This window comes from Collinsella sp. AF33-16 (assembly GCF_003475325.1).
Classification (GTDB): Bacteria; Actinomycetota; Coriobacteriia; order Coriobacteriales; family Coriobacteriaceae; genus Collinsella.
This window is the reverse complement of sequence record NZ_QRQC01000003.1, coordinates 1-57,671: the sequence shown is the minus strand read 5'-3', so window position 1 is coordinate 57,671 and position 57,671 is coordinate 1. Positions and strand designations below refer to the sequence as shown.

Here is a 57,671-nt window from a genome sequence, read left to right as displayed (position 1 = left end):
GTCGCCCAGGAAGATGGACATAATCGCCGGAGGAGCCTCGTTGGCGCCCAGACGATGATCGTTGCCGGCCGAGGCAACGGAGGCACGCAGGAGTTCCTGATAGTTATCGACGGCCTCGATCACCGCGGTGAGGAAGACGATGAACTGCAGGTTGTCGAGCGGGGTGTCGCCCGGGTCGAGCAGGTTCTCGGACTCGGTGCCAAGCGACCAGTTGTTGTGCTTGCCCGAACCGTTGATGCCCTCAAAGGGCTTCTCGTGCAGCAGGCAGACCAAGTCGTGACGGGAGGCGATGAGCTTCATCTTCTCCATCATGACCAGATTCTGGTCTATGGCCTCGTTGACCTCGCCGTAGACAGGGGCGAGCTCATGCTGGCAGGGAGCGACCTCGTTGTGCTTGGTCTTGGCAGGAATGCCAAGCGCCCACAGTTCATCGTCCAGGTCCTTCATATAGGACGAGACGGTGGGGCGGATAGCGCCAAAGTAGTGCTCCTCGAGCTCCTGGCCCTTGCAGGGAGCAGCGCCAAAGAGGGTGCGACCGGTGATGACCAGGTCCCTGCGCTTGCGGTAAGCGTCCTTCTTGATCAGGAAGTACTCCTGCTCATCGCCCACGGAAGGAACGACCTTCTTGGGGGTCTTACCAAACAGCGCCAAAACGCGCTTGGACTCACGCGAGAGCGCGGTCATGGAACGCAGCAGCGGGGTCTTCTTGTCCAGGGCCTCGCCCGTGTAGGAGCAGAAAGCTGTGGGGATGCACAGGACATCGTCCTTGATAAAGGCGGGGCTGGTGGGATCCCAAGCGGTGTAGCCACGGGCCTCGAAGGTGGCACGCAGGCCGCCGTTGGGGAAGCTGGAGGCGTCCGGCTCGCCCTGGATGAGGTTCTTGCCCGTAAACTTGGTAATGGCGGTGCCGTCGTGGTTGGGCTCGAGGAAGCTATCGTGCTTCTCGGAAGTAATGCCCGAAAGCGGCTGGAACCAGTGCGCGTAGTGCGTCGCGCCCTTGGAGATGGCCCAGACCTTCATGGCGTGGGCAACGGCGTTGGCCACATCCAAGTCGAGCGGCTCACCGTCCTCGAGGGTTGCAGCAAGGCGCTTCCAAATGTCCTTGGGGAGGTAGTCCTTCATGACTTCCTCAGAGAACACCATGGTCCCGAAGCGGTCAGTAAGATCGGCCATACGGAACTCCCTTCGTATCGGCACCGCGTGAGATGCGGTGTTGATTACTAACGAACGAGTCATAGCTTAGACTCGCCGTGTTTCCGCGACATTACCGTTATGTTGCTGTCGCGAAACCAATCAATGAGGTTACCGCATCGCGGCGGCGTTGCCGCCCTCAACAGCCAATCAACTGTATAAATTGCAGACCTCTCCCCATGGTTTAAGGGTAGTCAATTTGGGATGGGGCTCTATTAACTGGTATTTCGTATCAGATACCAGTCTTTATAGCCCCATCCTAGATTGACCGCTCTGCTATAGGGAATGTCGATAGCAAGGCATCTTTGATTGGTATCCCCGAATAGCGAGTGAAACTCCACCGTGACACAGTGGTGCTGTAGAATCCTTACAACACATCACACTATTACGTATCTAAAGGAGCACGATATGCGCGTCGACGAGGTTTTTAAGCAGGCAGCATCCCAGGGCACCGCACCCGTTTCGTTTGAGATGTTCCCGCCCAAGGGCGAGCTTACCCTCAACACGGCTCGCGAGGTGGCAGGCAATCTGTGCAAGCTTTCGCCGAGCTTTGTCTCGGTCACCTGCTCTGCCGGCGGCTCGGGCAATGGCGCCACCACCGCCCCCATCGCGCATATGATTACGAGCGAATTCAATACGCCCTCGGTGGCGCACCTCACCTGCGTGGGCCGCTCGCACGCCGATATCGTCGCCAAGATCGACGAATACCGCTCCGCCGGCGTAGAAAACATCCTGGCCCTGCGCGGTGATCTGCCCACTGGCGCGACCGAGGATGACAAGCCCGCCTCGGACTACGCCTACGCCCGTGACCTCATCCCCGAGCTTGTCGACGCCGGCTTTTGTGTGGGCGCCGCGGCCTACCCCGAGGGCCACATTGCCTGTGAGGACCTCAACGCTTCGGTCGAATACCTCAAGCAAAAACAGGACGCCGGCGCGAGCTTCTTTGTGACGCAGCTCTTCTTTGACAACGAGTGCTTCTACCGCTTCCGCGAGCTTGCCGACAAGGCGGGCATCACCGTGCCCATTACCGCGGGCATCATGCCGTTTATGGGCAAGTCGCAAATCAGCCGCATGGTCTTTATGTGCGGTGCGTCGCTGCCCTCCCCCGTCATCAAGATTCTCGCCAAGTACGAGAACGACCCCGAGAGCCTGCAGGCAGCCGGTGTAGATTATGCCGCCCGTCAGCTTTGCGACCTCAAGGAGCACGGTGCCGCCGGTCTGCACCTGTACACTATGAATCGTCCTGCGATCGCCGCGACCATTATGGAGCGCCTAGGGTAATGGAAAAACCGCACATCGATACAACCGTTGTTGAAGTGCCGGCCGACCTTGCGTCGCCGGCGCTTTACCGTATCGACGCTGCCCACCACCCTCGTGTCGACCGTGCCGAGATGCTGCGGTATCTGGGCTACGGCGGCCAGCAGATTGAGCCCGAGCTGTCCCGACGAATTGAGCTTGTAGTCGAGCGCCTAGAGCTGGATATCGAGCCCCGCGGCGTGCGACGCGTGTTTGCCGTCGATGCCACGGGCGTCGACGAGCAGGGCGAGCCCTGCATCCGCTTGGTTGGCACCAATGTTAAGCTGCGGGGTCGTGATATCTATCGCCACCTTAAGGACGCCCGCCTTGCCGCACTCATGGCATGCACCCTCGGCATGAACGCCGAGCGTCGCCTGCGCACCACGGGAGCCCAGCAGCCTCTGGAAGGCGCCGTGCTCGACGCCGCATGCTCTGCCTATGTAGAAGCCGCCGTCGAGCAGATGGACCAGCAGGTCAAGGCTGCGGCCGCTGCACACGGGCTCGCCGGTAACTGGCGCTTTAGTCCCGGCTATGGCGACTGCCCGCTCTCGGCCCAGCGCTCAATCGTGGCTGCGCTCAACGCTACGCGGCTCATCGGGCTTACCGTCACGCCGACCAGCCTGCTCATGCCCACCAAGAGCGTGACCGCGGTGATTGGTCTGTTTGACGGCGAAGTCCACGACGCCCAGAGCCGCCCCACCTGCAATATCTGCCGCATGCGTGAGCACTGCCGCTTCCGCGCCGCCCACACCACCTGCTATTCCAGCCATTAGGAGCCATCGATGTTTACTCCGCTTATCACTCATGATCTGGACGGTGCCGCGCTGGCGGCACCCGTTGATGCCGCACGCCGTAATGGCGCTGCATACAAGACGCGCACGATCGACGACCTTCGCATTAAGGACGATCGTCTGCGCGCCGCCATCAAGGGCACCGGACACCTGCTGTTCGACGGCGGCATGGGTACCATGCTGCAGGCGGCCGGCATGAAGGCCGGCGCCCTGCCCGAGCTGCTCAACTTTGAGGAGCCTCAGGTCATTACCGACATCCAGCGTCAGTACGTCGAAGCCGGCTGCGACGTGATCACCGCCAACACCTTTGGCGCCAACGCCCACAAGCTCGACGGTGCCGCCACCGTGGCAGACGTCTTTGCCGCGGCCGTCACCTGCGCCCGCGCGGCCGATGCCCATTACGTCGCCGGCGACATCGGCCCCATCGGTGCGCTGCTTCGCCCCCTGGGCACCCTCAGCTTCGACGAGGCCTACGATCTCTTTGCCGAGGAGGTGCACGCTGGCGTCGCCGCGGGTGTTGACCTCTTTATTATCGAAACCATGACCGATCTTGCCGAGATCAAGGCGGCAGTCCTCGCCTGCCGCGAGAACTCCGACTTGCCCGTCTTTGCCACCATGACCTTTGAGGAAGACGGCCGCACCTTCTTGGGCACGAGCCCCGAGGTCGCCGCCATCACCCTCGACGCCATCGGCGCCGACGTCCTTGGCATCAACTGCAGCCAGGGCCCGGCCGAGCTCCGAGGACTCGCCGCGCGTATGCTCACCGTCACCGACAAGCCCGTTATGGTGCAGGCCAATGCAGGACTGCCCCGCGTGGACGACGACGGCAACACCGTCTTTGATATCCAGGCGCCCGAGTACGCCGTGGCCGTCGCCGGTATGATTGAGGACGGCGTAAGCGTCGTGGGCGGCTGCTGCGGCACCACGCCGGCGCACATGGCAGCGCTGCGCACGCTTATCGATAACCACACGCCCAGTCCGCGCCACCGCAAGCCCAGCATGTCGGTCACGAGCGCCCAGACGGTCGTGGACCTCCCCTGCGACGGCCACAAGATCGCCGTCATCGGCGAGCGCATCAACCCCACCGGCAAAAAGCGCCTGCAGCAGGCCCTGCGCGACGGCGACCTGGACTACGTGGTGAGCCAGGGCATCAGCCAGCAGGAGCAGGGCGCCGACATCCTGGACGTCAACGTGGGCCTGCCCGAGATCGACGAGGTCAAGATTATCCAACAGGCCACCGAGCAGCTCCAAGGCTCCACGCTGCTGCCGCTGCAGATCGACTCCACCGACCCCGCCGCCGTCGAGGCCGCCGTACGTCGCTACGCCGGCAAGCCCATCATCAACTCGGTCAACGGCAAGCAGCAGATCATGGACGAGATCTTCCCGCTGGTCGCCCACTACGGCACCAACGTTGTCGGCCTTACGCTCGACGAAGGCGGCATCCCCGATACCGCCGAGGCCCGCTTTGCCATCGCCGAGCGCATCGTGGCCGAGGCTGCCCGCTACGGCATCGGCCCGGACCGTATCCTCATCGACTGCCTGGTCATGACCGCCTCGACCAATCAACGCCAGGCCGAGCAGATCCTGCGCGCCATGTCCCTGTGCAAGGAGCGCCTGGGCGTCAAATGCGCGCTCGGCGTGTCGAACATCAGCTTTGGTCTGCCTGCCCGCCCGCTGCTGGGCTCGGTCTTTTTGGCCGCCGCCTTTGGCGCGGGCCTCGATGCCCCCATCATGAACCCGGGCTCCAAGCGCTTTATGGACACCATCTACAGCTATCGCGTCCTGAGCGTTGAGGACGAGGGCTCGACCGGATACATCGAGCGCTATGCCGGCTGGACCGATCCGTATAAGATCGCCGCCAACCCGGCAGCAGCTCAGGCCGCATCGACCGACACCGTGCCCGCTGCCGGCACCGCCGGCACCGACGGCAACGACGACCCGATTCGTCGCATGGTCGTCTCGGGCCGCAAAGGCGAGATCGCTGCCGAGACCGAGCGTCTGCTGGCAGACCACGACGCCATGGACCTTATCAACAACCACTTTATCCCCGCCCTCGACGAGGTGGGCGTCCTCTTTGACCAGGGCAAGTTCTTCTTGCCGCAACTCATGGCCTCGGCCGAAGCCGCACGCGTGGGCTTCGACACCATCAAGCGCCTGATGCCCGCCGGCGAGATCGCCGACAAGGGCAAGATCTGCGTGGCCACCGTCAAGGGCGACATCCACGATATCGGCAAGAACATCGTCAAGATGCTGCTCGATAACTACGGCTACACCGTCTTTGACCTAGGCCGCGATGTCGACCCGCAAGAGGTGCTCAAGACCGTGCAGGAGCGTGACATCAAGCTCGTCGGCCTCTCGGCGCTTATGACCACCACGGTCGTCGCCATGGAAGAGACCATCAAGTTGCTCCATGCCGAGGTTCCGGGCGTCAAGATCATCGTGGGCGGCGCCGTGCTCACCCCCGAATACGCCAAGCAGATCGGCGCGGACTACTACGCCAAGGACGCCGCCGAAAGCGCTCGTATCGCCGAAGAGGTCTTTGGGCAGTAACACAACGGAAACAACCGAGCACCAAAACGTGCCGCATGCGCCACTTGGCACGTGCGGCACGTTAGAATAGAAAAGACTATGCTCGTTTTGGCAGATAGGAGCGCAAGGATGGCGATCACGCCCGCAGAAATCGCGGAAACCCGCGGCATGGTTGAGGAGCAGAACCTCGACATCAGGACCATCACCATGGGTGTTTCGCTCATGGGTTGCGGTGACGAGAACCTCGACCGCATGTGCACGAAGATCTACGACCACGTGACGCACACGGCTGAGCATCTGGTCGAGACCGCCGAGAACCTCGAGCGCGAGTACGGTATCCCCATCGTCAACAAGCGCGTTTCCGTCACCCCGGTGGCCCAGATCGCCGCGTGCTGCAAGGATGAGGACCTCACCCCCATCGCGCACGCCCTCGACCGCGCGGCCGAGACGCTCGGCATCGATTACCTGGGCGGCTTCTCCGCGCTCGTCCAGAAGGGCATCGGCGACGCCGACCGCCGCGTCATCCAGTCCATCCCCCAGGCGCTCGCCACCACGAGCCGCGTCTGCTCCAGCGTCAACGTCGCCAGCCTGCGCGCCGGTATCAACATGGATGCCGTGCTCATGGCCGCCCAGACCATCATCGATGCCGCTAAACTCACGGCCGACCAGGATTCCGTCGGCGCTTCCAAGTTTGTCTGCTTTGCCAACATGGTCGAGGACTCCCCGTTTATGGCGGGCGCCGTCCACGGCGGTGGCGAGGCCGACGCCGTCATCAACGTAGGCGTCTCGGGCCCCGGCGTTATGGCCGCAGCCCTGGAGACGCTGCCCGATTCCGCATCGATGATGGAAGTCGCCGAGAAGATTAAGCAGACCGCCTTTAAGATCACCCGTGCCGGCGAGCTCATGAGCCGCGAGGCCGCCCATCGTCTGGGTGTCGAGAAGGGCATTGTCGACCTGTCGCTGGCTCCCACGCCTGCCATCGGCGATTCCGTTGCCCGCATCCTCGAGATCATCGGCGTGGGCACCTGCGGTGGCCCGGGCACGACCTGCGCGCTCGCCATGCTCAACGATGCCGTCAAGAAGGGCGGCGTCATGGCCAGCTCCAGCGTGGGCGGTCTCTCGGGTGCCTTTATCCCCGTGTCCGAGGACGCCGGCATGATCGCCGCCGTCGAGGCCGGCGCGCTTTCGCTCGAGAAGCTCGAGGCCATGACCTGTGTCTGCTCCGTTGGCCTGGACATGATCGCCATCCCCGGCGACACCCCGGTCGAGACCATCGCCGGCATCATCGCCGACGAGATGGCCATCGGCGTCATCAACAACAAGACCACGGCCGTCCGCGTCATCCCTGCCATCGGCAAGGGTGTGGGCGACTGCGTCGAGTACGGCGGCCTGTTCGGCCGTGCGCCCATCATGCCGGTGAACCCCAACGCCGGCACCGTGCTCGCCCACCGTGGTGGACGCTTCCCGGCTCCGCTGAACTCACTGAAGAACTAGCCCAGGGATACGAGGCGAGGAGCCCCGGGGAGGGCAAATATATAAGGTCGCCTGCTCGGACAGTCCTGACTCGCACGGAGAGCACATTAAGTGCTCTCCGGCTCGTGCGGAACTCGCGATCGACCTTATATATTTGCCCTCCCCGGGGCTCCCGCACAACGGGACCTCGGTTGGGTTCTATCCCGGTTGCAGTTGCTTCGCTCCTGCACCGCTTGGCTGGTACGGCGGTTTGGCGTTGGATCGGTTCTTTCTGATATATGCTGGTTGCGGCTCTTCTTTTGGGGGGAGTCGCTTTTTTGTTGCTAGGAGGTTGGCCCGTGGTTGATGGGGATGCTCGCTCTGAGCTGCTTTCCACAGATTGGAACCAAGAATGGATGCGCCTGCAGGCTGGTCGGCGGCGGGCTGATGATTCTTTTGAGTGGGATAAGCGGGCTCGGCATTTTCGGCCGCTTGAGACTGCTCCGTATGCCCGGGACCTTATGAAGTTGTTGGCGTTAAAGCCTGGTGAATCGGTGCTTGATATGGGGTGTAGGGCTGGGGCGATTGCTATTCCGCTTGCTCAGACTGGGCATCCTGTGATTGCTGCTGACTTTTCCCCTGCCATGTTGGGCACGCTTGATGCCGGCATTGAGTACTATGGGCTCGAGGATCGCATTACACCGCTTGAGCTTGCTTGGGATGATGACTGGGATTTGGTTGGACCGGTCGCGAAAGCGGTAGATGTTGCCTTTGCCAGTCGTTCTGTCACCACGACCAACCTAAAAGGCGCGCTTGCCAAGCTTGATCGAACGGCTCGTCGGCGTTGTGCCGTTACGATGGTCGCCAACTCCAGCCCACGCTATGACCTGCACCTGATGAACGCCATCGGTGCCTCGGTTACCTGCAGCAATGGCTTTGTGTATGCCTTTAATATCCTCGTTCAGATGGGTGCCCTGCCGCAGGTTACGTACTTTGAATCGCCTCGTCGCGATACCTTCGATAGCCTTGAGGCGGGCGTGGTGGACTTCTCCCGCATGCTCGAGCACGGTAACGAGGATAAGATCGACCGTCTGCGCGTCTACGTCGCTCAGCATATGATTGAAAATCCCCATGCCGGCGAGCCAGGGTCCAAGGGCGTGCCGCAAGGGCGCTACATGCTCGACCACGTCCGCAAGGTCCGTTGGGCGTTTATTGCATGGGAGCCGGTCTCTTCGAGCCGTCCATAGACCGCTTTCGGCCGCAGTACACGTCCACCTGTAACCCGCGCTGTTCTCCCGCTCGGCATCCGCATTCTTTTTGAACTGGTCAAACACGCCCCATACCGCGCCGTTCCTGCGCTATCGTGGGACAGTTCACGTAGATTAAGGCCCCATCGCGGGGCGCCCCATAACATAGAAAGCGAGAACCCATGGCACTGACAGGAGCCCAGGTCAAGCAGCTTCGCAGCATGGCCCATCACCTCAACCCCGCCATCATCATCGGCAAGTCCGACATCAACGAGGGCACCGTCGAGCAGACGGTCGCTTACCTGGAGAAGCACGAGCTCGTTAAGTGCTCCGTGCTGGACGGCTCCAGCCTTTCTGCCCGCGAGGCCGCCGAGGAGCTCGCCGAGCGCTGCCACGCCGAGGTCGTCCAGGTTATCGGCCGCAAGTTCTCGCTGTATCGCGAGTCCTCGCGCAAGGACATCGAGAAGATTAAGCTCGTCTAAGAGCCGACGATCCGGCGAGCCAACATACATCAAGCTTGCGAGCGTCCGAGCAATTCGGACGCTCATTTTTTATCGCTCGACGAGCACGCGGTTGAGTCTGCCCTCCACCAAGCGCTCGTACAGACGCCGCGTCTCGGGCTCGGGCACGCCATTGACCTGCTCCCTCAGGTGATGCATATGCCCACTGTACAGCTCGACGATATCGCGTCGTCGCCCCGCCGCACCGTAGACGCGCATAGCGCAACGCACCATGTCCTCGCGCGCCGTCTCTTGCCGCAGCCCCGACTCCACCAGCCATACCGCCGACTGCAGGTCGTTTTCTTCTAGAGCAGCATTCGCGCCCCGAATCATGCAGTCGATATACTTCGATTCCATAATGCGCCGCATACGCAAATAGTAGGTGGGATTACAGCCATTGGGAACATACAACGGGCCGGCGTAGAGCTGCTCGATCTTAAGGCACAGGTCGACCAGATGGGGTCCGCGCGCACCCGTGCGATTTCCCAAAACTTCGCGGCTTATCTGATCAAACAACCGCACGTCAGTCTTGACGTAATCGCCGTTAAGCCCAATGCACTCGTTTTGGATCAGCACACACGACTTGCCGTCCGGTGTCGGCCCCAAGGCCGAACGCAGGCGCGATATCGTCGAGTACAGATTGTTACGAGCGCTATTGAACTCGGCATGGGGCCACAGCTCCATAGCCAGCGTCTCGCGGTCGACCAGCGCATCCATACCCAGCGCAAGCCGCTCGGCAAGCGTCGCCGCTTTCTTGCGGCGCCACATCTTATCCGTGACGGGAAACCCGTCGCGCTCGGCGCGAAACGCCCCAAACATGCGAATCTCGATATGGTCGATGGTATCAACGGCTTCAACCTCGCCGGCCTGGAACAGGCGCTCGCCCTCCCCTTCCAGATCGTCGCGCAGCGAATACCGCGATAACTCGCGCACGGGAAGCTTCTTGCGAATCCTGGTCGCCGGCTCGCCCAGACAATGCATGGCAAGGCGCGCAAAGAGCCGATACGATGGCTCTAGAATCCCCGCACGATTCATGGACATCCAGGCCGCAAGATCGCTGTCTCGGCCCGCACAGGCCAAATGCAGCGCCACCATCCAGGCCTCCGCTCCACCAACCTGCGTCTGGCTTATATCGAGCAACTCCGCTTCCTCGCGCACCGAAACCATCGAGGTGTTACGCAGATACGCCGCGCGCTCCAACAGCAATGCGTTATCGCGCATGTACGCAATCGACTCCTCGGCAAGTTTGAGCACTTGGACCGCACGGAACTTTGCATTAACCGGCCGTCCCTCTGCCAGCGACTGCCAGCCTTCTAGCAACAGGCCAAACAGCTGAATCTGGTTGTCACGCACGCGCACGGCAAAACGGTCGAGCTCATTGAATGCCTGCTCGTCGGTCACCGGCATGCCGGCAAGCAGGCGCCGCGCCGATAACACCATGCGCACCCAGATGGCGAGCGCTCGGATTCCACGCGCTTCGAGCGCCTCGAGCGTCAGGGCCATCTCGTCATCACGCTCATCGATCCCCGCATACGATCCATCAAATAGCTCCGTCAACATGCGGTCCGCCCGCACAAACGTCCCCGCGATATCGAGCTCACAATCGTAGGCCTTATCCGTTTTGAGCCCCGCGAGGATCTCGCCACCCTTCGCCCGCTCGGTCAGCCCATGCTTTATCTCGACATGTGCGGACAGCATGTCGAGTGCGGCACAAGACGCCTCACTTTCCAACGCTGTACGGCTTGCCGGAAGCCCCAGACCGCTATCTCCATAACAGGCGGCCGTAAACGCGTGCGCCACCTTCCACGACACGGGATCGAGCTCGCAAATCGCTTGCTCGCCCGCACGCTCGATAATTGAGGCCATATACCGCGCGAGCTTTGTATTGGAGACGCTCACCGCCGCCAGATAGATGCCGAGCGCCTCGTCAGGCGTCGGCTCCGATGCCTGGCCATCTGCCTCGGACTTTCCCAGCGCCGCGCGGCAGACATCCCCTCCATGCCCTGTCAGGGCCAGATCGACCCCATACTGCCCGGCAAGCTCCAACACCGCACTGCGGTCCAAAAACGCGTCGGCGAGGTCCATCGCGGTATCGCAGCGCCCCGCTTTAATCAATATACGCGCCGCCCGCACAACGAGTTCGGGGCGAATTTCGGCGACCAGCTTGCGCAATCGCAGGCGTGCGTTGTCCTCGGTACCCAAGCAGGTAAAGCTCCGGCCTGCCGGATCAACGCCAAAAATGGGATAATCGCGGACGAGATAGGACTGGTCAATCGCCGAAAGCCTAACACCGCAGGCCTCGAGCTCCGAAATATTGCCCTCACCCATTAAGACCATCAAGCATGCCACACTAAACAGGGCGTTGTTCTCGAGCGACGCCAGATCAACAAGTGCCGCACCGTAAATATTGACGATCTCGTTTTCGAGCATCTGGGCAACGTCTCCCTGCCCGTATAGTCCCGACTGCATAGCCGAGACGAGCTCGGGCACACCCTGCGTAAGCTGATAGAAGTCGAGCGATGTGCTGATCGAAAACGCCGATGCCCACGCCGAATACTCATAGGCATGCACCTTGAGCATCTGCGCGTTGACTTTAATCGAATCGCCCAGTCCATGAATCAGCTGGCGATTCGAAGGACGGCAGCTCATAAAGACTCCAACCCCCATAGCACGCAGACTTCGGATTCGGTCAATCAGTTCCTCGGTCTCGCTCTGGCTGAGGTTAGGCACGTTATCGATTGCAATCAGGGAGTGCGGTTTGTCCTTAAGCTCTTCGGTAACGACCTCGAGCTGCATAAACACCTCGCGCCCAATGGCGCGGTCTGCCTCGATGATTCGCACGGGGCCTCGCGTCGGATCGCTTTTAACCTCTTGGGCATACTGCAGCAGCACCGAGGTTTTCCCAAAGCCATCAGGCGCGTAGAGGACTACGATGCCGGCCTTTCGGCCCTTGGCGATAAGTTCGTTCATCAAGCGATCGCGCCGCACCATATAGCTACTGCCCAGAGGCATAAGCTCGAGGTCGTCCGTATTGCCCAAATCGTTAACCATGCCCGCTCCTCAACTCGACCACATGGACACCGTAACGCTAGACCATATGTATCGCTAGATGAATAGAGCGATGCTACGGTTTAGGATGTTTGTTGGTACGCAAATGGCAAGTTTTTGTTCAGCGTGGTCCGATTGAAACTTATCCCCCAACCAATCAGTCTTTGCGCAGGTCAATGCGCTTGCCAGCTTGTCCCATCCTTTGGCAGTGTACCTCAAATGAACGCTGTTCAATTATGTTGCGCAACTCACCTAGCGCCAGCTACCGTCTGCGACCTTTTCATAGCATTTATGCATAGTATCTGTTATGGAATGAATCATGCTGCACCAGACGTACCCGTCAAGTTCGCGGCAAGGTTTTCGTCAAGTACACGGCGTACGCTCAGCAAAAAGGCCCCCGCAAAGCGGAGGCCTTCGGCAAAGCTATGTCGAGGTGATAGGCTTTCGCTACTCGCAGAGCGAAAGGGCGGCCTCGTCGGCAACGACAACGCAGTTGGTGTGCAGCTGCAAGATCGAGGCAGGGCACTCGGGGGTAACCGGACCAAAGCACATGTCATGCACGGCCTGGGCCTTGGCCTCGCCATTGGCGACAACCAGGATCATGCGGGCATACATGATGGTCTGAGTGCCCATGGTGTAGGCCTGACGGGGCACGTCGTCGATGCTGTCAAACAGGCGGCTGTTGGCCTGAATAGTGCTCTCGGTAAGGTCGACACAGTGCGTACCCTTGGAGAAGTGGTCATCGGGCTCGTTGAAGCCGATGTGACCGTTGTTACCGATGCCGAGCAGCTGCAGATCGGGGTAACCGGCGGCAGCGACGATCTCGTCGTACTCAGAGCAGGCAGCGGCAGCGTCGGGATTGGAGCCATCAGGCACATGCGTGTTGTTCAGGTCGATGTTAATGTGATCGAAGAAGTTCTCACGCATAAAGTAGTGGTAGCTCTGGGGATCGTCGTGCGAAAGGCCACGATACTCGTCAAGGTTGTAGGTGCTGACCTCGGCAAAGTCGACGTCACCCTTCTCGTACCAAGCGGCGAGCTGCTTGTAGGCGCCAATCGGGGTGGAGCCGGTGGCAAGACCCAGCACGCAATCGGGCTTGAGGATAACCTGGGCCGAGATGATATTGGCGGCCTTGCGGCTCATATCCTCGTAGTCTTTAGCTTTAATGATCTTCATTACGCGTCCTTTCTCGTACAAGAGAGGCAAGGCTCCCCTTACAAGCACTTGCCCGCGGCCCGCGTCGGCCGCAACCAACGTGTGCGGCCACCAGGGCGAGGTCGCGTAATGTATGTGTCTCGTGTCTAGCCGCGTCGAGGCCCCTGCCCGTCCACGGTGACCCAAAGCCGTTTAGCTTCGGACAAATCCCATCTTGCCACGGAGGGCGCCCTCTTTCAAGGGCGCCCTCCATAAACGTGTTTGAATTGTAGGCTAAAGGCAAAGCGCCCTGCTAGCGCTCGCGCGCGACGATGAGTTGGTCCATCTCCTCGACATGCTCGCCAACGGAGCCTTTGATGCTCGAGAACTCAACGGAGTTGCACACCAAGATGGGAACCGTCACATCGTAACCCTCGGCAGCAATTGCCTCGCGATCGAACTCGATGAGCACATCGCCCTTATGGACGATGTCACCCACTTGCGCATGTACAGTAAAGTGCTTGCCCTCAAGCTGAACAGTGTCCAAACCAACATGGATGAGCACGTCTAAGCCATCGACCGTGTTGAGCGCAACGGCGTGACCCGTGGGAAAAATGGCCTCGACCTTGGCGTCTGCCGGCGCAATCACACGCGTGCCGGTAGGCTGAATCGCCACGCCCTGGCCCAAAAGGCCGGTGGCAAATGTCTGATCATTGACCTCAGACAACGGAATGACGTCGCCCGAGATGGGAGCATCCAGCGTAAGGACTCGACCACGCATACCAAAAGACCTTAGGACTTTAGTGAACATGCTCCCCCTCGGACATACCAATCAAAATTGCCTTAACAGTTTACCACTTGGCACCCGTTTTTGACCATTAGGGAAGTTCGCGCTTGACAACCTCGACGATGTCGTCGACGACGCGCTGGGTCAGCTCGTGCGTCTCCGCCTCGGCCATAACGCGAACCAGCGGCTCGGTACCGCTCGGGCGCACCAAGATGCGGCCGCGACCGTTGAGTTCCTTCTCGGCGGCAGCGACGGCGTCCCAAATGGGCTGGCAATCGTCCAGGCCGGCCTTGTTGTCGGAATGCACGTTGACGAGTACCTGCGGGTACTTCTTCATGATGCCGGCAAGGTCGGTGAGGGTGCGGCCGGTGCGCTTGAGCACGGCCAGCAGCTGCAGAGCCGTCACCAGACCGTCACCGGTGGTGTTGTGCTCCAGGAAGATGATGTGGCCGGACTGTTCGCCGCCGATGACGGCGCCATCCGCGAGCATGCGCTCAAGAACATAGCGGTCGCCCACGGCGGTCTGGACCATCTCGAAGCCCTGCTCCTTCATTGCGATGGAGAAGCCAAGGTTGCACATGACGGTCGAGACGATCTCGGAGTTGGCGAGCTTGCCGCGGGCGGCGAGGTCAGAACCGCAGATAGCCAGGATGTAGTCACCGTCGATCTCATTGCCCTCGCCGTCGACGAACAGCACGCGGTCGGCGTCGCCGTCGTGGGCCAGGCCGATATCGGCGTGGGTGCGCAGCACGAGCTCGCGCAGGGGCTCAAGGTGAGTGGAGCCGCACTCAACGTTAATGTCGGTGCCGCAGTAATCGGTGTTGATGGCATGAACCGTGGCGCCCAGGCGCTGCAGCGCGGCGGGCGTGGTCTGGCAGGAAGCACCGTGGCCGCAGTCGACGGCAACAACCAGGCCGTCGAGCTTAAGGCCGTCGAGCGTGCTGATGGCATGATCGACATAGGCCTTGCGGGCATCTTTCATCTTGATGATGTGACCCACACCGGCGCCGGTCGGCAGCGTGTCGGCAGCCATGGCCTCCTCGGACATGACCCAGGCGCTGATCTCTTCCTCGACAGCATCGGGAAGCTTCATGCCCTTGCGGCTAAAGAACTTGATGCCGTTGAACTCCGGCGGATTATGCGAAGCGGAGATGACGATGCCGCCGTCGAGCTCATTTTGAACGGTGAGCAGTGCCACGGCCGGCGTAGGGATAACGCCGCAGCAGTGCGGACGGCCGCCCTCGGCCATGATACCGGCGGTCAGAGCACTCTCGAGCATGGTGCCCGAAAGACGCGTATCGCGACCGATGCAGATGTCCGGGCCAAGAAACTTGGTCGCCGCGCGACCTAGGCGAAACGCGAGATCGCACGAGAGGTCGGCGTTGGCGACGCCACGGACGCCATCGGTACCGAAGATGTTCTGGGGCATAGGATCGCTCCTTCCCAAGTGGGCAAAACGAAGCCGCCCACCCTAGTCGAAAAGAAAAGCGGGACCCACCGAGCAGTCGGTAGGCCCCGCTTGTACATTGTATCTCGTAAGGAGATAAAACCTTAGCGCTTGGAGAACTGGGGAGCGCGGCGGGCCTTCTTGAGGCCGTACTTCTTGCGCTCGACCACGCGAGCATCGCGCGTAAGGAAACCGGCCTTCTTGAGGTCAGCACGGTAATCGCCAGCGTTCAGAAGAGCGCGAGCGATGCCCAGGCGCAGAGCGCCGGACTGACCGGAGATGCCGCCGCCATCGCACAGAGCGATAACGTCGAACTGACCGGCGGTGTCGGTCACCTTGAAGGGAGCAAGGGCGTTCTCAACGAGCTGATGACGGCCGAAATACTGCTCGGCGTCACGCTTGTTGATGGTCACCTTGCCGGTGCCGGGGACGAGACGGACGCGGGCGACGGCGTTCTTACGACGGCCGGTACCCTGGTAGACAACGGTGTTCTCAGCCATCTTTAAGCCTCCAGCTCAATCTTCGTGGGGTTCTGGGCAGCGTGCGGATGCTCGGCACCAGCGTAGACCTTAAGCTTGGTCATCTGGGCACGGCCGAGGGTGGTCTTGGGCAGCATGCCGCGAACGGCGCGCTCGATGACCTTCTCCGGGTGCTTCTCCATAGCCTGGCGGAAGCTCTCAGCCTTGAGGCCACCGTTGTAGCCGCTGTGGCGATAATAGGTCTTCGTGTCGGCCTTGTTACCGGTAAGCTGGACCTTATCGGCGTTGATGACGACAACGAAGTCGCCGCAGTCGCTGTTGGGCGTGAACTGGGGCTTGTTCTTACCGCGCAGGATCATTGCGATCTGGGTGGCAAGACGGCCCAGGACAGCACCATCGGCGTCGACGAGAACCCAGTTGCGCTGGACCTCGCCCTGCTTGGCGTAGTGAGTCGATTTCGAAATCACTTAGACTCCTCCATGTACAGTACGTGTTGTTACAGAGATTCACGGGGCTCTGCAAGTAACCCGTCCATATTACCCCGCTCGCCGCTCGAGTCAACAGGTATTTTGGCTCCGACCAGAGTTTCTGCACATGTCATCCACGAGCCGTGATTTTTCCAACTCTTTAGCTGTTGTCATTTTTTGAGGGTTCGCCGTCGCTAGCGCTCAACGAACTCTTGGATTTCCGCGAGCAGGCGCTTTGCCTCCTGACGGCCCTGGATATACAGGTCCAAAAGCTTTGCCGGATCGTGCTCGACATGGCCGACCTCGACCGGCTTTTGCGGAGCGATGACCAGCGCGCGGCCCTCGCGCTCATACTTCCACAGGTGCATGCGCTGGAGGTTATAGCGGTCGTGGCGCGTCTCGATAGCCTCGAGCAGGTAGGGGTAGTCGGCATAGCGGGCGCGCGCGGCAGGCATAAACTCGTAGGGCTTTTTCTCGTACGAGCGGTCCTGGGTGACGATGACGACCGCACGGTCGAAGCCCGCCTCCTCGAGCACATGCTCGATAGGAACCGAATCGGCCACGCCGCCGTCGACGTATTTGTGCCCGTCGATCTCGACCGGCGGCGTCACCAGCGGCAGCGAGGTGGAGGCGCGCACAGCATCGAGGTCGAGCACGGCGCTTTTGACCGGCAGGTAGGCAGCGGTTCCAAACAGCATGTCCGTCGCGACGGCGTACATCTCGATGGGGCTCGCGTCGAACGCCTCGTTGTCAAAGGGATCCAGGCGGTCCTGGATATCGTTGAAGATAAAGTCGTAACCCACGATGGAGCCCGTGGATGCGAAGGATGCGGCACCCATGTAGCGGTTGTCATTGCAGAAGGTCAGGTTGATGCGATTGACGCGACCGATCTGGTGTGACTTGTAGTTGACGCCGTTGAGCGCACCGGCCGATACGCCATATACCGCCGGAATTTCGACACCGGCCTCCATGAGAACGTCGAGCACGCCGGCGGTAAACTGCCCACGAAAACTGCCACCCTCCAAGACGAGCGCGACCTTGCCGGCGTTCTTTGCCTTATCTTCTGCAGTCATATTGACCTCCTGCGATTGCGTTTTGACTTTCTTCTACCCAGTTTTGGGATGGAGGGCGCATGGGTTTTGGAGTTGAGGGGGCGGCTGGCGGAAAGCACGTCCCGTTCTGAGGGGCGATTCCGGGATGCGCTTTCCGCCTGGGTTGCCATGGGGAAAGCATGTCCCACTCTACGGCTCGATTCCGGGTCGCAGCTTCCACTTGAGGCGTCATCCGGAAAATGTATCCCATTCCGAGCTTAGATTCCGGGATGCGGTTTCCGCCTGGGCAGTCATTGGGAAAACGCGTCCCACTCTGCGTCACTGAGGCGTTTTCTTTACGCCCGCGCCCTGCATAGAGTTCGATTCTCCGCGGTACGGGGGATCCGTTGATGCTGGGCGAGGCCAGCTGAAATTCGATAAACATCGCATCTATATTGGGCTGAGGCTTTGCGCGAAGAATCCGCGTATTTGCTTCGCAAATACGCACCGGCTTCGGCCGGCTGCCGCCGCCCTCGCCCGCGGGCTACAAACGCTTCGCGTTTGCTTAACGCCCGCGCCCTGCACAGAGTTCGATTCTCCGCGGTACGGACTAGAAATAAAAAGACAGGTAGATACGAATATCTACCTGCCTGTTACTTATGGTGGAGGCGCGGAGAATCGAACTCCGGTCCACGAAAGCCCCTTGATTGGCATCTCCAAGCTCAGTCGCTGGTTTAGTCTCGGACGCCTTGCGCGCAGCGACACGCTCGCGACGTCCTAACCGGTTCGGTCTTAGCCCGCGCCATACCGATTACGTGCGCAGGAGCATTCCCCTAAGATGACGTCGCGGCGGTGTCGGGGAAATCACCGGGTTGACGCGCCGCTATAAATTAAGCAGCGAGAGCCATAGGCTCAAAAGAAGAGTTGTTGTCAATTCAATTTGACGGTACCCCTGTTTAACGAGGCGAGGAGACCTCGGCTTGCTTCCTCTCTCAGAGCTATCGTGTCGAAACCAGTCGCCCCCGAATGTCGGGAAAGTCTGGATGGTATCGGGCCTGCAAACACCCGATAACCGTCGACTTTTCAAGGAACATACGGGGCGAGCCCCGCTTGTGGAGTGTTATCTTACCACGTTCTGAAAGCGGACAGCTGTTCTATGCACGAGCTGTGAAGACCCCAATGTGCGCCGCACTTCGCACTTTTGTTACCGATCGCGTCACGTATATTTTCGCCAAGCAAAATTGACCCGTCGAAAGGACCGTTATGGATACCAAGCAGCAACTCGTCGATGCCCTCGCAGGCCTGGGCTCAACCATTACCGAAGCTATGGATGTCATCGAGGGCTTTGTCCCCTGCGGACATCCCGCCCTCACGGTATCGAACGCACTCGTCGCGCTGGACGTTGACGATGATGCAGCTCTCGCCCAGCAGCTTGAGACCGTCGAGGGCTTTATCGACCACGTGAGTGAGAACCGCGGCGTGGCCGCCTACCACGGTATCGAGCTCGAGCTCGCGGGTCCCAAAGCCGATCTGCTCGCAGCAATCCGCGAGGTAGGCGCCCTCATGCAGACCGCAGGCGTCAAGAACACCCAGGTCAACGAGTGGGTCTACCGCAGTCTGGCAGCACTCGACAGCTCCGACGAAAAGGCAGCCGAGCAGCTCGCAGAAAGTCCCGCCATTAAGGCCGAGCTTTTGTAAATAGCAGACGCGGGCCCCTTGGCGCATCGTCGTCCAAGAGGCCCGCAAACAGTTCGCGTCAACCGATTGCCGCGCCGCCGCGTTCGGCCAAGGCAAGAATCGGCATCATTTGACAAGGTGTCTTTGCTGCAAGATCGGCATGTTCGAGCAGCTTGCGATCGTTGGTCACCAAGTAATCGACCTGCGCGCGCTTGCACGCGGCGAGCACCAAGTTGTCCTCGTAATCGCGATGGAGTGCTAAGAATTTGTCGGCCAGCCAAAGGTCCGACGCATCCGCACCCACGGCCGTGGCGTTTTCGGTCATGTTCCGAACAAACGCCAACGCCGCATCGCCAATTGCACGGGCAGATGCCTCGTCGAGCGCTCCCCCGCTGGCAAGAACGCTACGCTTCAGTTCGTGCTGGACAACGTACAGCACGTCCTTGGCGATATGCACCGGAAAGAACAGCAACGCCCCCATCTCCGTCGCCTGCCCAATAAACGCACGCGCGGCAATCGACTCGGCATGGTCGACGCAAAACGAATCAACCCATACGTTGGCGTCCACCATGATCTTGAGAGGCGCCCCACTCACAGGATCATCCCCTTTTGGCGATAATGCTCATCCATGGCGTCGGAATAGATTGCGTCCCAATCGCGATCGTCGGATACGGGCGACGTAGCGATGCCCAAATCTGCATAAAGCCGGTCTGCCGCTGCCCACGACGCGGCGAACGGTGTATCGGGCGCGACGGTCTGCCGCCGGCCGTCGACGGCCGCAAGCACTTCCTCGCACTGCCCGCCACCCTGCGCGACCTTGGCCACCACCTTTTTGATGAGCTCGGGCAGTGACCCGCCCGAAAGCCGCAGCGCCTCCTCGGCACGGTTCTTGACCTGGCGATCTACGCGAACGTTCACCTGCGCCATGCCACTAACAGCACCCACGTCGATCCCGCTCCCTTCAATTGCTAGCCATGCTAGCACCACTATATAAAGAAGCTAGCACATGGTCAAATGCAAAAGACCTGCGCTCGGACGACACCAATGCCGTCTGGGCGCAGGCCAAATAACGTGGGCGAACACATCTGCTAACGCAGGTAAGCCTTCGCGTTGCTCAGACTGTAGGCAATCGTCGAGCCGTTGTGCAGCAGTGACGACGTCTGCGGAGTGATCATGCCGGTAATGCCCAGCGCCAGGAGCGCCGAGTTGGTAAGCATCACCTTAGAGTAGGAGCTCGTCAGACGATCAATGAGGCCCTGGCTCATGCGGCGCAAACGCACGATCGCGGCCAGATCCGTGTCGGTCAGGATGATATCGGCGACCTCCTTGGCGATGTCGCTTCCGCCACCCATTGCCAGCCCCACGTCGGCCAAACCGAGTGCCGGCGAATCGTTGACGCCGTCGCCCACCATGGCAACGTGGCGCCCCTCACTCTTAATGCGCTCCATATAGGCGTACTTGTCCTCGGGCAGCAGCTCGGCCTTAAACTCGTCGACACCCGCCTCGCGCGCAATGCGCTCGGCCGTGCGCTCCGAATCGCCCGTGAGCATAACGACATGCTTGACGCCCAGCGCATGTAGGTCGGCGATGGCCTCACGGACGCCGGGCTTGAGCGGATCCTCGATGCCGAGCACGCCGACGACCTTGCCGTCGACCGCCAGATACAGCGGCGACAGGCCTTGCATCTGGAGCTCGATTTGCTCCTTGATGTCGGACTCGAGCTGCGCACCCTCGTCCTCAAATACAAAGTGCGCCGAACCGATAATGGCGCGACGCCCCTCGATGGACGAAGCGATGCCGTGCGCCACGATGTACTCGACCGCGGCATGGCGCTCGCGGTGCTCGAGCCCGCGCTCGAGGGCGGCGTTGACCACGGCACGCGCCACCGGATGCGGGAAATGCTCCTCCAAGCAAGCGGAAAGGCGCAGGACCTCGTCCTTGCTCCAGCCATCTGTCGTCAGCACGCAAGCCAGGCGCGGCTGCGCCTCAGTAAGCGTGCCGGTCTTATCAAACACGATGGTGTCAGCCTTGGCAAACGACTCAAAGTACTTCGCGCCCTTGACCATGACGCCCATCTTGGCGGCATCGCTCATGGCGGTCATGACGGCGACGGAACCCGTGAGCTTGAGTGCGCACGAGTAGTCGACCATCAGCGCCGCCGAGGTCTTGATAAGGCTGCGCGTGGTGAGCGCAACCAGGCCCGCGAGCAGGAAGTTCCACGGGACGATCTTGTTGGCGAGGTCCTCCATATGCGACTGGCCCTCGGACTTGAGCGAGTCGGCCGTCTGCACGAGCGAGACGATCGAGCGCAGTTTGGTCTGCGCCGTGTTGGCGCGCACGCGCACCAAGATGCTGCCGTCTTCCACGACGGTACCGGCGAACACGTCGTCGCCCACGCTGCGCTCAACGGCCAGCGGCTCGCCGGTCAGGGTCGCCTGGTTGACCATAGCGCTCCCCTGCTCGACGACACCGTCGATGCAAATGGACATGCCAGTGCGCACGGCCACCAAGTCGCCGGGCTCAAGCTCGGTGGCGGCAACACTTACCTCGGTATCGCCGACGACCTTTTGCGCCTTGTCGGGTACATCGAGCAGCGAGTTGATGAGCTCGTTTTCGCTCATGGCGCGGGTGTAGTCCTCGAGCAGCTCGCCCACGTTGAGCAGGAACATTGTCTGGCCCGCGGTGTCGACATCACGCTTGACGAACGAAATGCCGATGGCCGAAGCGTCGAGCACGGGAACGGTCAGGCGCGGCTGCGCGAGCTCACGGAGGGCAGCGCGCAAAAATGCCATGTAACCGGCCACGACAAACACCGCACGCAGAGGCGTCGGCAAGAACCAGCGGCGCGCGTAGTGGGCGCCGATAAGTGTCGCCAGGTCCATAACGAGTTTGTGCTTGCGCGGCTCAAGCTGCATCACGTAACCCGTCTTTGCGTCGGCAATGGCCTGAGCGTCGAGCGCACCGACGGCGGCCAGCACGGCATCGCGACACGGCTCATCATATTCGAGCGCTAACTGGCCAATACGGCCATAGACGCGTACCTTGTGCACGCCGTCGATATCGCCGCTGAGCTTAAGAAGTGCATCGAGATCGCTCTCTGGCACAGGACCCGCCAATTGAAGACGGGTCCTGCCGGGGATCTCGCTGATAATCGAGAATCTCATAGTTTGTGCCTGGGAGCGTTACTCTGCTGCCTCGTCAGCAGCGGCCTCGCTCTGGGTGATGTAGGCCGCCTCGGCAACCATGTCGTCGACATTAGCCTTGGCCTGCTCGACCATGTCCTGGTAGCCGTTCTTGATGCGCATGCCGCACGCGATACCCTGCACGCAGGCGTTCTTTACCGGAGCGCTGGTGAGCAGCTTGATGCCAGCCGTACCAAGCAGAAAACCGCCACCAACAAGCAGGGTGTTGAACGTGGACTTCTTCATGATGTCTCTCCCTTTTGCCGCATTGGACGCGGCATGGTGCCTCAGCACCCGAGTAAACAAGTTTGCTCGAGCACGCTTTTGAAATATCTCAATTTTATCTAACTATCTAGGTCAGCCATGGCTAACCTTTTGAAAATTAACGATGCGGAGTAACCGATTGTCAATGTGAGAAAGGGACTGTCCCTTTGCCCCTTCTTACAACTGCCAGGTAGCTGCTTCCTTTTGCAGCGCCACCATGCGGGCGAATTCTCCACCTGCCGCCTTGAGCTGCGCCGGAGTGCCCTGCTCGGCAACCACACCATCCATGAGTACAACGATTTTGTCGGCATTTTCCACCGTACGCATACGGTGGGCAATAACGATAACCGTCTTACCTGCAAGCAGACGGGAGAGCGCCTGCTGAACCACGGTCTCGTTCTCCACATCCAAGCTCGCCGTCGCCTCGTCCAACAGCACGATCGGCGCATCTTTGAGCAGCGCACGGGCGATGGAGATGCGCTGGCGCTCGCCGCCGGACAGCTTGGAGCCGTTCTCGCCGATCATGGTGTTGTAGCCCTGCGGCATGCGGCTCACAAACTCGTCGCAGTTGGCGGCACGCGCAGCCGCAAGCACTTGCTCATCGGTGGCGCCACGACGCCCGAGGCGGATGTTTCCCATCACCGTGTCGTCAAAGAGCAGCACGTCTTGGAACACAATAGCGTAATCACGCAGCAGTACCTCGGGATCCACGCTCGCAACATCCACGCCGCCCACGGTGACCGTGCCCGCGGTGGCATCCCAAAAGCGCGCGGCCAGGCGGCTCACCGTAGACTTACCGGAGCCCGAAGGACCGACCAGTGCCGTGACCTCGCCTTCCTTGGCGGTAAAGCTCACATCGGTAAGAACTTTCTCGCCGGCGCGGCCGTCCTCGCCCGCACCATAGCCAAATGCCACGTGATTGAACACCACATCGTGGCCTACGGGCTCAAACTGCTCGCTGCCCCGCGCCACGGGCTCTTCCATGATGGAACGCATGCGCTTGGCCGACGACTCGGCGGCAAACAGCTCGGACATCAGCATCAGCGCCTGATCAAAGGGCGCATAGATGCGGCTCACCATAAGCAGGAAGGCAAACATCATCAAAAAGTCGACCTGGCCGGAGGCGACCATCGCAGCGCCCGTGACCAACGTGGTGGCAATCCCCAGGCGCAGGATGGCAAAGGCGGAGTTGACCAAAAGCCCATTGGCGAGCTCGCCCTTGGTGGTCTCGCGCTCCTCGGCATCGATCACGGCGTTGAGCCCCTCAAGATAATGAGCCTCCTGGTTGGTGGCGCGGATCTCGCGCACGCAGTCGAGCGTCTCCTGGATCGCCTCGGTAACCTTGACCTTCTCGGCACGCACATGGTCGAACACCGGGATCATGGGGCCGCGCGTCAGATACAGCACGGCAAAGGCCACGGGAACGCTCCAAAACGCCGCAATCGCCAGCTGCCAGCAAAAGAACAGCGACGCCACGAACACAATGACGCTTGCGATGATGGCACCCCAAAGCTCTCCCAGCACGTGGCTGTAGGCGTGCTCCATGGCCTGGACGTCGCCCATAATGGTCTCGGTTAAATCGGCCAGATCACGACGGCCAAAAAACGACAGCGGCAGCTTGCGCAAGCGCTCGGCGATCTCCATACGCTGCTTGCCGCACTCCTCGTAAAAGATGCAGTACGTGTAATAGTACTGCTGCCAATTAGAGGCAAAGAGCAACGCAAAAAAGATAACGAGACCACCCACAATGGGCAGGGCGCCCGGCAGGTCGGCCCCACTGGCAAGATGCTCGACAAAGCCGGCCATGACCAGGAACAAAAAGCCCATGCCGGCCATAGTGATGAGATTGGTGAGCGTGGTCCAGAAAATGCCGCGCTTAACGCCGGCGATGCCTTTATCGGATAGGAAATACTTCTTTTGGAATGAGGCGAACATTTAGGCCTCGCCTCCCTTCGCGGCGGCGACATCAGCGGCCGCAGCAGTGATCTTCCAGCTCGCGGCCTGTTCGTATTCGGCCCACATCTTGGCGTACAGGCCGTTTTGGGACAGCAGCTCGGCATGGGTGCCGGCCTCCTGCACACCACCCTGGTTGAGCACCACGATCTTGTTGGCCCCCACCACGGTCGAAAGCCGGTGCGCGATCATAATGACCGTGCGGCCCGCCGCCAATTTGCTAAAGGCGCGCTGGATGAGCGCTTCGTTCTCGGGGTCGGCAAACGCTGTGGCCTCATCGAGCACCACGATAGGTGCGTCTTTAAGGATCGCGCGGGCGAGTGCCACGCGCTGTACCTCGCCGCCCGAAAGATATGCCCCTCCAGCACCGAGCATGGTGTTAATACCCTGCGGGAGCTTGGCCACAATGTCGTCGCACTGAGCTGCGGAGAGGGCCGCACGCACTTCGTCGTCAGTGGCCGTAGGCTTGGAGGCGCGCACGTTATCGGCAAGTGTTTGCCGGAACAGTTGGTTGGTCTGAAACACAAAGGCGACCTGGTCCATGAGCTCGTGCGGATCCATGTCGCGAACGTCTACGCCGCCCACAAGCACGCGACCCGAGGAAACATCCCAAAAACGCGGGATCAGGCTTGCGCAGGTTGACTTACCGCCGCCCGAGGGACCAACCAACGCAAGGGTGCTACCTGCGGGAACGCTAAAGCTCACATGATCGACGGCAGGCGCTTCGGCACCCTCGTAGGTAAAGCTTACATCCTCAAAGCGCACATCGCTGCCGATAGGGTGCTTGGGCTGGGCAGGCACGGAGAGCTGCTTGGAATCCATAACGCTTCGGATGCGCGCCAGCGAATCGGCACTCATCTGAGACGCCTCGCCCACAAACATGAGCTTGGTCATGGCCGTCGGCACCACGGCCGAAAAGATCGCGTAAAACGTGAAGTTGACCATAAAGTGCGCGAAGTCCGTCTCGCCCGGCGCCAACAGCAACGCCACGGGCAAAAGAATTGCCACGAGGCCATTGAGCGCGGTAAGGTTGAGCACCTGCGGGCCTCGGCAGAACGTGCCCGCATAGCTTTGCGCCATGTCGGCGTATTCGGCGATCGCATCGTGAAACGCCTTAAAGGAGTAGACCGTCTGCTGGAATACCTTGACCACGGGGATGCCGCGTACGTATTCGGTGCCGGTCTTGTTCATCTTGACCAGCGCGCCCATGTAGGCCTTCATAAACTCGGCGCCCTTGCCGCTCATCATGGTGGCCATGGCGCAAAACGAAACGACGACCGAGATTAAGCATGCCGCGCCCAAACGCCAATCGAGGGCAAATAGCAGCACAAGCAGGCCCACGACCATGGCGGTGGCACCGGCGATATCGGGCAGCATGTGCGCGAGCAGCGTCTCGGTGGAGGCGGCACAGCCGTCTACGATACGGCGCAGCTCACCGGTGGCGTGCGTGTCAAAGTAGCCGAGCGGCAGCTTAAGCAGATGCTCGCTCGTAGCCTTGCGGATATTGGACGCGCAGCGAAACGCGGACAGGTGCGTGCACATGAGTCCCACGAAATAGACCACGATGCTTGCCAGGGCAAAACCAACAGCCCACCAACCATACATCGCGATGTCGGCGGCCTCGCTCCAGTTGGGCGCCACGGCGATAAGATCTCGCGCAACAAGCCAGATGCACACGTACGGGCCAAAGCTCAGCAGCTGCGAGAGCGCCGAGAGGGCCATGCCCAAATACGTTAGGAATTTACGTTCACCGGCATATGCAAGCAGCTCGCCGATGCCGCCACCTTCCCTTTTTGATCCCTTTGCCATGAGATTCCTTTCTAACGGCTTGAGAGTTAACCGTAAGAAACTTATCATGGGCGTGTTAGCCAAGGCACACAATTGGGCCAGGCGTGGACGTTTTCGCAAATGAAGGGGACGCTTTTGAAAATGCGGCGGGCGGCGACCGACATAACCGAGCTCTACGCACCGCAGTTTGAGCAGTTTGGCCTGGAGCTTACCGGCAAGGGCGCCGTCTTTACCGGCGAGGTGGCAAACGATCGGGCGCACGGACGCGCATGGATCATGCCCCTCTCCCCCGCCTGCATCGTTATGGAGCATTTCATCACCCCGACGCACGATATGTACCTGGCCGAATACACACCCGAGCCATACGCTTGCGTGAGCGAAGTCAGCGCGTCCACACTTACATGCATGCCCGAGGCTGGCATAACGCCCGCGAACCTCAAACCATTGCATGGACCGTGGCCAAACAATGCCGTTTGCAGCTTTATCCAAGATAGCTGTGGCGAGGAATTAAGCCCGCTGTTTGCGGGGGAGCTTTATCACTCGCGCTCGGTACTCTTTTTGCCTGGATATTTTGACGAACTGGAGCACCGCTATCCCACCGAGTTCGCGGGAATCTTTGAGGCGTTTGCCGAGTCATGGCACGAGGAAGCGACGTCTGCCATCTGCCACACGCTGCGCCGGATTAACGAGGAACGCGCCCGCACCGTAGGCGGACACGTCTATATGCAGGGCATCGTGGAGACCATGGTCGCGGAGCTCGCCTGTTCGCGCGCGGCCCACAAGCAGGCACGGCAGGCGGCGAACACACGCGTCAGCATAACCATTGCCGAAGAAGCGACGGCAATGATTGAGCGCGCGCTCGACAAAGGCAGGCGTGTGGGTATCAACGAGGTGGCCGAGAGGCTCTACACAAGCCGCTCCAAACTATGCGCCACCTTTAAGGCCCAAACTGGCGAATCCCTGGGCGCCTACATTCGCAGACGCCGTATGGAGCGAGCACAGGACCTTTTGGCCGATAGCTCGCTCACGATAGCGCAGGTGGCAGAGCGTCTAGGCTACCCTCAGCAGGCCGCCTTCGCCCAAGCCTTCAAGCAACACACCGGCACCACCCCCACCACCTGACGCTCCCAACATATATAAAGAATGAGGGCGCCATCGGCGCCCTCATTCACCAAATTCCATTCAGCCCCGCCTGACCCGAACGGCCGAGTCGTCACGGAACCGAGGGGCCGGGCGCAGGGCCTTGCTTCTCAATGAGTTCCGCACGAACAGGAGGCGCCAGTGGCGCCTCCGTCGTGAGTCAGGACTGTCCGAAATTGAGAGGCAAGGCCCTGCGCCCGGCCCCTCGGTTCCCGCTTACGAGAGCGACGTTCTCAGCAACTCGTTGAAGAGCTTCGGGTTGCCCTTGCCGTGGCTCGCCTTCATGCACTGGCCCACCAAAAAGCCGATGACCTTCTGGTTGCCGTCACGATACTGCTGCGCCTGATCGGCACAGTTTGCCAGCACCTCGTCCACAATCGGCTGCAGCGCGCCGGCATCGCTCACCTGACGCATACCGCGCTCGTCTACGATCTTGTTGGGGTCGTCGCCGGTCTGGGCCATGGCCTCAAAGACCTCGTGCGCCTGGTTGGAGCTGATGGCATCGGTCGCCAGCAGCTTGGCGAGTGCCGCCACTTGAGCCGGCACGATGCCGGACTCGGCGAGCGACACGCCCGCGCCCTTAAGGTAGGCGATCATCTCGTTCACCAGCAGGTTTGCGACCGTCTGGGCCTCCTTGCCAGCCATACCGGCAGCGGCGGCCTCAAAGAAGTCGGCAAACTCGGGGTCGCCGGCAATCTGCTCGGCATCGGCCGTCTTAATGCCAAAGTCGGCCTCAAAGCGGGCGCGCTTGGCATCGGGCAGCTCGGGAATCTCGCCACGGCAGCGATCGATAAACTCGTCGTCCAGATCGAACGGCGCCAGGTCGGGATCGGGGAACAGGCGATAGTCGTCGGCCGTCTCCTTCACACGCATGACCACGGTGCGCTTGCGGCTGGGCTCCCAGTGGCGGGTCTCCTGATAGATGATGCCGCCCTCCTCGAGCACCTCGGCCTGGCGGCAAATCTCGTAGGCAAGGCCGTCGTGCAGACTCTTAAACGAGTTGAGGTTCTTGAGCTCGGTCTTGGTGCCCAGCTTGGTCTCGCCGCGGCGACGCAGCGACACGTTGCCGTCGCAGCGCATGGAACCCTTCTCCATGGAGCAGTCCGAAATGCCCAGCGTCACAAAAATGCGACGGAGCTTCTCCATAAACAGGCGCGCTTCCTCGGGCGTGCGCAGATCGGGCTCAGTCACGAGCTCAATCAAAGGCGTACCGCAGCGGTTGTAGTCGACGAGCGACTCGGCCGCGGCGGTAATGCGGCCCTCGGCGCCACCCACGTGGACCATCTTGGCGGCGTCCTCCTCCATGTGGATGCGCAGGATGCGGATGGGCACCGTGTAGGAACCGTCCTCGCGACGCTCAGGCATCTGCAGGTTAGATGCATCGTAGCTGGCCAGGTGGCCGGCACGCTGGTTGCCCTCGCGCATGGTCGACGTCATGGACGTGGACAGGCCCTCTGCGTTGGCCGAAGCGCTCGCCAGGCTCTGGGCCTCGGCCTCACCAAACGCGCAATCGGGGCGCTCGGCGGCACCGCGACCGGTCACATCAAGATCCAGGTGGCCGTACATGGCAAAAGCGACCGGACCCTGCGTGGTCTGGAAGTTCTTGGCCATGTCGGGATAGAAGTAGTGCTTGCGGTAGAACATCGAGTGGCGCTGGATCTCGCAGTTAGTGGCCAGGCCCGCCTTGACGATGCTCTCGATGGCGCGCTTGTTGGGCACCGGCAGCGCACCGGGCAGGCCCAGGCACACCGGGCACACGTTAGCGTTGGGCTCGTCATCGTGGCTGAGCTTGCAATTGCAGAACATCTTGGTATCGAGTGCGGTGAGCTCGGTATGGATCTCCAGGCCGATCACGGCCTCCCAATCCTGCAGGACCTCGGAAAGCTCCTTCATTACAGCTCGCCTCCCTTCCCGGCAAAATCGGGCGCGACGGAAAGCGCGGGCGCACCCGTGGCGGCATCGGCAAAGCCGCGCTCCAGGGCGCGGGCAAACGTGAGCAGCTGACGGTCCTTAAACGCCGGACCCACCAGCTGGGCAGAAACGGGCAGGCGGCTGTCCTCGCCCAGGCCCAGCGGCACCGAGATGCCACCATTGCCGCAAATGTTGAGCGAGATGGTGTACAGGTCGGACAGGTACATCTGCGTGGGGTCGCTGATCTCGCCAAACTTAAAGGCCGTGCGCGGCGAGGCGGGCATGAGGATGGTGTCCACCTTGGCATACGCGGCGTCGTAGTCCTGCGTGATGAGCGTGCGGGCCTTTTGCGCGGCATAGTAGTACTTGTCGTACACGCCCGAGGAGAGCAGGTAGGCGCCGAGCATCTGACGGCGCTTGGCCTCGGCGCCAAAGCCGTGGGCGCGCGAGAGCGAGCTCTGGTCGGACAGGTTGGCGCAGCCCTCCTCCTGGTAGCCGTAGCGAATGCCGTCAAAACGGGCCAGGTTGGAGAACGCCTCGGCCGGGCCGATGACGTAGTAGGCGGCGATGGCGGCGTCCAGATGCGGCAGGTCGACCTCGACCAGCTCGGCGCCCTGGTTCTGCAGCTCCTGGGCGGCGCGCTCAACGGCGGAGCGGACCTCGGGCGTCAGGCCCTCGGCCTCCATAAACGCGGGGATGATGCCCACGCGCTTACCCTCGATGCTGTCGTTGAGGTGCTCGGTAAAGTCGACGGCGCAATCCTGGCTGGTGCAGTCGTACGGATCGTGGCCCGCGCCGGTAAGCGCGTTCATGGCCAGCGCGACATCCTCGACCGTGCGGCCAAAGGGACCCACCTGGTCGAGCGACGAGCCAAAGGCAACCACGCCGTAACGGCTCACGGCGCCATACGTGGGCTTAAAGCCCACCACGCCGCACAGCGACGCCGGCTGGCGAATGGAGCCGCCGGTGTCCGAGCCCAGCGAGAGCGCGACCTCGCCCGCGGCGACGGCGGCAGCGGAGCCGCCCGAGGAGCCGCCGGGCACACGCTCGGTATCCCAGGGGTTGTTGGTGCGGTGGAACGCCGAGCTCTCGGTGGAGCTGCCAAAGGCAAACTCGTCCATGTTGGCCTTGCCCATGGGCAGGCAGCCGGCATCCAGCATGCGCTGGACGCAGGTGGCGGTGTAGACGCTCTGGTAGTCCTCGAGCATGAGGGAAGCGCAGGTGGTGCGCGTGCCCACGAGGTTCATGTTGTCCTTGATGGCCAGCGGCACGCCCGCGAGCGGGGGCAGCGGCTTGCCTGCGACACGGTCGGCATCCACGCGCGCGGCGGCCTCGAGCGCAAGCTCGGGCGCCACCTGCAGGAATGCCTGGACCCCGCCCTCGCGCGCCTCGATGGCGGCAAGGGAGGCCTGGGCCACCTCGGTAGCGGTAAAGTCGCCGGCGGCAACGCCTGCGGCGATCTGGGCGGCGGTAAAGAAATCGAAGCTCTGCGCCATTACTCGCTCTCCCCCTCTCCCAAAATGGACGGCACGCGGAAGTAGCGGTCGCGCGCGCTGCCGGCGTTTTCGAGCGCAATGTCGAGCGGCAGGTCGCGCTCGGGCTCGCGCAGGTCATCGCCCATCACGTTGGACAGGCTTCCGATGGGATGGAACGTGGGCTCCACGTCGGGTAAGTCATATTGCAAGACAGGCTCGAGCATCTGGACGGCGTCGTTCATGTAGGACGTCATCTGGGTGAGCTCGTCATCGGTCAGTGCGATCTTTGCGTACTCGGCGATGTCGCGCACGTCTTTCTCGCTGAGTGCCATAGGCGCTCCCTTCCGCATAACAGATAAACCGCTCTAGTATACAAGGCAACGCCGCTTGGAGCAGGTGCTTTACCCAAATGCAGCGAAAACGTAACGAGGACGGCGGGTTGGCAGGCGGCGGGCTGGCGGTTCTGCAGCGAAACCGCACCGTCCATAGCGAAAACCATCTCGTCCACAACGAAAACCATCACAACATTCGACGCTTTTCGCCAAAATCGAGATTTTCATCGAATGTTGTGATGGTTTGAAAGCCACGAGCACCACAAAAGTGCCTGTCCCCTTTGTGGTGGTTCTGAAGAATGCCTTATGCCGAGGCCTTGGTCTTGCGGCGCTTGCGGATCGCGTGGATCACGATGTCCAGCAGCAACAGCACAATGGCTACGACCACGATGAGCACGGCAAACTCGCGCTTGCCCCAGTGGCGGCCGGCCAGCGACTTTTGCTTGTCGACATCCTTCTTGTTGTACTTGGTGCGCACGCAATGCACCAGCAGGCGATGGTCGTTCACGCCGTAGGGCGTGCAGGTGACGAGCGTCACCTTGTCGGCGCCGGGCTCGATGGTCAGCGACTCCATCTCCTCGGGCAGCACCACCTCGGAATCCACCATCTTGTAGGCAAGCGTCTTGTTCATGGTGTGCAGCAGCACCAGGTCGCCGGGCTCCAGCGAGTGAATGTCGTCGAACATGCTCAGGTTGCGCATGCCCGAGTGCGCGGTAAGCACGCAATGCGTCGAGGTGCCGCCCACCGGCAGGCTCGTGCCCTCCAGGTGGCCGACGCCCGCCATAAGGACTTCTTCGCTCGTGCCGTGGTAGATGGGCATACTCACGTCGATGGAGGGGATCTCGACCCAGCTCATCATGGGGTCGCGGTCAAAAATGAGCTGCTGAGCGTAGGGCTCGATCTGGTCGGCGGGGAGCTCGGTGGCCTCGCCCGCCAGCTGCTCGTTAAAGGAGCGCGCCTGGAGCAGGATGCGCTCGCGCTCCTCGGCAGATAGCGCGTCCACGGTGCTGGACACGGTGCTGATCTGGTTGAACACGCCCGAGGCCTCGAGCCGGTCCAAGATCCACGGCCAGGTCATAAGGCCCACGCCAATAAGGATGATGACGATGGTGATGAGCCGGTCGGCCCAGCGCGGCAGTCGCTTGCGACGGCGCTTGGGCTTTGGTTGAGGTTTGGGCTGAGGGCTTGAGCCACCGTTGGCCGCGGCGTTATTGCTCTTCATATGTTTGGCGCCCTGCACCATCGCCGGTCACTCCTCTACAACTCAGGTTGTCTAAACAAATAATAGCCGATTAGCGAGCCTCCGCGCCGGACAACGCAGCTTGACTGCACCGTCCGGGCCACGTAGCCCCACTCAACCAATCAAGCCATATGTTGCTTTCATCGTCTCGAGCAACTGCGCCATCGTTACGCCCGCAACCCCAATCTGTTTCAGATTGACGTCGCCCACCTCGCAATCTTTAACAAACGCAAGCATATCGTCCTTCAGTTCTCCGCCCAGGTCGACACCTTCCGACTCGCCAAGCAGCTGAGCAAGCCTCAGCGCATCGCGTTTATGCTTTTTTACCTTCTTCGAATCAACGTTCTCCCCCGCTTCCCTTCTAGCTTTTAGGTCGAGATACGCCTTCGCTTTGAACGGGACAATGTATTCCGTGCCCAGGACCGAAACGCCGCCTACGGTCCGAATTCCCTGAAGGAACAAGCTGTAGTAAGCATCGTCTAACAAAATTGCCGAAAGACTGCTTATGTTTTCATCAACGTGAATTGGCGCCACATCAATCCCCTCACGACCCTTTAGAAAGTCGGGGCACTTCGCGAAGAGCTCGATCATATGGGGGTAACCCGGCCTCTTTGGCTCTGTAAACCGATAAAAACATAAGCCTTTACCTTCGCCCCAGCCGCAGCGGTAGCCGCCATCACGCACCAAAGTCCATATGGCTTCTGCCGTCTGAGGCAACCGATCATCGGCGACAATTACCACATCAAAATCGTGAGTCGCCCTGAATGAAAGCCCCGCCTCCGCGAGCAAAATGTCGCATGCCGTGCCGCCGATAAGGGCATACGATCCTTCAGCTTCTTGCATATGCTGCTGAAATTCTTGGAGACCTTCTACAGCGCTTCTTGCCATGGATATTCCTTTCCAAACATGCGATCGACTTCGAGCTGAATTCGCTCATCGTCGATTGCCGCCAAAGATAGCGCAAGCGAAATGTTGTCGACACGGGAGGAGTCGGCAAACACGGGTGCATAGCGCCACACTTGGATCATCGCCGTCTCGTTATCCGGCAACTCCCCGTCTGCGACTTCGAGGTCGCTCAGTTGACGCCATGCACTTCTTAAGACGGCCTTTTGTTCCATGCCCGGCGCAGCGAGCATCGAACGCGCAGCGAGCGCCGTCTCCCCGGCGTCAACAAGATAGTCGATCTGCTGCGTCTTCCTTGTAAAAAAGACCTTCGAGACAGGCGAGGAGAGCTCTGCCATGTGCTCGCTGAGCAGAAGATCAACGGCAACAGGGAACACGAAGACACGTCGCTCGCGACGCTCGCGTCTCGCGAGCCCCCTGTCAACAAGCTCGGTTATGGCCTCACTCGCGCGGCTTGCCGAGATCCCAAGCGCACGACAAAGGTCATAGGGACGATATGGCTCCTGGGCTGCTCCCCAGATTGCGGCAGCCTGCGCGTTGGGTGACATCTTGGTCGCGTGATTGCGAAACCGGACACTGCCCCTCTCCGTACAGGCCGTGCCCATAAATGGAAGAAAAGCCTGTCTGCCGGGGCAAACAAACGGAATCCCTTGTGCGACCAATGCTTTGCGCTGACGTGCATCGGCATCAGGAAACGAAACGACAACAGGAGTCTCCGCACGCAAGGCTAGCTGACTATAGACCCTCTTAGCCTCGGGAAGCCCGACGCCAGTAGGCAAACTTGCAAGCAAAAACGAAAACCCGTTTGCGTCAACAGCGCGGACCTCAATCGCCCGCAGATACAGCGGCAAGCGTGCGGATCCAGGCCAAGTTCTGGCCTTGGCGGAGAGGCCTAGTGCTTCTTGTAAGTAGATTAGCGCTTCGTTCATTTCCATTATTTTCGTTCGATTCCAGTTTATATTGGAATTATACATAATTTTCGGAATTAACGAGATTCCGTTCGCGCCTAAGCCCATATTTGAGTTTTCAAAATGTCCCAGATCGGCTGGGCGATTCGGGATACAATGTCAATAGAAAACGACGCATCCCGCGTAAATGTTTGGGAGCGCGGGTGGCCTAGTTTTCAGCTTTTGTTAAATGCCCGGGATCCGACCCCCGGGCATTCTTATTTGCGCTTGCGGCGCAACTGCCTTCTACCGTCCGCACCGCGCGTGCGCCTACGGACCTTAAACCGAACCTCATACGAGTCAAGAAACGCGATGACGAACGAGCCCACCGCCGCGAGGGCGGCGAGCGCGTTAAGGAATTTCAGCATATGGTGACCTCCGATCGAGTCGTCGGCCGCCCGCGCACGGAATGCGTCGCAAAGCCATTTTACTGCGAGTGCATGCACCCGCAGCTGGTAAACGCAATAATTGCAAACATTTGTTCGATAGTTATAAACACAATCCCTCATCCAGCGGAGCCTGGCCGCATTGTCCGGGTTTGCCCGACGTGTTTGCGTTTTCAGAATATCCCGGATCGGCTGGGCGATTCGGGATACAATTGCTACAGGAAACGACGCACCCCGCGTAAGTACTTAGGAGCGCGGGCGACCAGTTTCCGACGTTGTTAAATGCCCGGGCCTCTAACCCCGGGCATTTTAATTTGCACGCGCGGCGCAAATGTCTTCTACCGTCCGCACCGCGCGTGCGCCCACGGACCTTAAACCGAACCTCATACGAGTCAAGAAACGCGATGACGAACGTGCCCGCATCGGACGATGGAGGCTGACCGCGTTATCCAAAAAAACGGGGCAGACTCCAGTGCGGAGTCTGCCCCGAAAAGAGAATGGCAAAGCAAGAACGTGGATGGACGAGAAAAGTGTCCGCAAGTCTCATGGGCATCACATCCCACCTGCCAAAGGGATGGGTGAGCGAGCGTTACTCCTGCTCGGACTCCTCAGCCTGCTTACGGCTGCGGATGAGGTGCGCCACGCCGATGCACAGCACCGCGCCACCAGCGATCCAAGTGAACGTCACGCCGTTAAGGCCGGTGAGGGGAAGGCCAACCTGCTTGGTATCGCCAACGGTGATGTTGAAGTAGCCATCGGTGTCCTTCTCCGAGCCGGTCTGCGCCGCTAGCTTGTTATCACCGACATTCCTATCGGTAAGGCCAGCGATGATCTTGTCACTCTGGTTCTTGCTATCAAGCGTGCCAGAGAGCGCAGTAAGACCAGCGTCCGGATCATTGGCGTTCATGGTCGGCTTGATCTCGAAGGTGAAGGGTTCGACCTTGGTGTAACCATCGGGAGCAGAAGTTTCCGTGACCGTATAGACGCCAGCATCGAGACCGGTAAGCGTAATGACACCATCGGGGTCCATCGAAAGCTCAACCTTGCTGTCGCTCAAAGTGCCGTCACTATTGACATATTTAACGTTTGCGCTGTTCTCGTCACCGTTAGTTGTGTCACCAGCTGCGATGGTGAACTTAGCACCTTTCAGCGCCTTCTCAGTGCCAAGGTCAACCTTGTTGATCTTGAGACCGTAGGTGTAGTCCTTGACCGTATCGGACTCCGAGGTGCCAGTGCCACCTGACATGGGGTTGTTAGAATACTCGAGCGTAACGGTGTTGGGGTTGCCATTCAGCTGGTTGTTTGCACCCGCAATAATCGCGCTTGCGTTGAGCCTCGCCCTGTAGAAAACGACGATTTCAGTCTTCCCATCAATCGTAAGCTCTTCGCCATTTTTCGCAGTGGCCGACTTCAAGCCCTTTTCGCCCTTATTAAAATTGACTACCAGGTCACGACTAGAGCCAGAGGGGTTAGTCACATTGTAGCTAGTCGAATCGATCTTGGTATATACACCATTATTCAGTGCATAAACGCTGAGCGAGCCCTCGATGTAGTCGAGACCGGCCGACAGCTGATCCGTGAACTTGTAGGAATAGGAGTCATAGCTGGCGTAGTTATCTGCAATCGTACCGGTAAGCCTATAGTTCACTTCCTGGCCAACTTGGGAGTCGGCAGCGTCCACCCAGTCAGTCTCGCCGGTAATGTCACCGCCCTTCACCTTAGAATCATCGAGGATCTTTTTCTCAACCGTGGGGATGCTGGTCTTCTCATGGACAGTTACGGCGCTACCGCCCACGACTGCAAAGATCGGGGACGTGCCAGTGTTCGGCTTGGTCGAATCGAGATCGCTGGTCACAAACAGGTAGTAACCGTTGCCATGCGCCTGATCAGGAGTCCAAGAATTACCAGTAGGGATGTTGGTCGCGGCAGGTTTCTCACTCTTAACGGCATTCGCAACTGCGTAGAGAACATTGTTGGTAGCGATTCGCGTTCCATCAGTCGATGTTGATCCTGCAGTAGTGGAACCCGCATGTGCCATGAGGAAGTCGGCTACTTCCTGGGCCGTAGGACTGTCAGACAGCTGGTCCTTAGCCTCCAAGCTGCCATAACCCTTCCAGTCTTTCGTAATGGCATCAATCACCTTCTCGCCAACCGTATCGCTTGCCCACGTGATGTTCTGAGCGGTCTTGCCGCCGTTTTCAGCGTCGGTCACCGTAGCCTTAAAGATCTGGTATGCCTTGAACTTGGTGCTCTCGTTACCCTCGACCTGGCTGATTATGATGCTATTGCCGCCCTCCGCCGCAAACGCCATGGTCACCGGCGCCATAACTCCGCCGAAGCTCAGCGCTGCCGTGAGGCCGGCGGTTACTGCCAGGCGTGCGATGTTCTTGCTCATGCTCATCTTCTTTTCCTCCGTTTTCCGTTTGATTCTCATTCGATCGATCATCATCTGTCTGTGTCTTAGCATCTACTTCGCTACGTCTCGCCCCGCTCTCTGTGGGGCTGCCAGCTACTCTTTATGGCTGCCACCTCCCCGCTTGACCAGGAGCGCGACCACGATCAGTGCAGCTCCGGCGACCGCTGCAGCGGCCGCGGCGTACATTGCCATATCGCCAGTCGAGGGCATAAAGCCTCCGGTGGTAATGCTAGGGGGTGTGCCGGTGGGCGTGTTGATGAGCGACGCCTCCAGGCTGCCCGTCGACCCGTCCGCGCTGTCGGCGCGCAGGGGCGACTCGGCCGTAATGGTGAGTTTGGGCTTGGCGGCGGCCACCTGGTCGACGTCCAGGCTCTCGGCCTTGACCGTCACGCAGCGCGTGCCCTCAAAGGCGGTGTAGCCCTTGGGCGCCTTGAGCTCGCAGACCTCCAGCTTGCCCGAGTCCACGCCCGAGACGGTCACGCGGCCGTCCTCGCCCGTGGTGACGGTGGCCTTGCCCTCCGCATCCCACGTGCCGTCGGCCGCCAGCGTGCGACCGCGGTCGTCGGCGATGCTCAGGACCGCCCCGGCAAGCGGCTTGTCGCCGTCGCTGCTGCGCTTGGTGAGCGCGAGATCCCAGGTGTAGGCGCACGCGTCGTCGCTCGGCGTGCGGGTGAAGCCGGCGTCGCCGGACTGGTCGGCAAAGGGAGAGCGCGGGTAGCACAGGTAGGCCTCGTTGGGGTTGCCCTTCGCGATGCCGTGGTTGCATGCGCTGTTGAGCGGCGCGTTGTACACGGCGACCACGCGGGCGCCCGCGGTGAAGGCGTCGGCCCCGCCGAGCGCGGCGATCAGGTCGCCGGTGCGCACGGTGAAGGTTCCGTCCGCCGCTATCTTGGTGGCGCACTGGGCCGTGATGTCGGTCCAACCCTTCGCGGGCTCGGTGCCGACGCGGCCGTCCTTGTCGGCCGAGACGGCGTCGAAGCCGCCGTCCGCGCCCGCCGCCACGTACACGCGCATGCTCGCGGCCACCTTGGAGGGGTCGAGCCCCGCGCCCATGGTGTCGACGAACCGCACCGCATAGGTGTCGTAGGCGGTGAGCCCGGCCGGGACCGTGGCAGAGAGACGCCAGTACAGGTCGTCTGCGACCGTGGCGTCGGCGGCCTTCTGCCAGGCGGCGGTGCTGTCCTCCAGCACATGCTTGGACACCTTGGGGGTCGCGGCCTTGGGCTTGACAGTGACGGCGCCGCCGCCCACCAGGGCCATGATCGGCGCGGTGCCGACCTCGCCCTGGGCGATGGCGTCGTCGTCGGCGACGATGAGCCATTGGCCGCTAGGCAGCTTGGCCGCCGTGCCCGCGTTAAGGGCCACGGACACGGCGCCAGAGCTCTGGAGGGAACGAGCGAGCTGTGCGCTCAGCGCGCCCGTAAGGTGGGAATCGGTGTTGAGCCACTCGGCAGCTTTCTGCGCGGTGGTCTGGGAATTGGGCATGCCGGCGCTGTGCAGCACAGGCAGCGCGGCGTCGCGCACGGCGTCGCTTGCCCAGACAAGGTCGGTGAAGGTCTTGGCGTCGCTGTCGCCGTCGACGACGTTGGCGCTAAAGATCTGGTAGGCATCGTAGCTGCTCGCCACGGTGCCGCTCACCGTGATGGAACCGGTCGAAGTCGGCGCGGCCTGCGCGGAAGCGGGGAACACAACCGCGCAGGTGCCGATCAGGAGGGCAAGCAGCGCAAACAAGATCGGGAAGGAGCAAACTTTCTTATTCACGACGCTCGCCTCCCTTCGCATTCGCCTTGCGACGAATGTGCATCCAGACCGCAGCAGCGCAAAGCACCGCCGCGCCGGCAAGGTACGTCAGAGTGACGCCCGACATACCAGAAAGGGGCAGAGTGGTGGAGTAGGTGTTGGTGAAGGTGGGGCCGTGCTCATTGGGATTGTTACTGTTAAAGACAATGGGCTCCTGGTCGTCGATAGGATTACCGCCAGCGTCCTGGATCTTGGTGTAGGTTACCTTGGTGGCCTTGATTGTTCCGTCTTTTTGGTCCGTCATTGTGACATCAAATCGATAGACCGACTCGTCGTACTTGTAGTTCGTAAACGGCGTGGTCGGCCGCTGTTCGCGAACGTAATAAGGAAAGGTTTTGCTCGCACCGCGACCCGTGGAGTCGGACGCGAGTTTTTCGAGGTCTTTTAGTTCGTACTTAATCTCGTCGAAGCTTAAGGTCTGGGACTTACCAGCGTCGGTCTTGGTCGACTTATTCTGAACGTTCTTCGTGAACTCTTTGTCGGTCGCAAGCTGAAGCGTAAACTCCTTCATCTCGCCGCCCTCAACGACCTTAGTCGCCTTAGGAGTCCAGGAGCCGCTGGAGGTGTACGGAGTGTACTCGTTGGTGAAAGTCGTTGAGCTATCTTTGCAGGCAATTGGATAATAGTCATCGCTCTTCTGCAAGTTGTCCCATGATTTTGTGACACTCCACATCCCAGATGACTTGTCGAGTTCATGCTTGGTCACTTCGACCTTTTCAATCGTGTAGTTATGGATTTTGAGAGCTATCTGTACGTTCGGCTCGTTCTTTTTCGGAACAGTCATGAGCTCGGTCGGGTTATCCTTGGCGCTTACCACAATCTCATACACAGCGGAGTCGTACGTGATACCGGGTTCAGCGCCGGAATCTTCGACCAAGTAGTATGTGATAGTGGTTGTGTCAGCTGTACCACTCGTTGCGAACTGTTCATCAAGATCAAACGTGATGTTACCGCTTGCGTCATTTTTTGCAGTTCCTACCTCAGTGCAAGCGTCGCGATTGAATGTTGCGCTAGCCAAAGGGTCGGTTGAGTCCTTGCGGTAGACCCTAAAGGTAAACTGATTCTCTTCGAGCTTCTCGTTCACATTTGTCTGCGAATTACGTAGCACCTTGGTCGCCTTGAGCTTGAGGCTCGGATAGACATACGTGTCCTCAGGCGCGCCCATGTACAGGTCGCCGTTCGACATGATGCCGCCGCCATGGTCCCAGGAATAGTTGCCGGTGATGAACGTTGTCGCAACTTTTTGCGCATTGATCGCGGCTTCGTCTTGAGCTGTAACACCCGAGCTCAGGCCGATGCTTTTATATACCTGCACGCCACCGTTAGCGGGGATAGTAATGGCTTGCGTAAGCTCTTTACTTCCCTTGTATTTGGCGTCACCGCCGCCAAGCATTTTGCCAATCACCGCCGCGATCGGGGTCTTATGATCCTCCGCCGCAAGGAAGAAGTCCGCGTGGCCGTTTTCGCGAAACTCTTTGGCATTGTAGGCGTCAGTATCCTGGTTCTTTTTGTGGTCAAGGCCTTCGTAGCCACCAGCGGATAGGTGAGGGGTGCCTTCGTTACCGCTATTCTTTTCAGAATTATAATCAGCTTTTGCGTCCTGCTGATCTTTGGCAGACGAATTGCCAAAGATTGCTGTGCCCTCAGTGTTCGTTACCAACGTCTTGCCCGTAGGGCAGACTGCAACGCCACCGCCATAGCCGCCAGCGGTATTGGCGCTAATGTACGAGTTATATATGAATAGCCTACCAGCAGTCTTCTCCTTGCCCAAATCCGAGTTTCCCTGGACAAAGATACCGCCTCCGCCCCAGTCAAAGCGAGACATGCAAGAGTTATTAGTGATGTAGACTGGGCTATCGTTTGACGACCCATTTATCATCGCGTCAACCATCTGGCCCACTCGAATGCCAGCACCTTCAGATCGGTAGCTCACGTTAGAGGCAATAATTCCTCCCGTGATTTTCAGCCACGCCATACCCGTACGGGATTGCTCATTACGGTCGACATCCGTGACATAAACACCGCCGCCGGCTTCCTTGGAGTAGTTGCCGGTAATCCGGCCGCCCGAAATGGTGACATGAGTACCGTTTCTAGCGGCAAGTCCAGCGCCGCCATGATTGCCATAACCATCTTTGCCACAGAAATTGGCATATTTATTGTTAGTGATGTAGCCACCGGAAACAGTGACGCTGCCGCCTTCGGCCATGATGCCGCCGCCGAATCCAGTGCCAGAAGGAAGTGTGCTGTTGCCGGAGATTACGCCACCAGTTATGGTGACCGTGGAACCTCCAGCATACACACCGCCGCCACTAGGAGCGCTGTTGCCGGCAATTACGCCACCGGTCAGTTTTAGGGTCGAGGCCTTACCTTTATCGTTGGACACCTTAATGCCCGCGCCCACACCCGAGCTAGAAGCGCCACACACATAGCCACCGCTCATGTTGACGGTAGAGCCGTTCTCGGCATAGATGAGGTTGCCAACATTGCAATTATACTGTTGGGTAATTACACCGTTATCAAGATTAAACGTACCGCCCGCATAAACGTTGATGAGCCTCATCGTGGAGCCGGCAGCGGTACCCACGATGGCACCGTTGATGCTGACCTCGTGCCTATAGAGAGTCTCGGTTGTCCCCGTACCGCTCGGCGTCGATTCGGTCACGTAATACGTGAGTTTGGTCGGAATGCCAGAGCTGGTGTCGTAGTCCATCGAGGCAACTCGCCCATTATTGTCGCCATCCGAAGTCTGCTTTTGATCAGACCCTTGGTTAGAATCTTTAACTGTAAGCGCCGCGTTATTGGTGATGTTGAAGAGCGGCTTATTTGAATTGTCGCCCGAATGCGTGATTTTATGGCCGCTTAAGTCCAGCGTTATATTGCTGCCGCTCTTCTCAAGTTTGATTTCGCCGGGATAGTCGATATCGTTTGCAAGCTCAAAGCTAACAGCTTGATTTTCCCCAACGCCCTGAAGCTTATCTCGCAATTCACCGCCATTAGCAATAGCCGTGGCTGCTTCTTCGTTCTCCGCAGCTTCTTCGGCTACCGAGACAGTGCCATCGTCGACCGCTTCATTATCTTCTGCCTGCGACTCGTCCTTGGGCTGCTCCTCCGGTTGGGCATCGCCCACGCCGTTTTCGACATCGTCACTATTCTGGTTTTCGGTATCCCCGTTGTTGGTGTTGTCTACATCAGTAGGCTTACTTGAGGAACCCCCCCCCATCACAGCTTCCTCAGCAGAACCCGTCTGGGAATCGTTGGCAATGGCCTGCGAGATCGGAGGCATGACGAGCGACAGTACCAGGCTCAAAACGGAGGCTCCGCACAAAACGCCTGCCAGTACACGGCGCGTCGCTTTATTACTTTGCTTAGATTTGTCTGAATTTGCTTTCATCGATGTCTCCTCCCCAAGAGACCGCGATCCTGCTCTTTCACCATCAAACTTGGGCGCGCAACCTATAATTGCTCGCGCTCGATATGCATATTATTATTCTTTCTTTAAACAACGCAAGGCTAACAATGTCAATTTTACTTCGCGTTGCCTTAACTTCTTGACAATTATTCAAACTATGCGTTGTTTTTCGAGGGTTAAATTTCGGAAAGACGCTGGTAAACTCGTTAGCAAATCTAGATAAATGACACTTTACCATTGTTTGTACAACATTTTGTTTTAACCCGCTCAATCTGTGAACGGTCAAAATTGCGCCGTGAATGACAGTATATCTACCTGCAAATATTAGTTTTGAGCTAATTGGTCAATTACTGCACAACCAGCGTGTGCCGACATGTTCATACATCGACACTTGAATGACATCGTATGTTACCGGCTGCAAATCTCCTCGCTACAAAAAAGCGTTCCAACAATCGACTGTTGGAACGCTTGGAAAACCACCACAAAGGCGCTCTGCCCTCTTTGTGGCTGCCCCCCAGGCGCTACAGAAGATGTTCCTCGATAAAGATCGCAATGCCGTCTTTGTCGTTGCTGGCGGTTACAAAATCGGCGGCGGCACGAGTGGCGTCGCTGCCATTTGCCATGGCCACGCCCACGCCGGCGTCAGCCACCATGCAGGTGTCGTTGTCCGCATCGCCAAACACGCAGATGTCCTGGAGCTCCATGTCGTTGAGCTCCGCCACGCGCACAAGGCCGCGCGTCTTGGACACGCGCGGATCCATGAACTCGTAGAGCCGCTGCGTGGTTTGCAGAGCCGCCGCCTTAACAGTATCATCGGCAAACGTCAATGCTCGCTCAATCACCCGCGGCATTACCTCGGGCGCCATGGTAAACATCACCTTGGGCTGCGGCTCGCGCAAAAACTCGGCGAAATCGACCACCTGGTAGGGCACGCCGTCGACGCGTGACAGGTGCTCGACGCACGCGTTGCTCTCGGGCACGTAGAACACGCCGTCTCGGGGGCAGACGGGCGTTGCCGGAAGGTCCGCCATGTGCTTGCAGATGCGCGCGATAGTCTCGCCCGGCAGCGGATAGCTCAGCTCGTTGATGTCGTGCGCGCGGTCGATGACCTCGGCGCCACCGCAGCCCACGAGCACGTCCACCAGGCCTTCGATGCCCCAGAGCTCGTACATGGCCTCGGTCGCGTGGGCGTCGCGCCCGGTGCACAGGCCAAAGAGCACGCCACGCTCGCGCAGGGCGCGGATCGCCGCCACGGTGTGCGGGGACACCGTGTGCTGGCTCGTGAGCAGCGTACCGTCGATATCGCAGAACACGGCTTTGATGTGGCTGAAGGTGGTGTCCATGGGGGCCTTTCTGGGTTGTGCGGCGGTGTGGGGTGTATTCGTGAACGGCGTACATGGTATACCTAGGCGCAAGCGCGGCCCGTCAAAGCAAAAACCACCACAAAGGTGCCTGGCTCCTTTGTGGTGGCAGGATCCGGGGGTGGCCTGGCCCGGGGCGCAAACCATCACAACATTCGACGTTATTCGGCGAAATCGCGATTTTCATCGAATGTTGTGATGGTTTTTACTGCTTTGCGGCACGATCCAAGTGCCTGCGACCAAACAGCAGCAACGCCGCAGGGACCGCCGTCACGACCATGCCTGCCCCCACGAGTGTCCGTTGTACGCCAAATGTTGCCGCCAGCCACGGGGCAATTGCCAGAGGGGCCACGCCAGCGAACATATTGCCAAAGCCCATGACCGAATTGACGCGACCAAGCTGCTCGAGCGGAGCCGTCGTTTGCACAATGGTGTTGTGGAGCGGGTTGACGACACCCCAAGCAATGCCCAGGGCGATCTGGCCGACGAGGGCCACGCCCACGTACGGCGTCCCCACATAGAGCAGACTTCCCAGGCCCACGGACATGAGCGCCACGAGCAGCGTTTTAAGGTTGACCAGGTGCGGCGGCAAGCGGAGCGCGAGCACGGCACCCAGCACCGCGCCCACGCCCGAGGCCGACGAGAGCCAGCCCATCCACTCAACGCCGACGCGTAGGACATCGCGATAGAAAAACGACTCGAGCGGATCGAAGGCTCCGTAGCCAAAGTTCGAAAGAAAAATGATGCAGAAAAGTAGCGCGAGGACGCTGTTGGTGAAGACTGTCTTGATGCTGGCTGCGAAGGTGGCGCGGGCGGACGTGCTGGGGTTGGAGCTTTGTCCCGCACGCTCCCCTTCCTCTGTCGAATCGGCATCCGCATGCCCGGCGACATGGCTGGTCTGCGGCCTAAAGCCCCAACCGACGACGAACGCCAGCACGGTAAAGAGCATCATAAGCACGAACACCGCACGCGACGACGCAGCCGCCGCGACAAAGCCGCCCAGCGTGGGACCAACGATGATACTCACGTTTGAAAACATGGCGATGGCGGAGTTGATGTCTTTGAGCTCGACAGGATCGTCGGTGAAGTAAGCCGGATAGGATGTGGCGATGGGCTGGGCGAATCCCATCGTAAAGCCCAGAAACACCGCGCCGAGCAGGACGACGCCGGTCGCGCTACCAAAGGCGATGATTGCCGTGCCAGTTGCGAGCGTGCCGACGATGCTCAGCAAGAAATGGCGGCGCGGACCCCATGCGTCGAGCGCAGCGCCGCCCGCAAAGGATCCCAGGATCACGAAAACGTTCATGAACAGGACGGCCAGCGATGTCGCGACGACCGAGGCATCGTCCGCATAGGTAAGCGTTCCGATGACGCCGATAAAGTAGCTGGTCTGAAACCCGGTGTAGATGAGAAAGCGCATCGCTACCAGGCGCTTGGCCTGCATGGACAGCGAAGGTTGAGGTTTTGAGAGAAGAGATGCGAGCATGGAGACTCCTTGTTTCATACGAATACGGGCGGTGGGTATTCGCCACCGTCTGTCAAATCAATCTATCCGCATGAAACATTAAGGACGCATCAGGACCCTTCTCTCCGTTTTTCGCTCAGTATGAACTACTTGGTAGATTGTAAGGCATGTCCCACACATCTACTAAAGTAAAAACCACCACAAAGGTGCCTGGCCCCTTTGTGGTGGAAATGACGTTTGCCCAGATAAAACCTGCCAAAACAAACCTGTCCCTTTTTGGCATGTTATGGCAACGCAGCGAGCCGGTTCCAAGTGCCCCAGGTCGCCCCGAAAGAGGAGCGACGCGTACTTTGGTACGCGAGCGACGGCTTGAGGGACGAGATGGGGTGCTTGGGGCCGGCGCAGCGTTGAGCCTTAAAGATGATCTTGGATAAGATCGCAGATGGCTCGGGCGTCGTTGATGTTGATGGCTCGGGTCGCTAAGCCGGCGTCGAATGCCTGGCGTGCCAGGGCCTCGTTGCAGGCAAGGGCCAGCGTGTGACCGTCGACCAGGTCGAGCGAGCTCTTGCCGCGTAGACGGTCGACACCGGAGCGCGCGACGACGATGTTGTCGAAGCCCTCGGTCTTGTAGCCCTCGATGATCACCACGTCGACATCGTTGTAACGCGACAGCAGCTCGCGCGCGGGCATCTCGTCCTCCTCGCGCGTGTCGGCGTACTCCGCCCAGCGCGTGGCGCAGATGAGGCCCACGTGCTTTGATCCGGCTTGGTGATGGCGCCAGGTGTCCTTAGCGGGCACGTCGATATCAAAGCCGTGATGCCCATGATGCTTGAGCGAACCCACGCGCAGGCCGCGGCGGGTGAGCTCGGCGATAACCTTCTCGACGAGCGTGGTCTTGCCCGAGTTTTGGTAGCCGATAAACGCGATCGCGGGGACGGCCGGGGCCGGAGCTGCGGACGCGACGGCGACGGGCGCGCTCGCGGGTGCGGCACCGTCAGCGGCCACGGACTCAACGGCAGCGGCCTGACGCTCTGCGCGGTCCCACACGCCCGAGCGGCCGCCCTCCTTGTGCAGCAGGCGAACGTCAACGATCTCCATGCCGCGATCGACCGCCTTGCACACGTCGTAGATGGTCAGACACGCGGCACTCGCGCCGGTCAGCGCCTCCATCTCAATACCCGTCTTGCCCGTCACGCCCGCCGTAACCAGTACGTGAAAACCAACCTGCCCGTCCGCGCGCGCCGGCGCCCAGCCCTCGGGCACGTCATCGGCCGGCGTCCCCGCCGGAGCGATGGGCGCAATGTCGCACTTGCTCTTGGTAATGAGCAGCGGATGGCACATGGGGATGATGTCGCTTGTGCGTTTGATGGCCATGATGCCCGCCACGCGCGCGCATGCGAGCACATCGCCCTTTTTGGCGCGGTCCTGCAGCACCATGGTCTGCGTCTCGGGGTGCATGAGGATGGTGCCCTCGGCGATGGCAATGCGATGGGTCTCGGCCTTGTCGGACACGTCGACCATGCGTACCTCGCCCTTGGCGTCCACGTGCGTCAGCTCGTCGCGACGGGCGTCGCGGGCGGGCTCGGTGGCAGCACTGGCAGACGGCTGTGCGGACGCGTCGGCGTTGCCAGCATTCGCCGCAGCCGTGACTTTGTGGGCAGACATCGCGGCCCTGCGAGCGGCCTTGGTGGCATCGGCGTATCTGCTCTTGGCCATATGATCATCCTCCGATTTGGGACATAAATCGTTGCGTGCCCTCAATTATCGCGTGTTCCTGCGGTTTGTGGGCGACGGCATCGCGCCAAATCGAAAGTACCTGCATATCATCACCACGGCGTAGGGCGTCGCGCACCGAATATTCGGCATCGCTGAACAGGCACGGACGCACGTTGCCATCGGCCGTCAGGCGCAGACGGTTGCAATTCGTACAAAAATGATTGGACATGGCGCTAATAAAACCGACCGTTCCCGCCGCGCCCGGAAAGTGCCAATAGCGCGCAGGGCCCGCGCCGGCAGGAGCGTCGTTGATGTCGAGCGGCTCGAGCTCGCCCAGCCCCGTCGCGGCGGCCCCAGCATTGATGCGCGCCCGCAGCTCGTCGCTCGGCACGGTGTCGCTCGCATCCCACAGCGCCGGATTGAGCGCGGGCGCATGCGGGCCCACAGCGCAATGCGAGCTCGTGTGCTCGTCGCCAATAGGCATGTATTCGATAAAGCGCAGGTGAATGGGACGGTCGATAGTCAGACGCGCGAGAGCCGCCACATCCTGGCTGAGCCGGCGCACCACAACGCAGTTGACCTTAACGGGCTCAAAGCCCCAAGCCAGCGCCGCGTCGATGCCAGCCATGGTCTGCTCGAGTCGACCCAGGCGCGTGATCTTTCCAAAGAGCGTAGGGTCGAGTGTGTCGAGCGAGATGTTAACGCGGTTAAGCCCGGCATCTTTGAGCTGCGGTGCCAGCTTGGGCAGCAGGGCGCCATTGGTGGTAAGCGAGATGTCCTCGATCCGCGGGATCGCGCGGATGTCGCGAATGAGCGGAATGATACGGCGGCTGACCAGCGGCTCGCCGCCCGTCAGGCGCACGCGGCAAATGCCCTCCCCCGCCACCAAGCGCACAAAGCGGGCGATTTCCTCGGCGCTGAGCAGCTCGTCGTGTGCGCGGGGTGCCACGCCATCGGCCGGCATGCAGTAAATGCAGCGAAAATTGCACTTGTCGGTAACGGCAATGCGCAGGTAGTTGATATCGCGGCCAAAACCGTCATGTTGCACGTGCCCGTCCACGCAGCCCTCCCCTCACGCGGCGTTTTATTCTTCGGAAAACATAATACCCCACGCGAGAATCATGCCGACACCCGTACGACAGGACAGGTCGCTTCGAGCAAAACGGACTTTCCGAGCCCATCCTCAGCACAGACCATCACAACATTCGATACTTTTCCCGATTTTGACAAAAAACGTCGAATGTTGTGATGGTTTGCCTGCCCACGGCACCCCGTAGAAGGGCCGGAACGCCCCTAAAGGCCGTCGTCCCAGTGACGAATCACGAATTCTCGCAGGTCGTTCTGCCGCTTTTGGAACGCTTCGCTTCGGTCGCACTTGAGACCCATAGCGAGTGCAATGGCGTTCATCGCCCGGTGCAATTGCAGCTGGTGGGCAAACTGAGTCCCGGTGAGGACGATCATCCTAAAGCCCAGCGCGCTCAGCACGGTCATACGCTCCGCATCCAACGCGCTGCGCTGTTTATCAAGATGGTCCGAGCCGTTGTATTCAATCCCCGTACCGCTCGCAGGCGCATATACGTCGATCTCGAAATACCCGGCCTTTGCGAGATACTTGAACTCGTTGGGAACATCGACCCGATGGTTGAGCTCGATCTTGACGTATCCCAGCCCTCCCTGGGAACGTTTCGCGACGACCATGATTGCGGTGGCCGTCTCCATGGGCGAACGCGAGCCATCGTGCACGCGCCTGAGCACGGCGGCCGCGCGTACAGCCCCCTGACGAGATCGGTTCTCATTGCAATAAGCAATCAAGTCGGCAACGGTATACCTCTGCCCCATCTCGATATAATCGCCTGTCGACAGATGATTCAAATGGTAACGGGCGCAGATTTCGTAGCCATATTCCAGCTGCTCGGGCTCGCTCATCCACGAACCCGCTTGTACAAAGCACATGGCCTCATCAACCACCAGAAGGCCCTCTGCCACCTCGATAAGATGGCCTGGAGGTACCGGCGCTCCAAACACGTGGCACCTAAATCCAGCCGGCGTCGAGCGCTCAAAATCGAAGTTAACGAGCGTATCGATATGATTGAGTTCTTCTCGTGGAATACCAAGTGAAACCAGATAGTCGGTAACGATCCCGACTGCCGTTGAAGCCCTCAGCCCCTTGGCATCGAGCCCCAATTTGGGCAGGCCCGCAGTTGGCTCCACCTCGTTAGCAAGCGAGTCCTCATCGTATAGGCTGCTTGCCCGCGAGAGCGGCTCGGACGGGCGCACCACGTTGTGGTATAGCCAGGCAGTCTTATGGGACAGGACGATCGGCAGGTCCATGAGCCCTCCAATGGAGTCGGATAACCAACTTTATTCCCCTGCCCACGGGTCCGCACACCTTCGCGCGCAAGAAAGCGATTCCACCCGATCGAGTGGCAGAAAAACCATCACAACATTCGATGCTTTTCCCGATTTTGGCAAAAAACGGCGAATGTTGTGATGGTTCGAGGCGAGGTGAGGTGAGGAGCATGGAGGGGTCAAAGCATCGTGCTTGGAGCGTGACTTTTTTCGCCCCGTCGTCGTCACAAACCTTGACTCTACAATCGTTGTAGGGTTTTCACTACACTGGTACGTAAACAAACCCAGCCAGAAAGCCCCGCCCATGGAACACGACCTCACACGCGGCAATGTCCTCAAGACCATCGCGGTCTTTGCCCTGCCCTATATGCTCTCGTACTTTTTGCAGATGCTCTACGGCATGGCCGACCTGTACATGATGGGACAGTTTAGCGGCGCCGCCGGCATCACCGCCGTGGGCAATGGCGCGCAGACGCTCTATATCATTACTGTGACGCTCGTGGGCCTGGCCATGGGAACGACGGTCATCGTCGGCCACGCTGTGGGCTCGCGCCGCTTCGACCGCGCCGAGGCCGCCATCGGCAACACCATCACGCTCTTTATGGGCGTCTCGGTGGTGCTGGCCGCCGTCCTGCTCGCACTGTGCCCGCAGATCGTGGCACTCATTGGCACGCCGGCCGAGGCGGTCGAAGGCACCGCCGCCTACCTGCGCATCTGCTTTGTCGGCATTCCGTTTATCGCCGCGTACAACATCCTCTCTGCCATCTTTCGCGGCCTGGGCGATTCACGCTCGCCCATGTACGTGATTGGCGTGGCATGCATCATCAACATCGCGCTCGACTTTCTGTTTATCGGTCACATGGGGCTTGGCCCCGTGGGAGCCGCACTCGGCACAGTCATCGCGCAGACGGCGAGCGTGGCCCTCGCACTCGTGTGGCTCAAGAGCCGCCGCACGAACATCCACGTTAAGCGCAGCGACCTGCGCCCCCAGCCCGAGGTGCTCGGCAGCATTCTTAAGATCGGCGTGCCTGTGGCCGTGCAGGACGGCTGCATCCAGGTGGCGTTTATGTTTATCACCGTCATCGCCAACCACCGAGGGCTCGTTGACGCCGCCGCCGTGGGCTTGGTCGAGAAGATGATCAGCTTTTTGTTTATCGTGCCGAGTTCCATGGGCGCGACCGTCAGCGCACTCACGGCGCAAAACGCTGGCGCGGGCAAGGGTGACCGCGCACGTCAGGTGCTCAAGGATGCCATGACCATCTCGGTAGTATACGGCTGCCTGATCACGGTGCTGATGTGGCTGGTGACGCCGGCGTTTATTGGCTTTTTTGCCAAGGACGCCGCGGTGGTCGCGGCCGGCACCGGCTATATGCGCAGCTACATTTTCGATGCAATCTTTGCCGGCATCCACATTTGCTTTAGCGGCTTTTTCGCTGCGTATGGCAAGAGCTACATCGGCTTTGCGCACAACGTGCTGGCCGTGGTACTCATTCGCGTGCCCGGTGCATGGTTGCTGTCGAACGCCTATTCCGACACGCTGTTTCCCATGGGCATCGCCTCGCCGTGCGGGTCGATTCTGTCGGCGATTATCTGCGTGGTGGCGTTTACGGTGCTCAACCGGCGCGGAGCTTTTGACAAACTGATGGCGTAGCGATTCGTTCGCGTCATACGACGACCGCGTTGCGCGGCCTCGGCGGCACCCCGCGCATTGAAAGAAGCGGTCCCATGACCGACACGCCTACTGAACATACCGAGGGCCTGCTCCGCATTGGCGAAGTGGCGCGCCTGTTTAACCTGAGCGTGGGCACGCTGCGCCATTACGAGCAGATGGGCTTACTGGACCCGGCGCGCATCGATCCGGCGAGCGGGTACCGCTACTACGGATCGCGGCAGCTCTCCACCCTCAACACCATCAGCCACCTGCGCGTTCTCGACTTGCCGCTCGCACAAATCCGTGAGTTTGTGACCACGCGCGATGTGACCCTTATGCAGCGGCAGCTGGCTCAGCAGCAGGAGCTCATCGAACGCAAGCGCCGCGAGCTGGAGCGCGTTTCACGCAAGATTGACAACCGGCTTGCCCTGCTTCACGACGCCTTGAACACCGAGCTCGATACCATTTGCGCAATCGATGCGCCCGAGCTTCGCTGCGCCGTGCTGCGCGAACGCGTCAACCCTACCGACGCCTATGCGCTGGAGTGGCAGATTCGCCAACTGCAGAGGGGTCAGCACGAAACCTTTGTCTTTCTGGGCAACTTAGGCGTCGGGATCGGCGCTGAGCGCCTCGCCGCCGGCGACTTTGATGGCTACGACGAGGTCTTTCTGCTGCTCGATGACACTGATGATTACTTGGGCGACGTCGAGACACGACCTGCCGCGCGCTGCCTGACCATTAGCTTCCGCGGCACGCACGGACAGGCAGCCCCACGCTACGAGCGGCTGCTCGGCTATATGCACGAGCACGGCCTAGCGCCCGCCGGCCCCTCGCGTGAGATTGCCCTGATCGACGACATCATCAGCGACGATCCGGGAGCGTATGTGACGAGGATCGCGATACCGGTCCGCTAATCACTACCATTTATCGAGCAATTCCATCCATTTACCTTAATCCGAATTAGATTGTATTTTGTAGCAAATAAAATGACAGCATATTGCCCCCCATAGGCAGGAGACATTATGCCCAGAGTTCAATCACGTCGCTCGTTTCTTCTCGGCCTAGCCTCGATCATCGGCTTATCCGCGTCACGCCCAACAAGAGTATTCGCTGCCGACTCAAACTCATCCGTCGCTTTTACATCAGACCTAGCACAAGACTACGCGCTTTCCCTGTTGCCCATCGTCGACGGATCCGCGAACTTAGAGATCGAGCAAATCGTTCCCGTATGCCAACAAATCGGCCTTATCTGTGGCTATGAAATCAGTGTCACAAGGGAAGGAAGCCCTTACGGTTATTTAATACTTGACGCATCATATCCTGGGCTTCTGAAGGAGATAACCCTCGGCGATACCATTCTTCCGATTTCAGCTTCTCTATCAAACGCCATTTCAACTTATTCCGGCCAACAGGCCACAAACCCAACCGTACTAATTTCGTACAACGATATTGAATATGGAACTTTGGTGCCAGGAACTAGAGACTGTGTAACCAACTATAACAATATACGGTCTGTCCCGATTGTCACCGAAAAGGGTATAGCACCTCAAAGCAATAACCCAACTTCATGGGATGCAGTCATTATCAATGAAGATGACTTGATGTTGCATTTCCAAATAGACGATTTAAACGGAATACCGTTCCGAGGAGTCTCGGAATCATTAGTTGAAGCCCGCACTAATAAGTATGCATGCGTCGTTTCTGCCTTGTACGCTGTATCAATGCATTACGGTCTCACCAGTTCAAACGCTAATCAATTTAATCCCGATTATTATAAAGAAATATGGAACGTCACTGGCACAACAACGTATAAGACCAATGATCAGGGCGTCGAGTACGGAAGAACGATCATCCCAGATGGAATTGTTCCGTTTAAAAGTCTTGCCGCTCAAAAGGGTAGAGCTCTTAATACTCAATTTTTCGGTTATCAGCCTCAATTCGCTCAGTACAGAGCAACTATCGATCAAGGGAATATCGGCTTGTATCATATGTGGATCAACAGCCGAAACAGTAAAGGATCCGTCGAGCTATCAGGTCATACAGTCACGGTAACTGGCTATTTTACTGGGCATAATGGAAGCTCTGGCATCGAACTGCAGTGGCTCGAAGTATTCGACGGATGGAACACTTATCCCCGAGCGATTAACTATGCAACGCCCAATATGGTCAAATTGAACGGAACAGTCTTTTGGTAGACCGGATGGCACCATCAAAATGCTATGGCACCACGGCCTTTGCCCTGGTTACGATATTGGTGATTTTCGCTATGTTTGCATCCGTTTCTTCATGCACAGATAGAGCCCGCTATAGCGGAGGAGATGATTACCTTGTCTTTGGAGCCGGCAGCGTTCATTCTATTGAGGGAACGGAACTCGTAATCCAAACAGACAACAGTCCCCGCTACACCGACGCTGGAAAGCAAACCCGGATTACATTCCCCTCATCTGGCCGAATCAAAGACAAGCTTTCCCAAATCAAAGTTGGGACAAGAGTTTCCTACTCACGCTTTGACTCGGTAGACACATCTGGATCATACGAGGGAAACGATATCGAAATTGAACAGGCAAACACTATAAGGAGATGTTGAGGAACTGAGCCTCTGCGCAGTTCCTCAACAAATCATTATGCCTCCGGGACCCTACCCGTCGCCAAAATCTGTTCAAGTGCCGCCTCGTCCAACACGGGCACACCCAGCTGCTCGGCCTTGGTGAGCTTGGAGCCCGCTTTGGGGCCGGCGACCAGATAGCTCGTCTTCTTTGAAACACTGCCCGAAACCTTGGCGCCGAGCACCTTGAGCGCCGCACCCGCCTCGTCGCGTGTGCGGTTGACGAGCGTGCCGGTCAGCACAAACGTCAGGCCCGCGAGCGGCTGGGCGTCAGCGAGATCGCCTGCCACGCCAGCGTCGGCTGCGGCTTGTGCATGCGCGGCGCCCAAGTCGACCTCGAGCGACAGGCCCGCCTGGCGCAGGCGCTCCAGCACGGCAAGGTTTTCGGGCACGGCCAGGAACTGCTTGACGCTCGCCGCAATCTTGGGACCGATGCCCTCGCACTCGGCGATGTCCTCTTCGCTCGCCAAGATGAGCTTGTCGATCGACAGAAATCGCTCGGCGATGACCTCGCCCACACTCTTGCCCACGTGGCGGATACCCAGGGCAAACAGCACGCGACCGAGTGGCTGGCTCTTGGACTTGTTGAGCTCGGCGATGATTTTCTCGGCCGTCTTGAGTCCCACCGGGATGGGGTCGCCCTTCTTGACGCCCTTTTTGCTGTTGGAGCTGGCATAGGTGCGGCCCGTGTCCAGTCCGGCGATGTCATCGACCGTGAGCTGGTAGAAGTCCGCGACATCGTGGATCAGGCCGGCGGCGATCATCTTGTCGACGATCTCGTCGCCTAGGCCGTCGACGTCCATGCAGCCGCGGCTCACCCAGTGGAGCAAGCGCTCCTTGAGCTGCGCGGGGCAGTCGATGGACACGCAGCGGTAGGCCACCTCGCCATCCTCGTGAACCACGGGGCTGCCGCACACGGGGCAGACCTCGGGCATGTGCCAGTCAACCGAATCGGCCGGGCGCTTATCGAGCACCGGGCCCACGACCTCGGGAATCACGTCGCCCGCCTTGTGCACGATGATGGTGTCGCCCTCGCGCACGTTTTTGCGACGGATCTCGTCGATGTTGTGCAGCGTGGCGCGCGCGATGGTGGAGCCGGCGACCGTCACCGGGTCGAACTCGGCGACCGGCGTGAGCACACCGGTGCGGCCCACCTGGATGCGAATTTCGCGCAAGACGGTCTGCTTTTCCTCGGGCGGGAACTTAAAGGCGATGGCCCATCGCGGCGCGCGGGCGGTAAAGCCCAGATCGAGCTGTTGCTGAAAGCTGTCCACCTTTACGACCACGCCGTCGATGTCGTAATCCAAGTCGCCGCGGTGCTCGAGCGCCTGGGCACAGAACTCGTGAACCTCGGCCGGCGTGGCGCAGCGCGCCACGTTAGGGTTGACGCTAAAGCCGGCGCTGCGCAGCCAGTCCAGAAACTCGCGCTGGCTGTGGACGTGCAGCGGATCGGTATCGGCGATGGCGTAGATAAAGGTGCCCAGGTCGCGCCGCGCCGTGACCTTGGGATCCTTCTGACGCAGGCTACCGGCGGCAGCATTACGCGGGTTGGCGAAGGGGTCGCGGCCCTCGGCATCGGCCTCTTCATTCAGGCGAACAAAGCTGCCCTTGGGCATATAGACCTCGCCGCGCACTTCGATGGTACGCTCGCGGTCGGCGCCCATGTGGGCGAGTGCTGCCTCGGACAGATGCATGGGCACATCCTTGATGGTGCGCACGTTGAGCGACACATCCTCGCCCGTGGTGCCGTCGCCGCGCGTGGCCGCACGTACGAAGGTGCCGTTTTGGTAGGTAAGCGCCACGCCCAGACCATCGATCTTAAGCTCGCAGGTATAGGTGACGCTACCGGCACCGAGGGCATCCTCTGTGCGCTGGAGCCACGCGTCGAGTTCGTCCAGGTCCATGGCATCGTCCATGGAATACATGCGTGCCATGTGCGTTACCGGCGTAAACTGCTCGCTCACGTAGCCGCCCACACGCTGGGTATAGCTGTCGGGCGTCACCAGGTCGGGATAGGCCGCCTCGATCTGCTGGAGCTCAACGAGCATTTTGTCAAAGGCGGCATCCGTGATCTCGGGCGCATCGAGCATGTAGTAGCGATAGGCGTGGTAATCGAGGTCGTGGCGCAGCTCGGCCGCACGCGCTGCCGCCTGGGCACGGGCATCGGCCGGTGCGGTGGCATCCGCGCTCGCGGGCGTTTCGGTATCGATGTCCACGCCGTCACCAAACAGGCTCGATTGCTCCATAGCGGCACTCCTTCGATCGATTTCAAACGGATACAAGAGTACCACCGGTCGCAACGGGGCCGAATAGCGGTCTCAAACCGCACTGAATCGGCAGCCGCTGGACTGGGGTGGACAGTTAGTTCAGATACGTATAATTCTGCGAGCCTGGTCGTGTTCAGACGTCACCATTCCAGCCAATTTGGCCGCCCCGGGGGCTGCACGACCGGCTCGTCCCCCTTCTAAACTCCCATCCGAACCCCTCCCCCATCCCAAAACAGCTCAAAACGCATGCTGAACCGCCTCGGGTTTATACGTATCTGAACTAACTGTCCAGACCATTCCGAACCAGGCCTCTTGTCAGCTCCATGTGATCCGTTTTCCTCCGTTCCCAACGGATTAATAAGAAAAGAGGGGGCCGTCCCGCGTTGGCGGGACGGCCCCCTCTGGCATCGGTATGTGTGATGCGGCCCGTTAGTAACCCTGGCCGTAGCCTTGGCCCTGGCCCTGCCGGCCCAGTAGCTCCTCAAGATACTGGCGCAGCTGCTCATCGGTGATGCCGCCGTTGCCGGTGTCGGTCGCGCTGTCGTCCTGCTGCTGGTTCTGCAGCTTCTCATCGGAACCCAGCTCGACGGTGACCTTTTTCTCTTCCTTGCCGCGCATGAGCGTGATCTCGACCTTCTCGCCCACCTCGTGGCTGCGCAGCGCGATGATCAGGCCGTCGGCGCTCGTGATCTCGTCGTCGCCCAGCTTGGTGATGACGTCGCCCTCCTGGATACCGGCCTTAGCGGCGGGGCCGTCCTCGACAACGCTCGCCACATACGCGCCGCTATCGGTGCTCAGCTTGTTGGTGCGGGCGTTGAGCGCGTTGACGCTCGAAAGCGTGGCGCCCAGGTACGGATGCACCGGCGTCTTGCCGTCGATGATCTGGTCGGCAATGTTCTTGGCGTAGTTAACGGGAATAGCAAAGCCCACGCCCGAGCTGGAGCCCGAATAGCTCTCGATGAGCGAGTTGATGCCCACCAGTTCGCCGTTGTCGTTGACGAGTGCGCCACCGGAGTTGCCCGGGTTGATAGCGGCATCGGTCTGGATCATGTTGGCATAGATGGTATTGCCGCTGGTAGAGCTCATGGCCGTGGAGCGATACAGCGCCGAGACGATGCCCGTGGAGACAGACTGCTCGTTGCCGAACGGCGAACCGATCGCCATAACCCACTCGCCCACGTTGAGCTTGGAGGAATCACCGATCTCGATCGGCGTGAGCTTGGAGGCGTCTGCATCCTTGAGCTTGATGACGGCTAGGTCGCTCGAAGCATCGTTGCCCACGAACTCGGCCTCGTAGGTGGTGCCGTCGTCCATGGTCACCACGTACTGATCGTAACCATCGACCACGTGGTTGTTGGTGAGGATGTGGCCTGCGGTATCGAGCACCACGCCCGAACCGACGCTGCCCGAGCTATTCGACTCATCAGCAGACTGAGAAAGCGAGCCATTCTGGTTGCCGCTCGAAGTGGCGGTGATGGAAACGACGGAGGGCAGGGCCTTGGCAGAAACGGCCTCGGCCAGCGTGGTGTCCTCGGAGTCGATCGAAATCTTTTGCGTCGACGAACCCGAAGCACCCGCCGTCACGGCGTTCCTGCCGCCGCCAATGTTGAGCGTGCCGCTCATAATGAGCGCGATGACCAGCAGGGCACCGCAGGCACAACCGGCAAGCGCCGTAATAAAGATCGGCAGCTTTTTGGTCTTGGTCTTGACCACCGTGTGCTTGTTTACAACCTGCTGACCGTCCAGCGGCTGGCCGGTCTGCGTGTCGTAGGCCTGCACATAGGGAATGTTGCTGTCGGTAGGCGTCGACTCCACCTGCACGCGCGGCTGCTGCTGAGTCTCGCCGGCATTGCCAACATCCTCGGGACGCTGGGAATCGTTCTCGCTCATAGCTGCGATCCTTTCGTCAAATAACCAAAGGCCCACCAAACATGTGGCGGGCCATCATTGTTCATGTTGAGTTGTACCCCAAGCTGGGCGGTCCCGAGCACTAGATTGAGTATTTGCCCGCATGAGCACCGCTGAATATTGCGAA

The 57,671-nt window shown here is 59.9% G+C and carries 42 protein-coding genes and 1 other RNA gene (1 of these 43 running past the window's edge); 11 read left to right on the top strand and 32 right to left on the bottom strand.

The window, feature by feature from the left end; all coding sequences use genetic code 11:
• Positions 1 to 1,173, bottom strand: partial view of a glutamine synthetase III gene (locus DWZ52_RS01935; RefSeq protein ID WP_118384789.1) — the 5' portion only. Its footprint begins 915 nt before the window's first position; only the first 1,173 of its 2,088 coding nucleotides appear in the window; the start codon lies at positions 1,171 to 1,173; its stop codon lies off the left edge, out of view.
• 426 nt (positions 1,174 to 1,599) lie between these two features.
• Between DWZ52_RS01935 and DWZ52_RS01930 the strand changes: the two genes are divergently transcribed.
• The 6 genes from DWZ52_RS01930 (at position 1,600) to DWZ52_RS01905 (ending at position 8,988) form a co-directional block, all read left to right on the top strand.
• Positions 1,600 to 2,472: a methylenetetrahydrofolate reductase gene (locus tag DWZ52_RS01930; protein ID WP_117640110.1), complete on the top strand. Its 873-nt coding sequence runs from the start codon at positions 1,600 to 1,602 to the stop codon at positions 2,470 to 2,472.
• Positions 2,472 to 3,260 (top strand): hypothetical protein, encoded by a 789-nt coding sequence (locus tag DWZ52_RS01925; protein WP_117640108.1) that lies wholly within the window; start codon positions 2,472 to 2,474, stop codon positions 3,258 to 3,260. Before DWZ52_RS01930 ends, DWZ52_RS01925 begins: the two co-directional genes overlap by 1 nt.
• Before the next feature lie 9 nt (positions 3,261 to 3,269).
• The gene (locus tag DWZ52_RS01920) at positions 3,270 to 5,828 is read left to right on the top strand and encodes a homocysteine S-methyltransferase family protein (RefSeq protein WP_199579068.1); all 2,559 of its coding nucleotides are present in this window, start codon (positions 3,270 to 3,272) and stop codon (positions 5,826 to 5,828) included.
• Positions 5,829 to 5,936: 108 nt separating this feature from the next.
• On the top strand, positions 5,937 to 7,301 hold the full coding sequence (locus DWZ52_RS01915; RefSeq protein ID WP_035136908.1) for a PFL family protein: 1,365 nt from the start codon (positions 5,937 to 5,939) through the stop codon (positions 7,299 to 7,301).
• Positions 7,302 to 7,876: 575 nt separating this feature from the next.
• Positions 7,877 to 8,506, top strand: a complete 630-nt coding sequence (locus tag DWZ52_RS01910; protein ID WP_233547239.1) for a hypothetical protein — start codon at positions 7,877 to 7,879, stop codon at positions 8,504 to 8,506.
• Positions 8,507 to 8,688: 182 nt separating this feature from the next.
• Positions 8,689 to 8,988 carry a YhbY family RNA-binding protein gene (locus DWZ52_RS01905; RefSeq protein WP_035136905.1) on the top strand — a complete coding sequence of 100 codons (300 nt, stop codon included), beginning with the start codon at positions 8,689 to 8,691 and terminating at the stop codon, positions 8,986 to 8,988.
• A 69-nt stretch (positions 8,989 to 9,057) separates the two neighbouring features.
• On the opposite strand, the gene DWZ52_RS01900 is transcribed toward DWZ52_RS01905, so the two are convergent.
• From DWZ52_RS01900 to ssrA, 8 genes are all read right to left on the bottom strand, one after another.
• The gene (locus DWZ52_RS01900; protein ID WP_118384788.1) at positions 9,058 to 12,057 is read right to left on the bottom strand and encodes a BTAD domain-containing putative transcriptional regulator; all 3,000 of its coding nucleotides are present in this window, start codon (positions 12,055 to 12,057) and stop codon (positions 9,058 to 9,060) included.
• Between the two features lie 444 nt (positions 12,058 to 12,501).
• Complete coding sequence (nagB, locus tag DWZ52_RS01895) at positions 12,502 to 13,230, bottom strand: glucosamine-6-phosphate deaminase (RefSeq protein ID WP_118384787.1); 729 nt, start codon at positions 13,228 to 13,230, stop codon at positions 12,502 to 12,504.
• Between the two features lie 271 nt (positions 13,231 to 13,501).
• Entirely contained in the window at positions 13,502 to 13,999 is a 498-nt protein-coding gene (locus DWZ52_RS01890; protein WP_035136902.1) for a PTS glucose transporter subunit IIA, read from the bottom strand.
• A 67-nt stretch (positions 14,000 to 14,066) separates the two neighbouring features.
• A complete protein-coding gene (gene glmM, locus DWZ52_RS01885) occupies positions 14,067 to 15,404 on the bottom strand; it encodes a phosphoglucosamine mutase (protein ID WP_118384786.1) in 1,338 nt (445 codons plus the stop codon).
• A 122-nt stretch (positions 15,405 to 15,526) separates the two neighbouring features.
• Entirely contained in the window at positions 15,527 to 15,922 is a 396-nt protein-coding gene (gene rpsI, locus DWZ52_RS01880; protein ID WP_022094634.1) for a 30S ribosomal protein S9, read from the bottom strand.
• A gap of 2 nt (positions 15,923 to 15,924) precedes the next feature.
• A complete protein-coding gene (gene rplM / locus DWZ52_RS01875; RefSeq protein ID WP_022094635.1) occupies positions 15,925 to 16,368 on the bottom strand; it encodes a 50S ribosomal protein L13 in 444 nt (147 codons plus the stop codon).
• Between the two features lie 194 nt (positions 16,369 to 16,562).
• Positions 16,563 to 17,441, bottom strand: coding sequence for a patatin family protein (locus DWZ52_RS01870; protein ID WP_055251009.1), 879 nt, complete (start codon positions 17,439 to 17,441; stop codon positions 16,563 to 16,565).
• Between the two features lie 618 nt (positions 17,442 to 18,059).
• Positions 18,060 to 18,423: a transfer-messenger RNA gene (gene ssrA, locus DWZ52_RS01865) on the bottom strand.
• Between the two features lie 239 nt (positions 18,424 to 18,662).
• Between ssrA and DWZ52_RS01860 the strand changes: the two genes are divergently transcribed.
• Complete coding sequence (locus tag DWZ52_RS01860; RefSeq protein ID WP_117637895.1) at positions 18,663 to 19,097, top strand: hypothetical protein; 435 nt, start codon at positions 18,663 to 18,665, stop codon at positions 19,095 to 19,097.
• Between the two features lie 58 nt (positions 19,098 to 19,155).
• On the opposite strand, the gene DWZ52_RS01855 is transcribed toward DWZ52_RS01860, so the two are convergent.
• The 6 genes from DWZ52_RS01855 to DWZ52_RS01830 all read right to left on the bottom strand — a co-directional run bounded on the left by DWZ52_RS01855 (position 19,156) and on the right by DWZ52_RS01830 (position 26,284).
• Positions 19,156 to 19,671 (bottom strand): PIN domain-containing protein, encoded by a 516-nt coding sequence (locus DWZ52_RS01855; RefSeq protein WP_118384785.1) that lies wholly within the window; start codon positions 19,669 to 19,671, stop codon positions 19,156 to 19,158.
• Positions 19,668 to 20,021, bottom strand: a complete 354-nt coding sequence (locus DWZ52_RS01850; RefSeq protein ID WP_147352135.1) for a hypothetical protein — start codon at positions 20,019 to 20,021, stop codon at positions 19,668 to 19,670. The genes DWZ52_RS01855 and DWZ52_RS01850 overlap by 4 nt, the downstream gene beginning before the upstream one ends.
• 143 nt (positions 20,022 to 20,164) lie before the next feature.
• Complete coding sequence (locus tag DWZ52_RS01845; protein WP_233547238.1) at positions 20,165 to 22,180, bottom strand: heavy metal translocating P-type ATPase; 2,016 nt, start codon at positions 22,178 to 22,180, stop codon at positions 20,165 to 20,167.
• Positions 22,181 to 22,258: 78 nt separating this feature from the next.
• Complete coding sequence (locus DWZ52_RS01840; RefSeq protein ID WP_055250999.1) at positions 22,259 to 22,504, bottom strand: DUF6110 family protein; 246 nt, start codon at positions 22,502 to 22,504, stop codon at positions 22,259 to 22,261.
• A 195-nt stretch (positions 22,505 to 22,699) separates the two neighbouring features.
• Positions 22,700 to 24,457, bottom strand: a complete 1,758-nt coding sequence (locus DWZ52_RS01835) for an ABC transporter ATP-binding protein (protein ID WP_118384782.1) — start codon at positions 24,455 to 24,457, stop codon at positions 22,700 to 22,702.
• The gene (locus DWZ52_RS01830; RefSeq protein WP_199579065.1) at positions 24,458 to 26,284 is read right to left on the bottom strand and encodes an ABC transporter ATP-binding protein; all 1,827 of its coding nucleotides are present in this window, start codon (positions 26,282 to 26,284) and stop codon (positions 24,458 to 24,460) included. It lies immediately after the preceding gene.
• 120 nt (positions 26,285 to 26,404) lie between these two features.
• Between DWZ52_RS01830 and DWZ52_RS01825 the strand changes: the two genes are divergently transcribed.
• Positions 26,405 to 27,385: a helix-turn-helix transcriptional regulator gene (locus DWZ52_RS01825; RefSeq protein ID WP_233547242.1), complete on the top strand. Its 981-nt coding sequence runs from the start codon at positions 26,405 to 26,407 to the stop codon at positions 27,383 to 27,385.
• 234 nt (positions 27,386 to 27,619) lie between these two features.
• On the opposite strand, the gene gatB is transcribed toward DWZ52_RS01825, so the two are convergent.
• The 15 genes from gatB to DWZ52_RS01750 form a co-directional block, all read right to left on the bottom strand.
• Entirely contained in the window at positions 27,620 to 29,296 is a 1,677-nt protein-coding gene (gatB, locus tag DWZ52_RS01820; RefSeq protein ID WP_118384780.1) for an Asp-tRNA(Asn)/Glu-tRNA(Gln) amidotransferase subunit GatB, read from the bottom strand.
• Positions 29,296 to 30,810 carry an Asp-tRNA(Asn)/Glu-tRNA(Gln) amidotransferase subunit GatA gene (gatA, locus tag DWZ52_RS01815; RefSeq protein ID WP_118384779.1) on the bottom strand — a complete coding sequence of 505 codons (1,515 nt, stop codon included), beginning with the start codon at positions 30,808 to 30,810 and terminating at the stop codon, positions 29,296 to 29,298. The genes gatB and gatA overlap by 1 nt, the downstream gene beginning before the upstream one ends.
• Complete coding sequence (gatC, locus tag DWZ52_RS01810; RefSeq protein WP_118384778.1) at positions 30,810 to 31,121, bottom strand: Asp-tRNA(Asn)/Glu-tRNA(Gln) amidotransferase subunit GatC; 312 nt, start codon at positions 31,119 to 31,121, stop codon at positions 30,810 to 30,812. Before gatC ends, gatA begins: the two co-directional genes overlap by 1 nt.
• A 304-nt stretch (positions 31,122 to 31,425) precedes the next feature.
• Positions 31,426 to 32,343: a class C sortase gene (locus DWZ52_RS01805; RefSeq protein ID WP_158572393.1), complete on the bottom strand. Its 918-nt coding sequence runs from the start codon at positions 32,341 to 32,343 to the stop codon at positions 31,426 to 31,428.
• 132 nt (positions 32,344 to 32,475) lie between these two features.
• Positions 32,476 to 33,249 (bottom strand): hypothetical protein, encoded by a 774-nt coding sequence (locus tag DWZ52_RS01800; protein WP_118384776.1) that lies wholly within the window; start codon positions 33,247 to 33,249, stop codon positions 32,476 to 32,478.
• Positions 33,231 to 34,199: a MarR family transcriptional regulator gene (locus tag DWZ52_RS01795; protein WP_118384775.1), complete on the bottom strand. Its 969-nt coding sequence runs from the start codon at positions 34,197 to 34,199 to the stop codon at positions 33,231 to 33,233. The genes DWZ52_RS01800 and DWZ52_RS01795 overlap by 19 nt, the downstream gene beginning before the upstream one ends.
• 230 nt (positions 34,200 to 34,429) lie before the next feature.
• Positions 34,430 to 34,579 carry a hypothetical protein gene (locus DWZ52_RS09995; RefSeq protein ID WP_195404007.1) on the bottom strand — a complete coding sequence of 50 codons (150 nt, stop codon included), beginning with the start codon at positions 34,577 to 34,579 and terminating at the stop codon, positions 34,430 to 34,432.
• Between the two features lie 607 nt (positions 34,580 to 35,186).
• Complete coding sequence (locus DWZ52_RS01785; RefSeq protein ID WP_158572392.1) at positions 35,187 to 36,992, bottom strand: isopeptide-forming domain-containing fimbrial protein; 1,806 nt, start codon at positions 36,990 to 36,992, stop codon at positions 35,187 to 35,189.
• A 114-nt stretch (positions 36,993 to 37,106) separates the two neighbouring features.
• A complete protein-coding gene (locus DWZ52_RS01780; protein WP_158572391.1) occupies positions 37,107 to 38,774 on the bottom strand; it encodes a SpaA isopeptide-forming pilin-related protein in 1,668 nt (555 codons plus the stop codon).
• Positions 38,767 to 42,204, bottom strand: a complete 3,438-nt coding sequence (locus tag DWZ52_RS01775) for a Spy0128 family protein (protein ID WP_118384771.1) — start codon at positions 42,202 to 42,204, stop codon at positions 38,767 to 38,769. Before DWZ52_RS01775 ends, DWZ52_RS01780 begins: the two co-directional genes overlap by 8 nt.
• A 539-nt stretch (positions 42,205 to 42,743) precedes the next feature.
• Positions 42,744 to 43,565: an HAD family hydrolase gene (locus DWZ52_RS01770; protein ID WP_118384770.1), complete on the bottom strand. Its 822-nt coding sequence runs from the start codon at positions 43,563 to 43,565 to the stop codon at positions 42,744 to 42,746.
• Positions 43,566 to 43,788: 223 nt separating this feature from the next.
• Positions 43,789 to 45,069 (bottom strand): MFS transporter, encoded by a 1,281-nt coding sequence (locus DWZ52_RS01765; RefSeq protein ID WP_158572390.1) that lies wholly within the window; start codon positions 45,067 to 45,069, stop codon positions 43,789 to 43,791.
• Between the two features lie 393 nt (positions 45,070 to 45,462).
• A complete protein-coding gene (gene mobB / locus DWZ52_RS10255) occupies positions 45,463 to 46,764 on the bottom strand; it encodes a molybdopterin-guanine dinucleotide biosynthesis protein B (RefSeq protein ID WP_118384768.1) in 1,302 nt (433 codons plus the stop codon).
• 4 nt (positions 46,765 to 46,768) lie between these two features.
• Positions 46,769 to 47,824 carry a GTP 3',8-cyclase MoaA gene (gene moaA / locus DWZ52_RS01755; protein ID WP_233540474.1) on the bottom strand — a complete coding sequence of 352 codons (1,056 nt, stop codon included), beginning with the start codon at positions 47,822 to 47,824 and terminating at the stop codon, positions 46,769 to 46,771.
• Positions 47,825 to 48,057: 233 nt separating this feature from the next.
• The gene (locus DWZ52_RS01750; protein WP_118384767.1) at positions 48,058 to 49,095 is read right to left on the bottom strand and encodes a hypothetical protein; all 1,038 of its coding nucleotides are present in this window, start codon (positions 49,093 to 49,095) and stop codon (positions 48,058 to 48,060) included.
• Between the two features lie 322 nt (positions 49,096 to 49,417).
• Here DWZ52_RS01750 and DWZ52_RS01745 point away from each other — a divergent pair, with 322 nt between their 5' ends.
• The 3 genes from DWZ52_RS01745 to DWZ52_RS09840 all read left to right on the top strand — a co-directional run bounded on the left by DWZ52_RS01745 (position 49,418) and on the right by DWZ52_RS09840 (position 52,959).
• Entirely contained in the window at positions 49,418 to 50,764 is a 1,347-nt protein-coding gene (locus DWZ52_RS01745; protein ID WP_118384766.1) for an MATE family efflux transporter, read from the top strand.
• 74 nt (positions 50,765 to 50,838) lie between these two features.
• Complete coding sequence (locus DWZ52_RS01740; RefSeq protein WP_118384765.1) at positions 50,839 to 51,678, top strand: MerR family transcriptional regulator; 840 nt, start codon at positions 50,839 to 50,841, stop codon at positions 51,676 to 51,678.
• A gap of 108 nt (positions 51,679 to 51,786) precedes the next feature.
• On the top strand, positions 51,787 to 52,959 hold the full coding sequence (locus DWZ52_RS09840) for a hypothetical protein (protein WP_147352133.1): 1,173 nt from the start codon (positions 51,787 to 51,789) through the stop codon (positions 52,957 to 52,959).
• Between the two features lie 427 nt (positions 52,960 to 53,386).
• On the opposite strand, the gene ligA is transcribed toward DWZ52_RS09840, so the two are convergent.
• Complete coding sequence (gene ligA, locus DWZ52_RS01735; RefSeq protein WP_118384764.1) at positions 53,387 to 55,615, bottom strand: NAD-dependent DNA ligase LigA; 2,229 nt, start codon at positions 55,613 to 55,615, stop codon at positions 53,387 to 53,389.
• 450 nt (positions 55,616 to 56,065) lie between these two features.
• Positions 56,066 to 57,526, bottom strand: coding sequence for a S1C family serine protease (locus tag DWZ52_RS01730; protein ID WP_118384763.1), 1,461 nt, complete (start codon positions 57,524 to 57,526; stop codon positions 56,066 to 56,068).
• Positions 57,527 to 57,671: the final 145 nt, after the last annotated feature.

Bases quoted from the DNA above. Each gene is read 5' to 3' on its own strand.
- DWZ52_RS01930 (WP_117640110.1), top strand. From the start codon at position 1,600: ATGCGCGTCGACGAGGTTTTTAAGCAGGCAGCATCCCAGGGCACCGCA.
- DWZ52_RS01925 (WP_117640108.1), top strand. From the start codon at position 2,472: ATGGAAAAACCGCACATCGATACAACCGTTGTTGAAGTGCCGGCCGAC.
- DWZ52_RS01920 (WP_199579068.1), top strand. From the start codon at position 3,270: ATGTTTACTCCGCTTATCACTCATGATCTGGACGGTGCCGCGCTGGCG.
- DWZ52_RS01915 (WP_035136908.1), top strand. From the start codon at position 5,937: ATGGCGATCACGCCCGCAGAAATCGCGGAAACCCGCGGCATGGTTGAG.
- DWZ52_RS01905 (WP_035136905.1), top strand. From the start codon at position 8,689: ATGGCACTGACAGGAGCCCAGGTCAAGCAGCTTCGCAGCATGGCCCAT.
- DWZ52_RS01900 (WP_118384788.1), bottom strand. From the start codon at position 12,057: ATGGTTAACGATTTGGGCAATACGGACGACCTCGAGCTTATGCCTCTG.
- nagB (WP_118384787.1), bottom strand. From the start codon at position 13,230: ATGAAGATCATTAAAGCTAAAGACTACGAGGATATGAGCCGCAAGGCC.
- DWZ52_RS01890 (WP_035136902.1), bottom strand. From the start codon at position 13,999: ATGTTCACTAAAGTCCTAAGGTCTTTTGGTATGCGTGGTCGAGTCCTT.
- glmM (WP_118384786.1), bottom strand. From the start codon at position 15,404: ATGCCCCAGAACATCTTCGGTACCGATGGCGTCCGTGGCGTCGCCAAC.
- rpsI (WP_022094634.1), bottom strand. From the start codon at position 15,922: ATGGCTGAGAACACCGTTGTCTACCAGGGTACCGGCCGTCGTAAGAAC.
- DWZ52_RS01870 (WP_055251009.1), bottom strand. From the start codon at position 17,441: ATGACTGCAGAAGATAAGGCAAAGAACGCCGGCAAGGTCGCGCTCGTC.
- DWZ52_RS01860 (WP_117637895.1), top strand. From the start codon at position 18,663: ATGGATACCAAGCAGCAACTCGTCGATGCCCTCGCAGGCCTGGGCTCA.
- DWZ52_RS01840 (WP_055250999.1), bottom strand. From the start codon at position 22,504: ATGAAGAAGTCCACGTTCAACACCCTGCTTGTTGGTGGCGGTTTTCTG.
- DWZ52_RS01835 (WP_118384782.1), bottom strand. From the start codon at position 24,457: ATGTTCGCCTCATTCCAAAAGAAGTATTTCCTATCCGATAAAGGCATC.
- DWZ52_RS01830 (WP_199579065.1), bottom strand. From the start codon at position 26,284: ATGGCAAAGGGATCAAAAAGGGAAGGTGGCGGCATCGGCGAGCTGCTT.
- DWZ52_RS01825 (WP_233547242.1), top strand. From the start codon at position 26,405: ATGCGGCGGGCGGCGACCGACATAACCGAGCTCTACGCACCGCAGTTT.
- gatB (WP_118384780.1), bottom strand. From the start codon at position 29,296: ATGAAGGAGCTTTCCGAGGTCCTGCAGGATTGGGAGGCCGTGATCGGC.
- gatA (WP_118384779.1), bottom strand. From the start codon at position 30,810: ATGGCGCAGAGCTTCGATTTCTTTACCGCCGCCCAGATCGCCGCAGGC.
- gatC (WP_118384778.1), bottom strand. From the start codon at position 31,121: ATGGCACTCAGCGAGAAAGACGTGCGCGACATCGCCGAGTACGCAAAG.
- DWZ52_RS01805 (WP_158572393.1), bottom strand. From the start codon at position 32,343: ATGAAGAGCAATAACGCCGCGGCCAACGGTGGCTCAAGCCCTCAGCCC.
- DWZ52_RS01800 (WP_118384776.1), bottom strand. From the start codon at position 33,249: ATGGCAAGAAGCGCTGTAGAAGGTCTCCAAGAATTTCAGCAGCATATG.
- DWZ52_RS01795 (WP_118384775.1), bottom strand. From the start codon at position 34,199: ATGGAAATGAACGAAGCGCTAATCTACTTACAAGAAGCACTAGGCCTC.
- DWZ52_RS09995 (WP_195404007.1), bottom strand. From the start codon at position 34,579: ATGCTGAAATTCCTTAACGCGCTCGCCGCCCTCGCGGCGGTGGGCTCG.
- DWZ52_RS01785 (WP_158572392.1), bottom strand. From the start codon at position 36,992: ATGAGCAAGAACATCGCACGCCTGGCAGTAACCGCCGGCCTCACGGCA.
- DWZ52_RS01775 (WP_118384771.1), bottom strand. From the start codon at position 42,204: ATGAAAGCAAATTCAGACAAATCTAAGCAAAGTAATAAAGCGACGCGC.
- DWZ52_RS01770 (WP_118384770.1), bottom strand. From the start codon at position 43,565: ATGGACACCACCTTCAGCCACATCAAAGCCGTGTTCTGCGATATCGAC.
- DWZ52_RS01765 (WP_158572390.1), bottom strand. From the start codon at position 45,069: ATGCTCGCATCTCTTCTCTCAAAACCTCAACCTTCGCTGTCCATGCAG.
- mobB (WP_118384768.1), bottom strand. From the start codon at position 46,764: ATGGCCAAGAGCAGATACGCCGATGCCACCAAGGCCGCTCGCAGGGCC.
- DWZ52_RS01750 (WP_118384767.1), bottom strand. From the start codon at position 49,095: ATGGACCTGCCGATCGTCCTGTCCCATAAGACTGCCTGGCTATACCAC.
- DWZ52_RS01745 (WP_118384766.1), top strand. From the start codon at position 49,418: ATGGAACACGACCTCACACGCGGCAATGTCCTCAAGACCATCGCGGTC.
- DWZ52_RS01740 (WP_118384765.1), top strand. From the start codon at position 50,839: ATGACCGACACGCCTACTGAACATACCGAGGGCCTGCTCCGCATTGGC.
- DWZ52_RS09840 (WP_147352133.1), top strand. From the start codon at position 51,787: ATGCCCAGAGTTCAATCACGTCGCTCGTTTCTTCTCGGCCTAGCCTCG.
- ligA (WP_118384764.1), bottom strand. From the start codon at position 55,615: ATGGAGCAATCGAGCCTGTTTGGTGACGGCGTGGACATCGATACCGAA.
- DWZ52_RS01730 (WP_118384763.1), bottom strand. From the start codon at position 57,526: ATGAGCGAGAACGATTCCCAGCGTCCCGAGGATGTTGGCAATGCCGGC.